This is a genomic window from Sporosarcina sp. Y352 (genome assembly GCF_056786535.1).
Window position 1 is genome coordinate 57,672 of sequence record NZ_JBXCJE010000011.1, and the last position, 57,671, is coordinate 115,342.

Below are 57,671 nucleotides of genomic sequence, written 5' to 3' on the forward strand. Positions count from 1 at the left end.
CCCTACTTATTTGCCGGATGGTGCCGAGGCGGGAAATTACAGAACTGAGCGCGATTTGTTGCCGTTGGAGGGTAAAAAGATTTCGGTTGGTGACGCGGCTGCTTTTGCCTACAATGAACTACTGGAGAATGAAAACAGCGGTTTTCGTGTTGGGATTTCATATTGATTTGCAAAGTAGTACTGTCATTGGCGGTACTATTTTTGTACGGAAAATAATTTGAGAAAGTCTTGTGTGACTAACTTTAGAAATATATTAATCGAAATTAACGAAACATTAAAATTGTTGTAACTGTCTTATTGGTAGGGATTATCCATATCTCGTGAAAAGGGGGAAGATTGTAGTGGAGTATCAATTTCCGGAATTTGTTTTCTTTAGGCCTGTATTTACTGCTTTTATATTAATTCTATTTATTGTGTTGCTTGTCGTTATATTTCAGAAGGGAAGGTTGCTAAATCTCTTCTCTGTTGTGAGTATTTTACTAGTTTGTACGTACATTCCAGCAATGCTTCTTGTTGCTGAAGGACATATTGTCGATGAGTATAACCTGGGCGGAGATGCTGTTATTATGTATCAATTTTTGGGGATTGTAGGACTCGCTACAATTACTATTTTTGTTTTCTTGGGTAGGAGGAAAAGGTAAATCAATTGGATGGAATCAGAGATCTGGCTACCACTGGACGCACCTTCGCTGGATAGACTATGTAAGAAAGTGTATTTCGTTATCAGGGATTGCGAAGGCGATTAATAAAAGTCTCGATACAATGGATAGAGTTGGAAATCCTGCTAATACCGCTTCTGCGCTTTGTGGATGCATCCCGCGATAAGCGAGGGCACTGAAAAAGTCCGATTTCCTTCAATCCCGTTGATTTCCGTTCCGAGCGGACGCTTTCCGCGGGCACGGCTTCAATCTCCTTGTCACTACGTTCCCGCGGGGCTTTCAGCCAAGGAAGAGTGTACTTTCTCTTCCTAACCGCTTTTCCCGCTGGAGTCGCCGCTCTTCACTACAATCAACTAGTTCTAACTATAAAAAAGAACTTTTTCAGTGCCCTCCGATAAACCGGAAAGAAGAGCAAGGAGGGATTGAACTACATCCCTCCATCAGTCTTATCGCTCCGGCTACCACGTAGACGCGCCTTCGCTGGATGGCCTCTTTTAGAAAGCAAATTTCGTTATTGGGAATTAGACTTGCAATCTATAGTGCGTTTTTCTTCAATGAAATTAGTATCAAATAGTAATCACATTATAATCTCAGTCCATTCATCTCAAAATCTCTCTCAACAATGGAAAACTCCAGCGCAAGCGCGGCAAAGGGGTAGCCGAAGCCGTGAGACTTGATGCGAAGCGTTAATCTAGGCTCGTGGCCAGAGGCATCCCCAGAGCGCCAAGCGGTCTAAAATCCACACTCCGAATCACAAATCTCCTGATAATGAACACACCAGCGCATTATTTAAATCTACTTTCGTCCAAGTTCAAAAGAAAAATCACACCTCAAACTCACTCATCAGTCCATGTGTATTACCTTCAGTATCGTTGAAAAATACCATCCAGGTCTCCATAGTGCCCATTTTTGCGATAAAATGTGGTTTATCAGTGAAAGGAACGCCTTTTTCACTAAGTTCTTTGTAACTCGCATGAATGTCGTCTACTTGGAAATAAAGGACGGAACTTGCGTTTGTGAATTGTTCCGTTTCGGGCAGACTAAGGAGCAGTCTCACACCGTTACAATCAAAAAAAGCCATCGTTTCGGTATTGAATAAGAGTGTTAACCCAAGTACATCTTGATAAAATGACACTGCACGATTGATATCTTTTACGGGTACTGCAATTTGGCCAATACTTTTTAAAATAGTCGTCAAGAGTAATCCCTCAATTCAGTCAATTTTCAATAATAGTATACCATATTAACATTTTAATCCAATTAGAATGAAAGTGGAGGAGCTTAAAATATGGAGGTTCTTTATAGTGGTTTATTAAAAGACGGGCATCCTTTTTTCATACGTGCATTACATTTGGAAGACCTTAAGGCCATTTATCATGTACAAAAAGAAGTATTACAAGTACTTGATCATCCAGATTCATTATCTTCGCTGTCAGAAAATGAGTATGAATATATTTTGACTGGCGGCGGTAAGATGGTAGGGGTGTTTGCGGATGGGTGGCTTGTCGCATTTCGTGCATTACTGGTACCGGGTGACGACGAAGAGCATCTTGGTTCTGATGTCGGTCTTGATCGAAACGAGTTAGAGTCCGTTATTTACCAGGAGATTTCGAATGTCTCACCGCGCTATCGCGGCTATCAACTACAAAAAACAATGGCAATTGTTTTGATGGAACAATTGAAAAAAGATGAATATAAATATGTCTGTGCAACCGTTGCACCGTTCAATATCGCTAGTCTAAAGGACAAGTTTTCGCAACAGATGGAAATTGCAGCGCTTAAGCAAAAGTATGGTGGGTTGTTGCGCTATGTTTTCGTGAAACACCTCCACGAAAAAGGTAGTGAATGGAAAGCGGAGCAAGACGTTCCGATGCAAGACACAAAAACGCAACAAAAACTTCTTGAAGAAGGATGGCGCGGCACGAATATTTCATGTGGTCCTGATGGATGGCTCGTCCGGTATTGCAAATAAAATACCTACATGCACGCATTGTATAAACTACTAAATGTACTGGAGGTGAAGAGGGGTTGACAAAGAGCCAGACATTAAAATTAATAGGCCTTTTAGTTGTGATTGTTACGGTTTTAACGCTATTTAACGGTAAGAATGACAAAGGTACCGAGAACACTACTGTTGCCTTGGAAAATACCACAGCCCCCGTAGTTAAGGTCCATGAGTCTAATGGATTTCCGAAGCTGGATGAAATCCTGAATGATCCTCGGTTAAAAGGTGCGACAACTGGAGTCAGTATCCGAAACGCATCGACGGGCAAAATTGTCTATTCTCATCTCGGTGATACACGGGTTCATCCTGCATCCGTCATGAAGTTACTGACCGGTGCAACAGCGCTTGATACACTTGGTGAAGATCACATATTCAAAACAGAACTATATACGGATGGACGGATTTCGAACGGTCTATTGTACGGGAATCTCTATTTAAAAGGGAAAGGTGATCCAACGCTGACGAAGGATGGTTTAAATACGTTTGCATCTGAGTTAAAAGAAAAAGGGATTCGCTCCATCAAAGGGAATTTATATGCAGACGATACTTGGTTCGACACCGACCGCCTATCTCAAGACCTAAATTGGTCCGATGAACCGTACTATACAGGTTCACAAATCTCGGCATTGACGCTATCCCCAAATAATGATTATGACGCCGGAACAGTGATTATCGAAGTAAATCCTACAACTAAGTCGGGACAAGCAGGAAAAGTGCGCATGGTTCCTGCAAATACTTATCTAACCGTCATTAACAATACGCAAACAGTGAAAAAAAACGGTAAGAAAAACATCCGAGTTGAACGGCGGCATGGCACGAACACAATCGTCGTTTCAGGAACGATTCCAGTAGGATCCAAAAAAACAAGAACCTGGTCATCCGTTTGGGAACCTTCAAACTATACTATTAACGTCTTTCAAACTGTACTTGAAGAACAAGGTATCACGTTCTCTGAAGCACCTAAACTGGATAGAAAAAAAGTTCCTGCGGGAGCCACTTTAGTAGCATCAAGACAATCAATACCACTGAAAGAACTACTCATCCCCTTCTTGAAATTGAGTAACAACGGTCATGCTGAAGTACTGGTAAAAGAAATGGGTCGTGTGATTGGCGCCAAAGGTAGCTGGGAGAAAGGACTTGCAGTAATGCACAGCACTCTTGCAGATATGGGAATCGATTCGAGTAATATGTTGCTTCGCGACGGTTCCGGCATGTCACATAAAAACCTCGTCACTGCAAATGAAGTATCCGAGCTTCTCCACACAGTACAATCCAAATCTTGGTATCCGACATTTCTGAACGCGCTTCCTGTAGCGGGGAATAAGGATCGTTTTATTGGCGGTACATTGCGAAGCCGTATGATAGGAACAGCTGCAGAGGGCAATGTACGAGCAAAAACAGGTGCTCTGAATGGGGTTACAGCTTTATCGGGGTTTGTCACAGCGTCAGATGGAGAAAAGTTGATTTTTTCAATTATGATAAATAACTATTTAAGCGAGAGTACTTACGAAGTTCTGGATGCAATTGCAGTCGCATTGTCAAACATTAAAATGAACTAACATGCACTCATTCCTTGTGATTAGATCTCAATAGTGCTTATAACGAACTATTTTTGAATAGTTCGTTTTTTTGTAATATTTTATGTTTACCAGGAAAACAGTAGGGTAAGGGATATAGAGACTATAAATAAATACTGGTACACTACCAGGGAGATTAAAAGGGGAGATTTTATACTATGGGGAAGTTTAAATCACTATTTCTATTGATGACTGTGTTGGTTTTGATTTTAGCTGCATGTGCACCAAAAGAGGATGCAACAGATGAAGTGAGTGAAGGCGACGGAAGTTATGAACTTGTGAAAAAAGGGAGTTTGACCTTTGCGGCAAGCGGACTCTATAAGCCATTCAACTTTGAGGAAAATGGTGAGCTGACAGGATTTGACATTGAAATTGGAAATGCAATATCGGAAAAGTTGGGCTTGAAGCCGAACCCGGTGACAAATCCATTTGAAACAATTCTGCAAGGGTTAATCGGCAATAAATACGACGCAATTATTGGATCAATGGCTTATACGAAAGAGCGCGCTAAACAGGCGAACTTTACTGAACCTTACTATTACTCGGGTGGAATGATTTTTGTATCCGCAGATAATACCGATATTAAATCTGGAGAGGATTTGAAGGGCAAAAAGATTGGCGTCGTGGCTCAATCCACATATGAAAAACCCGCGCAAACCCTTTCGGACAATATTCAGTATTACAGTAGTGACGTAGTTGCATTGAAAGATTTGACGATACCGGGTCGCCTCGATGCGGTAATCACAGCTGATATTGTCGGCTTTGAAGCCATTAAAAATGATTTTAAAATTAAAGAAGTAGGGAAGCCGCTATGGGTAGAACAGCCATCCATCGCTGTGCGACCAGAAAATGATGCATTAAGAGAAGCAATTGATGAAGCACTTAAAGAAATAATTGAAGACGGCACATATGATGAAATCTCACAGAAATGGTTCGATCGAAACCTGTTAGACCTTGATCTGGAGGGCGTGGAGCTTTTAGAATGAATGATTCCACAAACTTAATCACGGAAAGAGGGTATAACTAGTGCCAGAGGTATTTATAACAATCTATGAAGTATTCATAAGAACGTACCCGGGCTTCTTAAAAGCAGCCCTTATCACATTAGAAATTACAGCAATTGCCCTAGTACTGGGTACTGCGTTAGGTATTGTTTTTGCTTTAATGAAAATATCCAAGTCAAAAATTTTACAGACAATCGCAAACCTGTATATTACTTTAATACGGGGGACTCCGCTGATTGTTCAAATCATGTTTCTCTATTATGGAATCACAAACATCGTTGTACTCTCAAACTTCTGGGCTGGTGCAATCGCGCTGGGGATTCATAATGGTGCCTATATCGCGGAGATTTTCCGTGGCGCTATACAGGGCATTGACAGAGGGCAGGAGGAGGCCAGTCTCGCAGTTGGCATGAATCGTCGTCAAGCAATGCGCAGAATCATTTTTCCACAAGCGCTGCGCCGTGCCATTCCGCCACTCGGAAACCAGTTTATCATTACGATGAAAGATTCATCACTTGTATATGTTATCGGTGTTTCAGAAATGTTTGGTCTGGCGAACAGAGAAGCGGCTGCATCATTCCAGCCATTCGAAACATTTATGGTTGTTGGATTATACTATCTCGTACTCGTATTGATCTTCACTGCACTACTGAAATGGTATGAGAAAAAGCTGGATGTTGACACTATATGAGGAGGACATTAAATGATTAACACGAAAAACCTCCACAAGTCATTTGGCGATCTTGAAGTGCTGAAAGGAATTGACCTTGACGTGGAAGCCGGGGAAGTGGTCGTACTTATTGGAGTCAGCGGCTCTGGTAAAAGTACGTTGCTTCGCTGTTTGAACTTTCTTGAAATACCTAATGAAGGCGAAATTGCAATTGATGGGCGACAAGTCAATCTGAAGAAAGATGATTTATCAAACGTGCGTGCCGAAATAGGAATGGTATTCCAGCATTTTAATCTCTTTCCACATAAAACAGTGCTTGAAAACATTACGGAGGCACCAATCATTGTTAAAAAGATGAAGAAGGAACAGGCAGAAAAAAAGGCCCGTATCATATTAAAAAAAGTTGGATTGTTGGATAAAGCAGACGTTTATCCAAGCAAATTGTCAGGCGGTCAAAAGCAACGTGTAGCTATTGCACGAGCACTTGCAATGGAACCCAAAGCACTTTTGTTTGACGAACCGACTTCAGCACTTGACCCTGAACTCGTAGGAGAAGTTCTTCAAGTAATGAAAGATTTGGCAAACGAAGGGATGACAATGGTCGTAGTCACTCATGAAATGAAGTTTGCCAAGGAAGTGGCGGACCGCATTATTATGCTAGATGAAGGCTGTATCATTGAAAATGCTGATCCAGATACCTTTTTCAATCATTCCTCCAACGAACGGACACGCCAGTTTTTAGAAATGGTTGACGTTTAAAGTTGTAGAGAAAAAGCTGTCCCCCGCCTGTGTATATCAGGCGGAGAACAGCTTTTTTACACGTTATCTTTTTGGTTCGTAGTTCAGCATCTTAAACATTTCTGACAGTTCGTCCTCAGTCAAGTCACGCCATTGTCCATTCGGCAAGTCACCGAGGTGGATGTTCATAATGCGTGTCCGCTGTAATTTGCGTACATTGTATCCAAGTGCGGAACACATACGGCGGATTTGGCGATTCAATCCTTGCGTTAAAGTCATGTTGAATTTACGCGGACCCAGTTGCTTCACTTTACACGGTTTAGTAACCGTATCTAAAATTGCAACGCCTGACTGCATCTGATGAATGAAGTCTTTCGTAATCGGTAGATCCACAGTGACGATATATTCTTTTTCATGGCCATTCTCTTCACGCAAGATTTCATTGACGATATCACCGTCATTTGTCAAAAGGAGAAGTCCATCTGAATCTTTATCGAGCCGTCCGATATGGAAAACACGGAGTGGATGATTGACGAAATCAACAACATTTCCTTTAATATGACGTTCTGTGGTACTTGTAATGCCGATGGGTTTGTTGAGCGCAAGATAGACGAGCTGTTGTTCCGTCTTCACAATTTTTCCGTCTGCCCGGACTTCGTCGCCATCTCCGACTTTACTGCCGAGCTCGGCAAGTTGCCCGTTGATTGTAATCCGTCCGTCTTCTATCCATTTATCTGCGCCACGTCGGGATACGATTCCCGCTTCACTCAAATATTTATTAATTCTCATTGGAATCACCTGCTTTGTTTATTAGAACTAGTATACCGCATTGGGAATCAAACAACTAAATGAACCATATCGTCAATAAAGAAATAAAATAGTCCGTTTGTTGTTTAACTAAAATAACCAGTAAATAAGATTACACACTGGGCACTACTTGTATAGTTGCTATTGGATTGCTTTGAATCAAACAATTTCCATGCCATTATCGTGATGTCTTACTAAGTAGGGATGCGATTTCATCGCATCCCTACTTAGCTTTTTCGATAATCGTATGGTAGTTGTTCATCCGTCGCTCTCCAAAGACACTGGTACAACAAGTGCCAAAGCTTTTTGGGACAAAAGAATAGCTTGCTTCCCACATGGAGAAAAGCGGTCAAAGATACAATTTTGACCGCTCAAACCTTCTTCTATAGTTTCTATACTTTTATTTTAAGGAAAGTGTCGCTTTCTTAGAGTGCAAAGAAGAGAACACAATCTACAACGTGTTAGAGTGCCCGAAATTGCATCTTCGGGCACTCACACTCTCTATAGAAAGTCATCTATTCGTTTCATTCAAAACAACTGCATTTTTCACTTGAATATTGTAGGAACGCGAGAGGCGATTAATCACATCAGGATATCCGAAAAGGGCGTGGCTAGAAGTGACGAAGTCACTTCTAGCCACAATTGCCCCTCGGTAATAGTGTCGTAATTATTTCGCCGAAAGCGGGCCGGAAGTATTACTGTGAAAATGGTGATTTTCAATCCTTTCTTATCAGCGGTTTATGCAAGTTGGTGGTTAATCAACAGACTTGATAAAATATATTACTTTACTGAAAAGGTTGACAATTAGGTGAATCCATAATACGATTGCATTAACATTTTTTTTAAGAGACGGGCAGAAGGTTCCGATAGCGGTACCGCCCACGACAGACGAGACGAGAATAGCTGAGAAATTGATGAATAAGAAGAGTAGCACGGGTACGTGATTATAGAGAGTCAGTGGGTGGTGAAAACTGATTCGCGGCCGGTGTGAATGGACTTATGAGAGCCTAGTTGAATCGCTTTTTCAACTAGGACGTGAGATCCCACGTTACGGGATGTGTCTATTAGACACGCTAAGTGGAAGTAGAAATACTTCAATTAGAGGTGGCAACGCGGTAAATTCCGTCCTCTGCAATCGGACTAATCTGTCCTTTTGCAGGGGACTTTTTTATTTTCAAAAAAGAGGAGAGATGAGTAGAGATGAGTAGAGAACAGACGAGTTTACGAACAACAATGAAAACGTTAAATGGGGATTCGTTAACGCCGATATCCATTTTCAGAAGAATGCAGGGGCAGCGGAAATTTTTACTGGAAAGCTCTTCGAAGCACGAGGGTTCCGGGCGTTATTCTTTTCTAGGGATGGATCCGCTGAAGTCTTATAGCGGAAGGGATGGCAAGCTGAACGAGCACGTTTACAAGACGGGTAAGAAATATGTACACGAGGGTGATTTGTTTGTTCTGTTGAAACGATTGATGCCGAGAATTACGGATGATTTCGATTTCCCTTTCACGGGTGGTGCGGTTGGCTACGTTGGTTACGGGGCAGGTTCCGATAGTGCGACGCGTGCTCATGACGATATGGGATTCCCAGATGTCAATTTCAATATTTACGAAACCATTATCATCTTCGACCATGTATCGAATGAAGTGACATTGTTGCATACGGAAATTAATCCTGAACAAAGTGCTCCCGATTTGGACGCACTGGCGAACAGTATGTTGAAGGGTCCTGAAAAGGAAGAGTCTACCTTTGCAATATCTGATTATAACTGTAGCGTGACGCAGCAACAGTTTGAAGACATGGTACGCGACGCAAAAGGGTATATCGAAGCGGGCGAAGTGGAACAAGTTGTACTGTCAAGACGATTAGTAGCTGATTTCAATGGCGATCCGTTTTCACTTTATCGAAAGCTTAGAAAGCGCAATCCTTCGCCTTATATGTATTACATGGAATTTGATGATCATGTCGTCGTGGGGACGTCACCGGAAAGTTTGGTTCGCGTGGCAAACGGTAAAGTAACGACAAATCCAATTGCCGGAACACGTCGACGTGGTGTAGATAAAGCAGAAGATAAGGCGCTTGAAAAAGAATTATTGGCGGATCCGAAAGAACTCGCAGAACACGATATGCTTGTCGAACTTGGAAAGAATGATTTGGAGAAAGTATGCCTAGCGGATTCAGTTAAAGTCACAAGTTATCAGGAAATCGTCCGTTACGAACATGTCATGCACATTGTATCGGAAGCGGAAGGGACATTGTCGCCGGTGCTTCATTCACTGGATGCATTAACGGCTTGTCTTCCAGCGGGTACAGTAACGGGTACACCGAAAAAAAGGGCGATGGAATTGATTGATGAATTGGAGAAGATGGACCGAGGTATATACGGTGGGGCAATCGGCTACATTGGATTCAATGGAAATATGGACTTTGCATTGACGATTCGAACGATGGTGGTTAAGGATGGAAAAGCATATGTCCAGGCGGGCGCAGGGATTGTGCAAGCGTCAGAGCCGACAACTGAATTTATGGAAACAGCCAATAAAGCCAAATCATTATTAGATGTCGTAAACTAGATCACTAGTGAATTGTGTGTGAGAAAGAGCTTAGCAGAGTAGAGGAGAGATTGAGATGAGAAGTTTTGTTAAAAGAGTAGAAATGGGCGAGCATTTGATGTACGAAGAAATGCTAGAGGCTTCGAAGTTGATGTTTAATGAGCAAACGGATTCACAGGACGTCATTGATTTCCTTGTAGCATTGTCACTTAAAGAGGAAACAGCACATGAATTGGCGGCTCTTGCCGAGGTCATGAGTTCGTTCGCACTTCAAGTAAATGTTCCACGGGAAACATTTATGGATAACTGCGGAACTGGCGGAGATGGCTCAAACAGTTTCAATATCAGTACAGCATCTGCCTTTGTACTAGCGGGCGCAGGCGTTTCAATCGCCAAACATGGCAATCGGAAAATTTCAAGTGCGGCAGGAAGCTCTGATGTATTGGAAGCACTTGGCGTTCATACGAAATTTAGCATAGATGAGACTATTGAATTGCTTCGACAAGAAGGAATTACGTTCTTATATGCACCAAACGTTCATCCGAAAATGAAACGAATCGGTGAAATTCGACAAAAAATAGGCAAGCCGACCATCTTCAATCTTGTAGGGCCTCTGACAAATCCAATCCCGTTGAAAACACAGTTCACGGGCATTAACAGACCGGACTTCACGATGGAATATGCATCCGTTTTGCGCATGCTGGGCAGAGAGCGGTCCATCGTTGTATCGGGAGCGGGCGGCATGGACGAAGCGTCACTTGCGGGACAAAATACGTTTGTACTGCTCGATAAAGGCGACCTGATTCCATTTTCACTGACGGCGGAGGATGTGGGTCTTACCCCTGCACCGATTTCCGCAATACGCGGAGGGGATGCAAAGGAAAATGCAGCAACGATTCGAGCGATATTCAATGGACGACGCGGTCCCCACTTCGATACAGTCGTTTTCAACGCTGGCATCGGATTATTCGCAAACGGTCAAGCGGAGACAATTCAAGAGGGCGTTAACCAGGCGACGGATAGTATTTTAGCCGGAAAGGCACTGGAGAAACTAGAGGCTGTTGTAACGTTTAGCGAAAAAATAGGCGCAAAGGCGGTGGCGAGATGACAATTCTGGACACGATTCTACTCGAGAAAAGGCGTGAAGTGCTTAGCATGTTAGCAGAGCAAGAGGTGGTGCAAGAAGCGCGACCTTCACGACCTTCGTTATTCGATAAATTATATAAATCTGAGCATCTGCAGATTATGGCGGAGATGAAACGAGCTTCTCCTTCGAAAGGACTTATCGCGGAAGGTGCAGATCCTGTTGCACAAGCAATTGCCTATTACAATGCAGGTGCAGCATGCATTTCAGTTTTGACAGATAGTCACTTTTTCAAAGGTTCGTTTGAAGACTTAGCAGCTGTTGCGGACAATGTGCCCATTCCCTTACTATGCAAGGATTTCATCGTTGATCCGGTGCAGATTGACCGTGCAAAAAATGCCGGAGCATCTGTTATCCTGCTAATTGTTGCGGCCCTTACTAACGAAGAACTTACTAATTTCCATGCTTATGCGCTGGCATCTGGCTTGGAAGTACTGGTAGAAGTACATGATGAAGCGGAGTTGAAACGTGCGCTTGCGATAAATGCAAAACTGATAGGCGTTAATAATAGAGATCTCCGGACATTTACTGTAGATCTCAAAAGAACGGAAGAAATTGCAGCTATTTTTCCTTTTGAAGAAGAGCGTGTCTTAATCAGCGAAAGCGGGATTTGGGAACCGGAAGATGCACTATTCGTTGCGGGTACTGGCGCAAGTGCAGTTCTCGTTGGTGAATCGCTTATGCGTAGCGGTGAAGTTGCTGTAGCTCTGAAGTCACTGCAAGTGGCATTGCCAAAGGTAGTCAGATGACAAAAGTGAAGATTTGCGGATTAATGGAACAAATACATGTAAAGACAGCGGTCGACGCTGGAGCAGATGCAATCGGCTTTGTCTTTGCACCCAGTAGACGTCAAGTGACAATCGCAAAAGCGCAAGAGTTGGCAAAGGATATTCCGCCAGGGGTATTGAAAATTGGCGTTTTTGTCAATGCATCTCGAGAAGAAGTTGAACGAACATACAGGGAAGTACCGCTAGATTATGTACAATTTCATGGAAATGAAGACACTGAATTTATAGATTCGATTCGACTTCCTTCTATTAAAGTGTTAGCAGTCCACAGTAGTGAAGACGTGAAGCAAAGCGGACAGTATGACACGGACTATTTTTTGTTTGATGCACCTGGAACTGATTTTAAAGGTGGCAGTGGAATGACGTTCGACTGGCAACTGATGAAAGACGCAGGCGTACCGCAGGATAAAGTTATTCTGGCTGGTGGATTGAACATAGACAATGTTGCACAAGCGATTGAATTGGTGAAGCCATATATGGTGGACGTTTCGAGCGGGGTAGAAAGTGCAGGCAGAAAAGATGAGAACTTAATCCGCGCATTCATTAAAGCGGTTAAATAGAGGAGAGATGAGCAATGGTAAAAGAATTGGATACAGCACAAACGGAACAGGCGGGGCGGTATGGCAGGTTCGGCGGGCAGTTCGTCCCCGAAACACTAATGACAGCATTAATTGAGTTGGAAAAAGCCTATGATGAAGCAGTTGCAGATCCCGCTTTCGCCAACGAAGTAAATTATTACTTAAAAGACTTCGTGGGACGCGAGACGCCGCTCTATTTTGCAGAGAGGCTCACAAAAGTGGCAGGCGGCGCGAAGATTTATCTCAAACGAGAAGATTTAAACCATACAGGAGCACATAAAATTAATAATTCGGTCGGGCAGGCACTTCTCGCAATGCGCATGGGTAAAAAGAAGATTGTAGCAGAAACTGGGGCAGGTCAACACGGAGTAGCCACGGCGACAGTATGCGCTTTGTTTGGTCTAGAATGTATTATTTTCATGGGGAAAGAAGATATCAGAAGGCAGGAGTTAAATGTCTTTCGCATGGAATTACTTGGAGCAACAGTTGTATCGGTCGATCAAGGATCAGGTACACTGAAAGATGCGGTTAACGAGGCGCTTCGTTATTGGGTTGCGAACGTGGAGGATACGCATTACATTTTAGGTTCAGCTCTAGGTCCACATCCTTTCCCAAGAATTGTTCGTGACTTCCAGCGCGTTATTGGAGTGGAGACGAGGCAACAAATTGTGGAGAAAGAAGGGCGACTACCAAACGCAATTGTTGCATGCATCGGCGGTGGGAGTAATTCAATTGGTATGTTCCATCCATTTATTGACGATGAAGAAGTCGCTTTGTACGGAGTTGAAGCGGCGGGAAGCGGTATAGAAACGGGACTTCACGCGGCTGCAATTGCGGATGGAAAAGAAGGCGTGCTACACGGAGCATATATGTATGTGTTGCAAGACGATGATGGAATTATCCAGGAAGCGCATTCCATTTCAGCGGGTCTCGATTATCCAGCTGTTGGTCCGGAACATAGCCATTTACACGATATTGGACGCGTAACTTACACATCCGTGACAGACGCGGGTGCACTGGAAGGGTTACAGCTATTGGCGAAAGTGGAAGGTATTATTCCGGCGCTTGAAAGTGCACATGCGGTTCAATACGCAGTTGAGCTAGCGGGCAGTATGAGCGAAGAAGAGATACTTGTCGTTTGTCTTTCAGGCCGTGGCGATAAAGACGTCCAAACGGTACGCGATGTTTTAGGAGGTGGCTTGAATGACTAAGCACGATTTAACCAATGCGATTACTGATTGTATAAGCCACGGCAATAAAGCGTTCGTACCCTATATCATGGCGGGCGACGACGGGCTTGAAACACTAAAGAAAACTATTTTATTTCTACAAGAAACGGGCGTGACCGCAATCGAACTTGGTATTCCATTTTCAGATCCTGTCGCAGATGGCCCCGTCATACAAGAAGCGGGTAAACGTGCCCTTGCTAAAGGGGTAACGCTTCGTAAGGTATTGAAAGAACTCCTTTCATTCAAAGATGAGGTTACCGTTCCACTCGTTTTTATGACTTATTTGAACCCGGTTTTAAGCTATGGCGTTGCTCAATTTGCGAAGGATTGCAGGGATAGCGGTATCAGTGGACTTATTGTACCTGACTTACCTTATGAGGAAAGTGGGTTGTTGCGCCAAGAACTGACAGATTGTGAAATTGCACTCGTTCCACTCGTTTCATTAACGAGTCCGCCTGAACGCATTCAAAAAATAACAGCGGTTGCTGAAGGTTTCGTTTATGCAGTGACGATAAATGGAACTACAGGGGTACGCAATGGATTTAGTGAAGACCTTGCGATGCATATAGAACAATTGAAAGCAGTAAGTCCAGTACCTGTACTTGCAGGTTTCGGTATTTCAACACCTGAACAAGTTCAAACAATTGGTGCATTGGCCGATGGCGTTATTGTCGGAAGCGCTATTGTGGATGCAATGCATCGCAATGATTTTGCAGCAGTGGAGGCGTTGGTGAAAGCGTCGAAAAAAGAAATATTTAGCTGAAAAAATGCCCTTCTCAATGCGGAGTACTGCGTAGAGAAGGGCATTTATGACTATTAAAATTTGCTCTTTTATACGCATACCCCTCCGGACTTTCTTCTATCTGTTACCCATTCAGTCCCGAAATCGATGAGTGGTTTCATGTGGATGATTTTGCAAGAGGCTTGCCCTAAATATCCGTCTAGCACGGCATCGGGATTCATCTCCTCAAATGCACGACCCAATTCAGGGAAAAGGTCGGAATCGACATCCGCCATATCGAAAGTTGCCCAAATTCGTTCTCCATTTTGAATGATGGCAGCGCCTTGCGGGAAAGCTGTAAGGCCGGGAGCCAAATACTCGGACAGATGAAGAGCTGTACAAGATTCGTAACTTACACCAATCATGACAACTTTTACATCTGTGCCCAGCATAGTGCCGAGGGGAGAACTCATCCCGAATGAATCACCAATCGGGTGTTCACTCATCCAATCCATTGCGTTTTTCCCCCATGCTATGAACGAATGAGCGGGATGAGGGCTACGGATAGTTTCCGGATGACGATGTAAGCAGTCTGCAATTTTCCCCATTTCACGCAAAGGTGTTAGATGCTTGTCGAAAGCGGGAATGGATTGACGAATGGGCTCGTGCCAGGCTTGAGGAACAGGAGGCAGCATCCAGTAAGACGGATCGGAATTATCGCCTGACTGTGCGGGCATGACAATCGTACCGGAACGAGTTACAGTTTCTATCAGTGCCTCAACCACAGCTTGTGCACCTCCCGCAATCCAACCCATCGATTTTAGTGATGAGTGGACTATGAGGTGATCACCTGATATGATGCCTAAGGCGTTGAGTTGCACTTTTAATGATTCTTTTGATTGGAATGAATGTGTTTGTTGAATAGCTTCGAACTCTGCCATTGATACCACCCGATTCTATAGATATTTAAAAAAGCATAGCAATTTGTAATGGATTTGCCAAGTTTTGTGAAACCTTTCGGAGGGACAAGCGTACATATATAAAAGGAGATGTGTTTAATGGATGCGTTTGTGATTAGAGAAGAAGTCGAAACGACATATGAAAAAGTGAAGTCGTTGGCAGGTTGGACGGTGGATAAAAACGTCGTACTGACAATTACATCGTATTACGTTACATCTGAGAGGGAATTTGATGCCGCAAGTTTAAGCCGTGTGATGGATACACTTAAGAGTAGAGCCGGCTGGCTATCACCGCTGCGTGGCAATCTCCTTCCGATGATGGCCGCATTTCTGGATCAGCCTGGTGCAGATATCGATAAAGAAGCCGATCGGTTATTTGCGAAACAGCAAGCCTTAAAAGGCCTAGGTTTTCGCAATACGATCCATTCTTATCTGGCTGCACTTCTTTTGACGGACAATCCTGAACTTTATGAAAATGAAGCTCGCCAAGCAAAACGACTTTATGATGCTATAAAAAAACAACATTTCTTTCTAACATCGGATGACGACTATGCGTATGCGGTCTTACTAGGAAAAAGAGGTGCTGATCCAACTGAGCACGCCAAGTCAATGCGGGTATATTATGATGCCTTGAAAACGGAAGGATTCCGTTCTGGGAATGAACTGCAATGGCTATCCCAGGTCATGACATACATACAAATTGAATACGATCCAAAACTGGTAGCCAGAGCTGCGGAAGTACTCTCACTTTTTAAACGGAATACGAAAGTGCGGCCGGTTCATTATCCGATGATTGGTTTCCTGACAGTCTTTGAGGTGGATGATCCCGAATTGATGAATATCGTCGAACTGACGCATACATTAGAGGAATCAAAACCGTTCAAATGGAATCGAGAGATGGCACTATCCATCGCTATTGGATATGGTATGCATAAGTTAACTGAGAGTGCAGAAGAAGCATGTATTAGGCTTGCAACATCTGTCGAATTGATAATACAGGCACAGCAAGCAGTGATGGCTGCTACGATTGCGGCGATGGTTGCATCTACTGCGTCCAATTCAACAAACAGTTGAATTGGACACGATTAGAATAATGGAAGACCACTATTTATATAGTGGGAACTTGAATTTGAGAAATTAATTATTATTGTAAAATGTGTATATATATAAGTGTTTATCCGCAATCGACATAAAAAGCATAGTACTCTACTAGGGATAAATGAATAATTACTTGGTGAAATATTATTCTCAACTGAATAAATTATGCATGACCTAGTGAGTTCTGCTAGAGAGAATTGTCGATTGTTGGGATGCCTCCCGCGGGCACTGAAAAGTCCGATTTCCTTTAATCCCGTTGATTTCCGTTCCGAGCGGACGCTTTCCGCGGGCACGGCTTCAGCCTCCTCGTCACTGCGTTCCTGCGGGGTCTTCAGCTCGCGCTGTTCCCGCTGGAGTCGCCGCTCTCCACTACAATCAACTAGTTCTTATTATAAAAAAGAACTTTTCAGTGGCCTCCGCTAAGCTAGAAAGAAGCCCGTTTTCAGTCTTACCGCATCGGTTACCACGAAGTCGCACCTGCGCTGGAGAGTCTATTTTTAGTTAAAGTAAGTGTCACTTTCTTATAGATTAAAGCGGAGAATACAATGTAAGATGTGCTTATGTGCCCGAAATTTCATCATCTAGCACTTACAATCTCTATAGAAAGTCAACTATTCTTTTTTTCAGAACAACTGCATTTTTCACTTGTATATTGTAGGAATGTGGCGGGTAATTATTTACCACACTTGCCCCTCGGTGAAAGTTCCGGTTTTCAAGCCCGACTGTCCAGCATTTTAGGCAAGCAAATGGTTGATCAATAGACATGCAAAATCACTAACGCTATATGTTTACCAAAAAAGGATTTCACCCAAAAGGGATGGAATCCTTTTTGTATTTTAGACAGAAAAAGAATATAAATCCCAAAAAAACTTAAAAAGTATTTCGGACTTGGAAACGCTTTCATATCGGCGTTTGTAATATATTTGTCACATGTGAAATATTTCGTGTATTTAGTATTCTAATAAAATAGTATTGTCAACTAGATTTTTCTGTAGTATATTGGGGCAAGTGATTAAATATCAGAAAATTTACTATTCATTTTTCATTTTTCATAAGTTTACGTTATGTAAGGAGGAAGTTTTCTTGGGAAATCCAGTATTGGAAATTGAACATCTCCGCACCTCGTTTAATATTAAGGGTGACTACTATGCAGCGGTTGATGATGTTTCCTTAACAGTCCATGAGAATGAAGTGGTCGCAATTGTAGGAGAGTCGGGTTGCGGAAAAAGTGCATTAGCCCTTTCCATTATGGGTCTTCATAATAAGAAAACGACGAAACTTGAGGGGCAAGTTAACTTCAAAGATCAGAATCTTTTGAATCTGACAGCGCGCAAGTTGAACAAAGTCCGAGGCAAAGACATAGGAATGATTTTCCAAGACCCGATGACTGCACTCAATCCGTTGGCGACAATTGGCAGACAGATTGAAGAACCTATGGATTATCACATGAATCTTTCGTCTGCGGCTAAAAAGAAACGTGTTCTTGATCTTCTGAACCGTGTAGGTATTAAGAATGAACAACGCGTTTATAAGCAATATCCACATGAATTGTCTGGTGGTATGAGACAACGTGTCGTAATTGCGATTGCGTTAGCTTGTGATCCAGTTGTTCTAATTGCGGATGAACCTACGACTGCTTTGGACGTAACGATTCAAGCGCAAATCATGGATCTCATGAAGGAACTTCAAAACCAAATCAAATCAGGCATTATCCTAATTACGCATGACCTGGGTGTCGTAGCTGAAATGGCTGACCGTGTAGCGGTTATGTATGCCGGAGAAATAGTGGAAATTGCGGAGGTTCGTGAGCTATTCGCTAATCCGTTGCATCCCTATACACGCTCACTGCTAAATTCAATTCCTGCGAATATGGAAGCGAAGGCGAAACTTCATGTTATCGAAGGAATCGTGCCTTCCATACAAAACTTGAACCGTGAAGGTTGCAGGTTTGCCCCAAGAATTCAATGGGTGACTAAGGAAGAGCACGAAGTGAATCCCAAACTAAATGAAGCACTGCCAGGACATTTCGTTCGTTGCAGTTGCTACAAAAACTTCCACTTCCCAGAGGAGAGATTAGGAGAAGTGAATTATGTCATTACTTAGAGTCAATAACTTAAAAGTACATTATCCAATTCGCGGTGGTTTTCTCCGTCGTGTCGTCGATCAAGTAAGAGCAGTTGACGGTGTAAGTTTTGACTTGCAACCAGGTGAAACATACGGTCTTGTGGGTGAGTCAGGTTGTGGTAAGACGACAACTGGACGAGCAATTATAGGACTAAATAATGCAACAAGTGGGGAAATTTTGTTCGAAGGAAATGACCTTGCAAAACTGAGTCGTTCAGAAAAAAGAATACATACAAAAGATATTCAAATGATTTTCCAGGATCCGTATTCATCACTGAATGGACGGAAGAATGTCTTGAGTATAATTGCTGAACCGCTACGGAATTATGAACGCATGTCACCTGGTGAAGAATTGAAAAAGGTTCAAGCGCTAATTGAACGAGTTGGATTGAATCCGGAGTCGATTTACAAATACCCCCACCAATTTTCCGGTGGGCAAAGGCAGCGTATTGGTATCGCGCGAGCACTGACATTGAATCCGAAATTGATTATTGCAGATGAACCTGTTTCAGCACTGGATGTATCGGTTCAGGCACAGGTTTTGAACTTCATGCAGGAAATCCAAAAAGAATTTAATCTCACGTACTTGTTCATATCGCATGACTTGGGCATCATACAGCATATGTGTGACCGTATCGGAATCATGTATAAAGGTCGTTTTGTTGAAGAAGGTACGGCGGCTGATGTCTACAATAATCCTCAGCACTTATACACGAAAAGACTAATTGCAGCAATTCCGGAAATGAACCCGGAAAGGCGATTTGAGAAAACGAATCTTCGTAAGTCCATTAACGAAGAATACCGGGCAAACTATGATAGTTATTTCGATAAAGATGGACGGATGTTCGATCTGAAGAGGGTTTCCGATACGCATTCCGTTGCATTGCAGTAAAGGAGATTATGAAAAGATGCTGACATTTATTCTTAGAAGAACGTTAATCATGATTCCGCAACTAATCCTTCTCAGCTTAATAATCTTTTTGCTTGCAAAAGCAATGCCGGGCGATGCGGTAACGAGTGCCTTTCAGGGCAACCCGGATGCAACGCCAGAACAAATAGAGAAGATTCGTGAAAAACTTGGTCTTAATGATCCTTGGTATGTTCAATATGGAACATGGATTGGAAATGCCGTTCAGGGTGACTTAGGTCAGTCATATACGCACAAACAACCGGTCACGACATTACTTGCAGGAAGAGTTGCCAATACACTGCTATTAGCAATAGGTACATTGATTGTCACGTATATAATTGCTATTCCACTTGGCATTATTGCTGGGAGATGGACAGATACTTGGGCCGATAAAATCATTGTCACGTATAATTACTTCGCATTTGCAACACCGCTATTCGTTTTTGCGTTATTAATGCTGTTTTTATTCAGTTTCATACTAGGTTGGTTTCCGATCGGCGGTAGTGTCGACATACGGGCTGAGGCAGGTTCGTGGGATTACGTTGTCAGTAAAGTGAAACACCTCGTTTTACCCGTCATGTCGGGTGCATTACTTATGACGTTCGGGACCATCCAATACTTACGTAACGATATTATCGATACAAAGTTGAAAGATTTCGTCAAGACTGCCCGTGCTAAAGGGGTTCCGGAAGGGAAAGTGTATACGCGTCATATCTTACGCAACTCTTTGCTACCGATTGCGGCATTTCTAGGCTATGAAATTACAGGCCTTATTGCCGGTTCAATCTTCATCGAAATGGTTTTCAGTTATCCCGGACTCGGAAAACTTTTCATAGAGTCGGTCTTGGGACGTGACTTTACGGTGGTTACAGCTCTTGTCATGATTTCAGGCGCAGCTGCAATTGTCGGGACGATGCTATCGGATATTATCCTCAGCATTGTCGATCCACGTATCCGTATTGACTGATGAAAATGTAGAGAAAAGATGAGGAGGGGAAACGAGTGGTAGTGTTAAATGAAAAAGAACTAATGGCAAAAGAAAAGTTGAATAATCCGTCATTTATGAAAACAATTTGGCGTGAAATAAAGAACGATAAAATGGCCTTGGGTTCAATAATCTTACTAACAATCATTCTGTCGGCCGCCTATATATCTCCATTATTCATTGACCAAGTAGCGATGACTCGCGTTAACTTTTTTAACAACTGGAAAGCGCCATCTGCAGCTAATTGGCTTGGGACGGATGATGGTGGACGAGATGTGCTCAGCCAGCTACTGCTAGGGACGAGGAACTCTTTTACAATTGGTTTAAGTGTAACTTTAATAGCAGGTGTTTTTGGATTGACGGTTGGTCTGATTTCAGGCTTTTACGGAGGGCTCGTCGACAATATCATTATGCGTATCATTGACTTCCTAATGGTATTGCCGTCACTTATGATCATCATTGTTTTCGTAGTTATTGTTCCAAAATATACGATTTTCAATTTCATCTTAATCATGAGCGCATTCGCTTGGTTTGGTAAAGCACGCCTAATTCGCTCTAGAGGACTTGCTGAGAGGGAACTTGATTATATCAATGCTTCTAAGACGTTGGGGACCCCGAGTTGGAAAATTATGTTTTTTGAACTTTTTCCCAACCTGAGTTCACTCGTTATAGTCAATATGACACTGACGCTTGCAGGGAATATCGGACTAGAAACAGGTCTTACATTCCTAGGGTTTGGACTGCCGGCAGGAACGCCTTCTCTCGGCTCGCTAATCAGCTATGCGGTAAATCCGGATGTTGTGCAAAATAAGTGGTGGATATGGTTACCCGCAGCATTACTGATTTTAGTAATGATGCTGTGTATAAATTATGTTGGGCAAGCGGTTAAACGTGCGTCCGACGCAAGGCAAAGATTAGCTTAAAAAAAGGGGAGGTAATACAATTGGTAAAAAAGAAACTTATGCTACTCGTTGGTCTGATGCTTGTTCTCAGCATGTTTTTAGCTGCATGTGCAGGTGAAAAAAGCACGGATGGCGACAAAGGTAAAGATGAAGGCAAAGAAGGAACAAAAACAGAGGACGGAAAAGAAGAAGAGCCTGCTGATGAAAGCGGAGAACTCGTATTTCCACTGGACGTTTCAAACACTGGAGGAGTAATAGAAGACGGTGAAGTAACATTTGGTCTTGTATCTGACACGCCATTTGAAGGTACATTAAACCGCGTATTCTACTCTGGAGCTCCAGACTTTGATATAATCGAATTCTTTGACGAAGATCTTTTAGACGTTGACGGTGACTATTTGATCACGAACAATGGTGCAGCAGACTATACAATCTCTGATGACAACAAAACAATTACTGTTACTATCAAAGATGGCGTTAAATGGCACGATGGTGAGCCTGTAAAAGCTGATGACCTTCTATACTCATATGAACTTCTTGGTCATCCTGATTACACAGGAGAACGCTACACGTTCATGATTGAAAACGTAGTAGGTATGCCTGAGTACCATGAAGGTAAAACTGACAAAATTTCCGGTATTGAAGTAAAAGACGATAAAACAATTGCGATTACATTCACAGAAGCTACACCATCACTTCTCTCAGGTTTCTGGTCTTCGCCAACACCTAGACACTATCTAGGCGATATCGCATCACTTGACGAGATTGTAGCATCTGAAAAAATCCGTACAAAGCCGATTGGTTTCGGACCATACAAAGTTACAAAAGTTATTCCAGGCGAATCAGTTCTTTTCGAACGCTATGATGAGTACTGGAGAGGTAAACCAGCACTAAAATCAATCGATCTTAAAGTAGTAAGCTCTGCTTCAGTACTTGAGTCACTTAAAAAAGGTGAAGTCGATTATGCAGAAATTCCGGTTGATCAATACGAAGTTGCAAAAGGACTCGAAAACATCGAACTTCTTGCAAAAGTTGACACTGCATACACATACATCGGTTTCAAACTAGGTAAATGGGATGCAGCTAAGAAAGAAAACATCACTGATCCTAACGCAAAACTATCTAACAAGCTAGTACGTCAAGCAATGTGGCATGCAATGGATAATGAAACAATTGGTAAAGAACTTTACCACGGTCTTCGTTTCCCTGCAACAAGCCTGATTATACCTGTATTCGCAAGCTTCCACGATGCGAGCATCGAAGGACGCTCATATGATCCTGAAAAAGCAAAAGCACTTCTTGACGAAGCTGGATACGTTGACACTGACAGCGACGGTTTCCGTGAAGATCCAGAAGGTAATGAATTTGTTCTTAACTTCGCTTCAATGGAAGGCGGAGAAACGGCAGAACCAATTGCACAATTCTATATTCAAAACTGGGGTGACATAGGTATTAAGGTACAACTTCTAGACGGTCGTCTACATGAATTCAACTCATTCTACGATATGGTAGAACTTGATGATCCTAAAATTGATATTTATCAAGCTGCATGGGGAACTGGAACAGATCCGGACCCTGAAGGTCTATACGGCAGAACTGCAGCGTTCAACTACACGCGTTACACGAGCGAAAAGAACGACGAGCTTCTTGCAGCTGGTACATCAGAAAAGTCATTTGACACTGAGTTCCGTAAAGACATCTACAATCAATGGCAAGCGCTTATGGTTGAAGACGTTCCTGTAGCACCAACTGTTTACCGTTACTCTCTAATGGGTGTTAACAAGCGCATTGTTAACTACTCTATCGATCCGGCATCTGAAATTCGCCTGTTCGAAATGGGTGTAAGCGAATAATTACAAATCAAAAACCGTTACCTGGATTATTCCAGGTAGCGGTTTTTATTTTGGAGAGTTATTGCAATTAAACCAAAAAATGTTACAATTACAGGTAACCAATTAATAGAATATTTAGATTTGATAGATAAGTAGGTTGGGGGGATAACGCATGGCGGTGTACATAGTAAAACGCTTCTTCATGATGATTGCTACGATACTTATCATTGCAACATTGACCTTTTTCCTCATGCATGCGATACCTGGATCGCCATTCGATGAAGAAAGGACGTCGAATCCAACAATCCAGGCAAATCTTGAAAAATTCTATAAGCTTGATCAGCCAGTTGGCGTTCAATATGTGTATTATTTAAAGTCAATTGCGACATTTGATTTTGGGCCGTCCATAAAGAAACCGAATGAGTCTGTTAACAGCTTACTTGCAAGGGGATTCCCAATATCATTTGAGCTTGGGATGATCACCATTTTGGTCGCGGTTGTATCGGGCATCATTCTTGGTACATTTGCTGCTCTACGGCATAACGGGTTTATTGATTATATGGCTATGACGTTTGCTGTTATAGGAATATCCGTTCCGAACTTTGTACTTGCTACACTATTAATCCAGCAAGTCGCCGTCACATGGCAATTGTTGCCGCCGGCGACGTGGAGTAGCCCTCTTCATATGATATTGCCGACATTGGCACTGGCAACAGGCCCGACTGCAATCATCGCAAGGCTAACTAGGGCAAGCATGCTTGAAGTTCTGACGCAAGACTATATGAAGATGGCACGCGCGAAGGGACTTTCACCGTTTCGCATCGTTGTGCGTCACGCACTGCGTAATGCACTTTTACCAGTTGTCACGATAATGGGAACGATGCTTGCAGGTATATTAACAGGGACATTTGTCATTGAGAAAATTTTTGCGATACCGGGAATGGGTAAATATTTCGTTGAAAGTATTAATAATCGAGATTACCCAGTTATTATGGGGTCCACCGTTTTCTACAGCGCATTTCTCGTCTTCATGCTGTTCCTCGTTGACATCGTTTACGGCTTCCTGGATCCGCGCATTAAACTTCACAGGAAGGATGGTGATGTGTAATGGTGCAGCAAGACGAAAGGGTAGTCATTCCGGATGAGTGGTTCAGACCAAAGGAGAAGGACGCGGGTAAGCAAGAATCAGTCGTAAGACCATCATTATCCTATTGGAAAGATGCCTGGCACCGCTTGCGAAAAAACAAACTAGCGATGGCGGGACTTATTTTTCTTATCGTCTTAACGTTGTGTGCACTATTCGGGCCGCTACTCTCACCACATTCTGTGACGGGAACAGATTATCCGAATCAGAACAAAGCACCTTCTGCTGAACATTGGTTTGGAACAGATGAAGCGGGGCGTGATGTCTTTACCCGTACATGGTATGGCGCACGTATTTCACTGTTCGTAGGAGTCATGGCGGCCTTAATCGACTTCTTCATTGGCATTATCTATGGTGGCATCAGTGGGTATAAAGGTGGGCGGACCGACACACTTATGATGCGCATTATTGAAATACTTTACGGATTGCCACATTTGCTTGTTGTTATCTTATTGATGGTTGTGATGGGTGCGAGTTTGACGACAATCATCATTGCACTAACCATCACAGGCTGGGTCGGAATGGCCCGTATCGTGAGGGGACAAGTCCTCCAAATTAAAAATTATGAATTTGTTACTGCTTCGAAATCGTTTGGGGCGAAGACTCCGAGGATCATTCGGAAAAACTTATTGCCAAATACAATGGGTCCAATTATCGTCCAGATGACACTTACTGTACCAAGTGCCATATTTGCGGAGGCTTTCCTAAGCTTCCTCGGACTCGGCATTCAAGTTCCATTTGCAAGTTGGGGCGTCATGGCGAACGATGCACTTCCAGTTATTTTGTCGGGTCACTGGTGGCGTTTGTTCTTCCCGGCATTTTTCATTTCAATGACGATGTTTGCATTTAACGTCCTAGGTGACGGTATGCAAGACGCGCTCGATCCGAAGTTGAGGGGGTGATGGGTTTTGAATGAACATCAATTGGATAATGCGAAAGCACTGGTCCGTAATCGGCAGGAGGACGTGCTCCTTTTTGACAGGCAAGTAGATTCTGAGAAACAGCATGGCAAAAAAAGAAGGCGTAAAGCAGTTTCAACTGAAAAAGTGCTTTCTGTGGAAAATATACACGTATCTTTCAAAACGTTTGGCGGCGAAGTCCAGGCGCTACGTGGCGTGTCGTTCGAACTGTACAAAGGGGAGACGCTCGCAATTGTAGGAGAATCAGGATGCGGGAAGAGTGTCACAGCAAATACAATCATGGGGTTAATCCCACAGCCGCCAGGGCGAATAAAGGATGGCAAGGTCTTATTCAAAGGGAAAGACCTGACCAAACTGAACAAAGCAGGCCTTCGGAAGATTCAAGGCGTTGATATTTCTATGATTTTTCAAGATCCGATGACAGCGCTTAATCCGACACTCCAAATTGGCGAACAGTTAACTGAAGGCTATCGGACGCATGACAAAGTAAGTAAAGGAGATGCACGGAAGAAAGCGATTGAAATGCTGGAACTTGTCGGTATTCCAAATCCACAAGAGCGGCTGAAACAATACCCGCATCAGTTTTCAGGAGGAATGAGGCAACGTATTGTCATTGCGATTGCACTTATCTGTGAACCGGAGCTGCTAATTGCAGATGAGCCGACAACCGCGCTTGACGTTACAATTCAAGCACAAATTCTTGAGCTATTCGATGAAATCCAAGAGAAGACGGGTGTCTCAATCATTCTGATTACGCATGATCTCGGTGTCGTTGCCAAGATCGCAGACCGCATCGCAGTCATGTATGCAGGAAAAGTGATTGAAATTGGGGAGAAACGAGAAATTTTCTACACACCAAAACACCCGTATACACAAGGACTGCTGAAATCTGTACCGAGGCTTGACTTGAAAGAGGAAGAGTTACAACCGATTGAGGGAACACCGCCGGATTTATTCTCACCGCCGAAAGGATGTCCATTTACGGAAAGATGTCCGTTCGCGATGGATGTCTGCGACCGCGTTTATCCAGAAACAACACAACTCTCTAAAGACCATGCAGTGGATTGTTGGCTGCAGGATGAACGCGCGAAACGGGTTTTCGCTTAAACGTTGGGTACACGCACGAAAGTGCTTCCATATTCATGACAAACAAAGGGGGATTTTGAATGAAGAAGTGGTTGACGTTTCTAATGGTAGCGTTGCTCGCGCTTGTGCTTGCAGCTTGTACAGCTACAGAAGATGCAGGAAAAGTACCGGAGAAAGTGAAGGATGACGGTGAAAAAGAGGAACCGGTCGCAGCGGAAAAGATCCTTTACTTGAACAATGGCGAGGAACCAACGTCATTCGATCCATCTGTCGGGTTCAATGCGGTTTCATGGGGTGCATTGAACAACTTGATGGAAGGATTGACACGTCTGTCAGAAGAGCACCTTGCTGTAGAGGCGACGGCAGAAAAGATTGATGTTTCTGAAGATGGCCTGACATATACATTTTCCATCCGCGACACTGCGAAATGGTCAAATGGAGATCCTGTTGTAGCGGGGGACTTTGTCTATGCTTGGCGCCATATGCTAAACCCAGAGACAGCTTCACCTGCTTCGTTCCTGGCGTATTTCATCGAAGGGGCGGAAGCCTATAATACTGGGGAAGGTGCTGCTGAGGATGTAGCGGTAGAAGCACCAGACGAGAAAACATTTGTCGTAACATTAACGGCTCCAAATGAGGCGTTCTTAAATATTATTACAAATCCAAGTTTCTTCCCGATTAATGAAAAAGTGGCGACTGCTGATTCAAAATGGTTTACAGAAGCGGCATCGTTTGTTGGAAATGGTCCATTCAAATTAGCTTCATGGGACCATGATGTAAGTTTCATATTCGAAAAGAATGAAAATTATTGGGATGCAGACGCTGTCAAGCTCGATAAAGTGAATTGGGCTATGGTCAATGATCCAACAACTGAATATCAAATGTACGAATCGAATGAGCTGGACCAATCAGGTGTACCGCCTGAACTAGCGGAAAAGTTGAAAGATAGTGATGAACTACGCATTGACGACCAAGCGGGACTTTACTTCTACCGTTTTAATACGTCAATGGAACCTTTCACAAATAAGAAGATTCGAAAAGCATTCGGACTCGCAGTTAATCAGGAAGAAATCGTTGAGTATGTTACGAAAAATGGAGAGAAACCTGCGCACGGTTTCGTCACATACGGATTCATCGGTCCGGATGGCAAGGAATTCCGGGATTCTGTCGGTAAACTAGTTGAATTTAATAAGGATGAGGCAAAAAAGCTTCTAGAAGAAGGTATGAAAGAAGAGGGGTATACAGAATTACCGGCAGTGGACTTAACGTATTCAACGAGTCCATCTCATCAAAATATCGCAGTAGCGCTACAAGCGACGTTCAAGGAAGTTCTTGGCGTTGACGTAGGATTGAAAACAGTGGAGAGCGCAGTTTTTGCGTCTGAACAAAAAGAGTTTAAATACCAGCTGTCCCGCTCATCTTTCTTACATGACTATGCAGATCCAGTGAACGCGCTTGAAAGTTTTATCACGGACTCTTCCATGAACCGAACAACGTGGTCGAATGCAGAATATGATAAGCTTATTACGGACGTTAAAAATGAAACAGATGCAAATAAGCGCTGGGAATTGTTAAAACAGGCGGACCAGCTTCTAATGGAAGAAATGCCTGTCTTCCCGATTTATTATTATAACCAGACAACGCTTGAGAAGCCTGGTGTTACTGGGATTCTGCGTCATCCCGTTGGCTATATCGACTTGAAGTATGCAGATAAGAACTAATTGAAAGTCGCGGCGTCCGTTGTGGCGCCGTTTTTTTGCTCCCAAGGGAATACTACAACGTACTTTAACAAGGCCACTGAAAAAGTTCTTTATTATATAATAAGAACTAGTTGATTGTAGTGGAGAGCGGCGACTCCAGCGGGAACAGCGCGAGCTGAAGACCCCACAGGAACGCAGTGACGAGGAGGCTGAAGCCGTGCCCGCGGAAAGCGTCCGCTCGGAACGGAAATCAACGGGATTGAAGGAAATCGGACTTTTTCAGTGTCCTCCATTTTAACTAGCAAAAGTGTTATGAATGAAAGGAAGTTTTACTCATGAAAATACGACCACAACGCCTACAAAAAGGGGACACAATTGGTATCATCGCCCCGTCAAGCCCGCCCAATCAGGAAAGTTTGGAAAAGTCACTTGCGTTTCTTGAACAACTCGGATTGAAATGGAAGTTTGGAAAAAATATGAACAATGTCAACGGCTATCTTGCAGGAACAGACGACGAACGGCTTAATGACTTACACGACATGTTTGCAGATTCGGAAGTGAAAGGAATCATTTGTGCAGGCGGCGGATTTGGTTCGGCCCGCTATGCCGATAAAATCGATTTACAGTTGATGAAAGAGAAGCCTAAAATATTTTGGGGTTTCAGTGACATTACATTCCTGCACACGGCGATGGGTCTGTATTCTAATCTCGTCACTTTTCACGGTCCTATGCTTGCGTCTTGTGTCGGAAAAGACACGTTCCACGAATTATCAGCGAAAATGTTCCAACAGTTATTCGAACCAATGGAACTTCATTACACGGAAGCGATTTCACCTCTTGAAACCATTACAGCTGGAGTAGCCCAGGGAGAACTCGTTGGCGGGAATTTGTCCTTGCTTGCCAGTGGAATTGGGACTAAGTTCGAAGTGGATACAAAAGGGAAGTTACTATTTATCGAAGATGTCGGTGAAGAGCCTTACAAAGTTGACGGGCTCCTCAATCAGTTGCGCCTTTCGGGTAAATTGAAAGAAGCTGCAGGAATTATCATCGGTGATTTCTCAAAAGCTGAACCGAAAAAACGGAAAGAATCGCTGACGCTTGATGAAGTGTTCGATCATTACACAGCGAATCTCGGCATACCTGTCGTGAAGGGTTTTAAAATCGGACACTGCGAACCTCATTTTGCGATACCACTCGGCATCGGCGCAAAACTCGACGCGGACAACAAGACACTGACGATATTGCCTGGAGTGGAATAATCGATTTTGAATGCAACGCTTGGCTGATGAAATAAAACCAATTTGGCTCATGCCTGAAATTGACCTTGAATTCGAATGACTGTGACACCTACGAAAAGGAGTGGTTTGGTCGATGGGGACGAACTTGAACACGTGGTATTGTTCCGTTTCAGTTGCAACCGTGTGGACATCACCGGAATCTGCCAGGGAAATTGACGAGCCAGGAATTGTAAACCCAGTCAGGTTAACGAAATGGCTCGAAAACTTAGCTTTCGAAGAGCGCATCGATTTATGTAATGGGAACCGGATTCAGACCCAGTTGCTTTACGGTGAACCGGTCATCGTGGAAGAGGTACAAGATGCGTGGGCGAAAGTGATTGCTGTCTGGCAGCCTTCAACTAAAGACAAGCGCGGTTATCCTGGATGGGTCCCACTCGCGCAACTAAAAGAAGCGGAACCGATTCACGCGATTGGATTTAGTAGAGTGACTGCTGGGAAAGCACAATTGTGGAACGCGGACGGTACTCCGTCAATTGTCATTCCATTTAATTCAATACTGCCCTATATTGGTGAATCAGGTGACTATTTACGAGTATGCACACCGGATGGAGAAGCATTGTTATTGAAGGAGAACGTGGAACTTGCGCCTTCCGTCCATCAATTTGAGAAAAAGCCTGTTTCAGATGCTGTCGACAAAGGTCTTGCGTTTCTTGACTTACCTTACTTATGGGGAGGTATGTCAACGTATGGCTACGATTGTTCTGGTTTTACATACAATATGCTGAAAGCCTGCGGACACTCCATTCCGCGGGACGGCGGAGATCAGGCACGCGACGGTAAAGAAATTCCAGTAGAGAATCAATCGCTCTGGGCAAAAGGGGATCTCCTCTTCTTTGCTGATAATGAAGGAAAAGGAAGTGTCCGTCACGTCGGGTTTTATTTTGGAGAGGGCATGCTTCTCCATTCCCATTCAACAGGAAAGTCAATTGAAGTGATGAAACTTGCAGGTACAAAACTAGCGCGTGAGCTATGCGCCGTCCGACGTTATGGCATTATAGAAGGAGGCGTACGAGCATGACAAAACGGGTTTTATTGTCCGTAAAAGATTTGAAACGTTATTTTGACGTGGGGCGCGGAGAGAAGTTAAAAGCGGTCGACGGAATTAGTTTCGATATTTACAAAGGGGAAACGTTTGGGCTTGTTGGAGAGTCCGGTTGCGGTAAATCAACGGCAGGCCGTACGATTCTTGGATTGTACAATAAAACAGACGGCGAAGTGCTGTATAACGGGCAAAGCATTCACGATATGACGACTAAAGAAAGGGAACGTTTCCTAAAGAAAATGCAAATGATCTTTCAAGACCCCTATGCGTCGTTGAATCCGCGTTCTACGGTCTATGAAATCATTGCTGAGCCAATGCAAGTGCATGGGTTGTACAAGTCAAAGGCGGAAATGCGTAATCGGGTTTTTGAGTTATTGGAGGACGTCGGGCTAAGTCGGGATCATGCAAATCGCTATCCACATGAATTTTCCGGCGGGCAGCGTCAGCGAATCGGCATTGCCCGCTCACTCGCACTCGATCCAGAATTCATCATTGCGGATGAACCCATTTCGGCACTTGATGTTTCTGTACAAGCACAAGTTGTTAAGTTATTACAGCGACTACAGCTTGAAAAAGGCTTAACGTACCTGTTTATCGCCCATGATTTGTCGATGGTGAAATACATTTCTGACCGCATAGGCGTCATGTACCTCGGTCATATGGTGGAATTGACGACAAGTGTACAACTGTACGATAAACCTCTCCATCCATATACGGAAGCACTGTTATCAGCCATTCCGATTCCAGATCCAGACATCGAAGAATCGCGCGAACGCATTTTACTGCAAGGCGAACTGCCAAGCCCCATCAATCCGCCGTCAGGTTGCGTCTTCCGTACACGGTGTCCCTATGCAATGGACGTCTGTGCAGCACTAAAGCCAAAGTGGCTTGAGAAGGAATCAGATCACTTCGTCGCCTGTCACTTGTACGATGAACAAGTAATGGCACGACCTGATGCAGTTGCAGTACTCGAGCTATCCCGCTAAACTGGGACAGCTTTTTTCATTTGAACGAAGTATTAACTCTTGCGAAAGACCTGGTATTACTACTTCGCTCAGCGTGATGCTATCTAGCTCTGAAAGGCACGAGTAGCTTAAACCACGAGAAGTAGAATATACTAGAGTGAGGAAAATCAATTATGAAAGTTATTTGATGGAGGACATTATGTTAAATAAGAAGCTAAAGATTTTACTCGTTTTTTCCCTGCTGGTACTTGTTGCCTCCGGTTGTGCGAAAAAAGCGGATACTGATACTAAACCAAAAGAAAATCGCCTCGTATACGCTTCCGAGTCCGAATTTGAAGGACTAAATCCGATTCTTGAAGAGACAAACCTAGATTCATTACTATTCCGGGGTCTAATGAGGTTCGATGAAAAGAATGAGGCTATTACAGACATTGCAAAATCATATACTATTTCTCCAGACTACTTAACGTATACATTCATTTTAGAAGAGGGCATCAAGTTCCATGATGGCAAAGCCCTGACGGCTGAAGATGTCATTTTCACAATTGAAAGCATCTTGGATGATAAAAATGCTTCCTTTTTAAAAGCAGATTTCACTGAAGTTGATTCTTTGACGAAAGTGGACGAGCTATCATTTGAATTGAAGTTAAAACATCCATTTGTACCGATACTCGATAAATTGACAGTACCAATCTTGCCAAAGCATGCATTTGAAAATGTCGAAATGCGTACGGCTGAGTTCAATAGCCACCCCATCGGTGCAGGCCCTTATATGTTTGATAAATGGGATCGGGGAAACAATTTGACATTGAAAGCATACAACGATTTCCATGGCACAACTCCATCTATCGAAAAAGTGATTTTTAAATTCATCCCAGATAGTAATGTCCGGGCGCTGCAATTAAAATCAGGTGAAGTCGATATTGCGTTACTTGACCCGGTGCAGGCGATAAGTTTGAAAGGTGAAAAGAATATTGACATACATGATATAGAATCAGCAGATTACCGCGGTATTCTTTATAATATGAACAAAGAATTATGGACTGATGTCAATGTGAGACGTGCTTTTAACTACGCAACGGATCGTACAGCAATCGTCAAAGGCATTTTAAAAGGGTACGGAACGGAAGCGTATTCGCCGCTTCAAAAACACGCCTTTAACAATGCTGAAGTTGAGAAATATGAGTATGACGTTAAAAAAGCGCAAACGCTTCTGGATGAAGCGGGTTGGAAAGAAGGAAAAGAGGGCTTCCGTTATAAAAACGGTGAAAGATTAGCATTTACGATTACAGTTCCTGCAACCGATACAGTTCGTGTGAATATAGCAAACTTCACAGCTGAAGGTTTTAAAGCAATCGGTGCTGATGTAAAAGTAGCTGCACTCGAATGGAGTGCAATTACCATTGAAGATACTGATGCGTTCGTAATCGCTTGGGGAAGCCCATACGATGCGGATCATCACACGCACATTTTGTTCAGAACAGATCAATCGAGTAGAACAAGTTCAGGATACAACTTCGGTGATTACTCAAATGCAGAAGTGGATACTTTGCTAGAAAAAGGCCGTTTATTAACAGATACAGATGAGAGAAAAGCTGTCTATATGGAGTTTCAGAAGGAACTAGCACTGGATCCGCCGTATGATTTTATTGCCTATGCAAATGCAATTTATGGCATCAATAAAAATCTGGAAGGTGTAAAAGAACGAACACTCGGTCATCATGGATCTGGTTTTCTTTGGAACGTCGAGGAGTGGAAGTGGAATGAACGTTAAATGGGTTGTGAAGCGATTGATGGCGGGAGTAAGTGTCCTTTTTATCATTAGCTTCCTCTCTTTTTTCATCATGCACTTGGCTCCCGGGGATCCGGCGACGGCTTTCTATGGAGGCAACGCACAAACATTAAACGCGGCTGAAAAAGAACGAATCAGCCGTGCTTTTTCGCTTGATCGCCCTGTGATCGTGCAATATGGCACATGGCTAAAGGAAACAATGCAAGGTGATTTAGGTTATTCGTCTAGGGAAGGCCGTCCTGTTAAGACCATTCTTCTAGAGCGTTTGCCAAATACGTTATTACTATCAAGTGTAACCTTACTATTCATTATTATTGGTTCGCAATGGATTGGTACCGTCGCAGGTATGAAAGCCGGCTCATTGTGGGATAAAGGGCTATCGACAATTAGTATTGCGACATCTTCCATACCATCATTTTGGCTAGGGATATTATTCATCTCATTCTTTTCGGTGAAACTTGGAATACTTCCGTCCTCGGGTACGGGGGATATCGGTGGTGATGGAGGTCTCTTAGACAAACTTCGCCATCTCATTTTGCCAGCAGCCGTTATCATTCTTACCCATGTAGGCATCTACGCGCGCTTCCTTCAAGAAAGTATAAAAGCAGAAAGCAGTAAATATTATGTAATGGTAGCGAGGGCAAATGGAGTTGTGGAAAGTAAAATCAGAAAAGGGATTTTGCGCAACGCATCCATTCCGTATTTGAATTACATCGGTATGACAATTCCTTCGTTTTTTGGTGGAACAATTATCGTTGAATCTCTTTTTTCGTGGGCGGGACTTGGACAGCTAATGGTAAAAGCGGTGATGATGAAAGACTTCCCGCTGATCATGGGCGGCATCCTTTTTATCGGGCTGCTCGTTGTCTTAAGTTTATTCGTCATCGACCTCATCATGTATGCAGTGGATCCCAAATTACGGAAGGGGGCATACAGTAGATGAAACTTCGAAAAACAATTCTATTCTGGTCTATGGTCCTTGGGGTGATTGTCATCATGACGGTTTTCGCGGGACTTTTTTCAACACATCCGCCAAACGAAATGGATATGGATAAAATATATGTACCGCCAGGAGAAGGCCATTTGCTAGGAACGGATCATCTTGGGCGCGACGTGTTTTCCCGTCTACTGGAAGGCGGAAAAGTAACGCTCACTGTTGCGGGTACTTCTGTAATTCTATCCCTCATTATCGGTGTACTTTACGGCGGAATTAGCGGCTATGTGGGGGGCTATGTAGATGCGATAATGATGCGGTTTCTTGATGCACTTATTACAATTCCATCTCTAATCCTGATTTTGGCGTTTCAAGCATTTATGCAAGGCGGCATGTGGAGTATGGCACTAGTCATAGGAGTTACTGGGTGGCTAGTTACTGCACGCATCGTAAGATCGGAATTCATCCGCCTTAGAGAAACTGAATTTGTAAAAATGGCTAAAATGTTCGGGACACCACTGTGGCAAATCATTTTTGGCCATTTGCTACGTAATAGTGTGCCTGCTATTTTTGTTGTTACATTGTTCAACTTTGCGGGTGCGGTGTTCATAGAAGTATCGCTTAGTTTTCTCGGCATCGGTGTACCGCCGTCGATACCTTCATGGGGAAATATGTTGTACTACGCGCAAAATGATATTTTGATTGGTGCATGGTGGATTGGTTTGTTCCCAGGAATCATGATTTTCATAACGATTCTATCCGTTAACTTTATAGGTGAAGCATTGAAAAATCCAAAACGGAGGCGGTCAAATGCTTAAGGTGGACGGATTATCAATAGTTGTCGATGAACAGTGCATTGTAGAGAATAGTTCGTTTTCGATTCCACGCGGGAAGATTACGTCAATTATCGGTGAAAGTGGCAGTGGGAAAAGTATGACTGTAGCAGCGTTGCTCGGGATCTTGCCAGTGGGTATGAAGGCGACTGGACAGGCCTTGTTTAATGACAGGAACTTAATTAACAGCTCAACCGAGGAAATTATGGAAATTAGGAAATCAAATATCTTCACGATTTTCCAGGATGCAGCAAACAGTTTTAATCCGTCTGTGAAAATGAAGTATCAACTGTATGCCTTTTCCGGAGAACGGATAGGGGATACTATTGAACAGTTTTGTGTGAAAATGGCCGGTGCTTTGAGTAATCTCGGTCTTTCGAATGACGTAATACATCAGTATCCGTTCGAACTATCAGGTGGAATGTTACAGCGTTGTATGATTGCATGTGCCTTGTACGTGAAGCCGGATCTCTTAATTGCAGATGAACCTACATCCGCACTTGATAGAGTGTTGCAGCAGGACTTTATTGCTTTACTAAAAAAGTTGAATGAAGAGCAAGGGACGACGATTTTATTAATCACGCACGACTTGGATGTCGTAGCTGATGCGGCACATGAAATGGTCGTCATGCAAGCTGGTAAAGTGATTGAGACAGGAAGTGTTAAGGAACTATTTAGACGGCCAGAGCATTCCTATACAAAACGACTTCTGGACAGTCGGTTTTAACAGGGAGAAATCAAGTTCCATTTCTCCCTGTTAAAGCCTCCGGCGGATGTCACAGATTTTGAAAGGAGTTAAGAAGAAGGCAGTCTAAGTTCGCGACGTCCTGTCGCAACAAGGGAGGATTGAACTACATCCTTCCCCACTGCATGACCCACAAGGAAGGATGCAGTTCAATCCTTCCCCCCTGTAGGCCTCAAGCTCAATTCAAAATCTTGACGCAATCACACCGAGGCGTGATTGATGTGTTGGAAAGGTTGGAAAGAGCATGCTATTAACTGTGGAGAATATATCGAAAAGTTACCGCAAAGAGAAGAAAGTTCTTCGTGGAATTGATATGGCTATTGGGGAAGGTGAAATCGTAGGTCTTGTTGGAGAAAGTGGTAGTGGGAAAAGTACTTTGTCACGTCTTATAATGCAGCTTGAAGCCCCCGAAACGGGTGTTGTTTCCTTTCATGGAGCACCCATAACGAGGAATACGAAAAAAGCATTCTACAAAAAATGCCAGCTGATTTTTCAAAATGCATCGGCGGCTCTTAATCCAACTTGGACTGTCAAAGAAATTCTGAGGGAACCGTTACGCAATAGAAGTGGTGACCGAGATACGTATATTCGTCATATGCTCGGGAATGTAAGACTGACCGAAGCGCATTTGAATCGACGTCCATCTGAATTGAGCGGCGGTGAAAGGCAACGTGTCAACTTACTGAGGTCCATCCTCATTCAGCCGGAATTGTTAGTATGCGACGAAATTGTCTCTAGTCTCGATCGATTAATACAAAAAGAGATTATAGACTTACTCATCAAACTGAATCGGGAGACCGGTATGGCGATTCTTTTTATTTCTCATGATTTACAGGTTGTCGAATATATGTGCAACCGTATTTATGTTATGAAAGAGGGAGAGATTGTCGATGAAAGTGTTAAACAGGAAGGGGAATTCAAGTTTTCCCATCTCTATTCGAAAAAGTTATTTGGCGAAAAATGAAGAGGGTTTTACTTACTTGTTCGAACTTTTCCTATTCCATAGATTTATTAAAAAAGCCATAAACCAGACATAAAAGAACATGGAACCAACCAGTACAATAGCTACATAAATATACTGAAAAATACCAGGAATGTTGTATTCCTTAATGAAACCTGCCGAAAATAGCATAATGGCCGTAAGCGCAGCAATGAGTAAAATCATTCCGATTGCATAAATGACCATCGCGCTGATAGGGGTATTTCGAAGGGTTTTAAGAATGGAGTCCCGAAACTTAACAGCTCTAACGAGTAGGTATGAAAACAAAATAAGTGATAAATAGTCTTTAGCTGTAAAGATTACGAAGAATCCAAGTAATACGATCAACCAAGTGATCTTTTGATAATGTGTATCGATAAAATTCAGCATGAATAAACCCCCAATTTGTGTATACTCTATATACGGAACATATAAGGGAAAGGTTTCCTATATTCATAAAAGCGAAGGAGAGATTTTCATGGTAGAAAAAAGACCAATGAGCCATTCACGTACCATTCAATCCAAAATTGTCTTGCCGCCAGACACGAATCATTTACAAACAATTTTTGGCGGTCGTGTCCTGGCGTACATAGATGAAATCGCAGCAATCGCAGCGATGAAGCATTCTCATTGTTCGGTTGTCACGGCATCTATCGATTCAGTCGATTTCCTGTCATCCGCACGCGTTGGTGACGTATTGGAACTTGAAGCAATCGTCACTTTTACCGGACGCACGTCAATGGAGGTGTTCGTATCGGTCCATTCCATGAACCTTTTGACCGGAGTAACGAAGCTGACGACTGAATCATTCCTCACAATGGTGGGCATGGATGAAAACAACAAACCCATTTCTGTACCCGGGGTATACCCGGAAACGGATGTGGAGAAGAGGTTGTATGAGACAGGTCCAGGACGCCAGGCTCACCGAAAATTACGGAGTGAGATGAAACACTGAAAAAGTCCCGATACAATGGATAGAATCAGAAATCCCTCTAACACCGCTTCGACGCTTTGTGGATGCCTCCCGCGATAAGCCAGAAAGAAGAGCAAGGAGGGATTGAACTGCATCCCTCCATCAGTCTTATCGCTCCGGCTACCACGAAGACGCGCCTTCGCTGGACGGTCTCTTTAAGAAAGCGCATTTCGTTATTGGGGATTAGACTAGCAATCTATAGTGCGTCTTTCTTCAATGAAATTAGTATTAAATAGTAATCACATTATAATCTCAGTCTATACATCTCAAAATCACTATCAATAATGTACACTCCAGCGCATGTGCGGCAAAGGGGTAGCCGAAGCCGTGAGACTGGATGCGAAGCGTTAATCCAGGCTCAGGGCCAGAGGCATCCCCAAAGCGCAAAGCGATCTATAATCCACACTCCAAACCACACTCTTTCAATAACGCTCACGAATGCGCCAAGCAATCTACAATGTACACTCTGAATTAAAGCTCTATCAATAGTGTACACTCCAGCAAAGACGATACCTATACTATTTCGAAGGTGTAAACGTTGTTAAAAGTAATTCAATACTTTATAATAAATTAGTTAGCATATCCCCCGAATTATCCCCATAAATCCATTTCAATGGATTCAAATAACCAGGACCTTGTCCAAGCGCATGTTCATGCAAAACTGAAACTAAAACTAAAACAAAAAACTAAAACAAAAAAGTGAAATAATACCACTCCAATTTAACTGAATCATCTAATTATTCACTTTTTAATAAACGAATTGAGGTGCTTTTAAATGAAACTATCACCAGTTGAACAGGAAAAATTACTTCTTCACGTAGCCGGAGAACTTGCGCTTAAACGTAAAGCACGAGGAGTAAAGTTAAATTATCCTGAGTCGATGGCGCTTATATGCCATTACATCATGGAAGGTGCACGTGACGGTAAAACGGTTGCACAGTTAATGAGCGAAGGAAAGCATGTACTTAGGGTTGAGGATGTAATGGAAGGTGTCGGCGATATGATTAGCGATGTGCAGATTGAGTGTACATTCCCGGATGGTACGAAACTTGTAACTGTCCATAATCCAATTCAATGAGAGGAGGAAATTCATATGAAACCAGGAGAAATTAGACCGTCAGAAGGTTTGATTGACATTAACTTTGGGCGAGATGTGTCAACAGTTCGTGTTGCGAATACAGGTGACCGACCGATTCAAGTCGGTTCCCATTTCCATTTCATCGAAGTAAATAAATTTTTAGAGTTTGATCGTCAACAGGCAGTCGGTATGCATTTAAATATACCCTCAGGCACTGCGGTTCGATTTGAACCGGGTGAAGAAAAAAAAGTAGATCTGGTTGAATTCGGAGGCAAACGTCAAGTATTCGGTTTGAATAAACTGACGGAAGGTTCTACGCATAATAAGGATGAAATTATAGAGAAGGCATCCGAGGGCGGTTATAAAGGAGCTGAAGGTCATTGAAGTTAACGCACGAGCAATATGCAAAAATGTACGGTCCGACGGTAGGCGATAAAGTACGTCTTGCTGATACGGATCTATGGATTGAAATTGAAAAGGATTATACAACATACGGCGACGAAGGTATTTTTGGAGGCGGAAAGTCATTACGAGTTTCAATGGGTCAAAATGGTAAAAATACATCTGATGAAGGTGTTCTTGATACTGTGATAACAAACGTCATGATTATTGATTACACGGGTATAGTGAAAGCGGATATTGGCATGAAAAACGGACGTATTGTCGGCGTCGGAAAAGCAGGGAATCCACATACAATGGATGGCGTGGATCAGGACATGATTATCGGTGTTGGAACTGAAGTTTATGCAGGCGAAGGCTTGATTGCAACAGCTGGGGCGATTGACACACATATTCACTTTATCAGTCCTCAACAGGTAGATACTGCACTTAATGCTGGGACAACAACATTCATTGGTGGAGGAACAGGTCCTGCAGCCGGCTCAAAAGCAACTAGTGTGACGCCAGGAAAGTGGCATCTTCACAGGATGTTGCAAGCGGTTGAAGGTTTACCCGTCAATGTCGGTTTGCTTGGAAAGGGTAGTGCATCGACGCACGAACCTTTGGTAGAACAGATACGTGCGGGTGCAATAGGCCTGAAAATCCATGAAGATTGGGGTGCGACACCATCCGCGCTGGATCAGAGTTTAATGGTTGCAGACGACTATGACATCCAAGTTGCACTTCACTCCGATACCCTCAATGAAGCGGGCTTCGTTGAAGATACAATCGATGCGATTGCGGGCCGCGTCATCCACGTTTTCCATACAGAAGGAGCAGGCGGCGGGCATGCACCCGATCAGCTGAAGATGGCTGCATTGCCGAACATCTTGCCTGCGTCAACAAATCCGACAAAACCATTTACAACGAATACAATCGATGAACACTTGGACATGCTGATGGTTTGTCACCATTTGAAACATGACGTGCCAGAAGATGTGGCATTCGCAGATTCGCGTATTCGTCCCGAGACGATTGCAGCGGAGGACATTATGCAGGACATGGGTATTCTTAGCATGATGTCATCCGACTCACAGGCGATGGGCCGTGTTGGAGAAGTGACAATCCGAACATTTCAAACGGCGAATAAAATGAAACAGCAGCGCGGACCTCTCCCTCAAGATGAAGGAAAAGATAATGATAACTACCGTGTAAAGCGTTATATTTCAAAGTTGAACATTAACCCGGCGATTGCCCACGGAATTAGTCATGAAGTCGGTTCGCTTGAAGAAGGAAAACTGGCGGATATTATCCTCTGGGATCCAGCATTTTTTGGGGTGAAAGCAGAGGTTGTTATTAAAGGTGGAATCGCCGTTTACGCAATGACGGGAGATCCGAACGCATCCATTCCTACACCACAACCTATGATGGGGCGCCGTATGTACGGTTTTCAAGGTCAGGGTCCGCAAAACGCGGGAATGACTTTCCTACCTAAAATTGCCGTGGAAGAAGGACTGCCGGAACAACTTGGTTTGAAACGAATGATCGGTACGGTGAAAAACTGCCGTTCTATTAGCAAAGCAGATATGAAGCATAATAGTGAAACGCCTGAAATTGACGTCAATCCGGAAACATATGAAGTGAAAATTGACGGTGTTTTGGCTACGTGTGAACCTGTAAGCGTTCTCCCGATGGCACAGCGCTATTTCCTATTTTAACTTCATTCAGCGAAGCAATCACACCGAGGCGTGATTGGATTTTAAAGGAGGATGTAAAGTGTTAATCGAAAAGTTAATCGGCAACGTGGGTAGAGAAGAAGAAATTGCCGGTAAAAAAACGGAATGGGTTGAACTTGACTGGGAAGAGTTGAGCAAGCGCATACTCCGTACAGAAACCGATCATGGGACAGATATTGCGCTAAAACTTAATCAGGAAGAACCGCTTCAATACGGCGACCTCCTTTTTGAAGATGCTGAGCGCCGCATTGCAATCCGGACGAAAATGGAGCCGGTCATTGTTATCAGCCCGAAAGACATGACGGAAATGGGTAAAGCTGCATTCGAACTCGGCAACCGTCATACCCCTTGTTTAATTGATGAAAACGAAATTATTGTGCGTGCAGACCATACGTTAAATAAGTTGCTAGATGAAGTAGGTGTTTCCTATGAAACAACGGAAAGAAGATTCAAACAGCCCTTCAAATACCGCGGACACTCTCACTGATTCTGCACTTTTACGGTTATTCCAAATCCATGACTCCGCTTTTCCAATCGGATCCTACACGCAGACCTATGGAATGGAAACGTATATACAAGAGGATTTAATCCGGACGAAAGAGGATTTAATCGCTTATTGTACATCGTTTCTATTTCATAACCTGGTTCGCGGTGATGCAATCTTGATCAAAGAAGCGTATGCAGCAGCAGAGGAAAAGGATGTTGAGCAACTTCTTTATTTGGAGCAATTATGCGGGGCCATGAAGCTTGCGAAGGAATCACGTGATGCGAGTATTAATCTTGGCAGACAGTTTATTAAAACGGTGGCTCCGCTCGGAACGGACAAGTTCCTGGCTGAATGGAAAGACCGCATTGATTCGAAAGAGATTAAAGGGCATTATTCCATTTTATATGGCATTTACAGTGCAACAACAGGCGTCAGTGCGCAACATGCCGTCATGACCTATTTATTCGCATCGCTTAACGGACTCGTCCAAAATGCAGTCCGTGCAGTACCATTCGGACAAACTGCCGGTGTCCAGACGACCTACGGGCTGATTGGTCCTGTGACGGAAGCGGCTGAATTGGTGTCGACACTGACGATTGATGATATAAGCAACAATGCGCTAGGCATCGAACTAGCTTCAATGAAGCATGAATATTTATTCTCGAGGATGTTTATTTCTTGATTTTTTTAGGAGGAGTTTTTTTTATGAAACCAGTACGTATAGGCATCGGTGGACCGGTTGGATCGGGCAAAACGTCGCTCGTTGACCAACTGACACGTGCAATGCATAACGATTATAATGTGGCTGTCATTACGAACGATATTTACACACGTGAAGATGCACAGTTTTTAATTAAAAGCGGAGTACTTGAAGAAGACCGTATTTTGGGCGTTGAAACAGGAGGTTGCCCGCATACGGCAATCCGTGAAGATGCTTCCATGAACTTTGCGGCAATCGATGAGCTGAAATCTCGTTTTGATGATCTTGATATTATATTTGTGGAAAGTGGCGGCGATAATCTATCTGCAACGTTTAGTCCGGAACTTGTCGACGGCTATATCTATGTAATTGACGTCGCAGAAGGCCAGGATATTCCGAGAAAAGGCGGACCTGCTTTAACGCGTTCTGATCTTTTGTTGATCAACAAAACGGATCTTGCTCCGTACGTCGGGGTCGATCTTGACCTGATGGATAGCGATACGAAAAAAATGCGCAACGGACGTCCGTACATTTTCACGGATGTGCGAACACAGAAAAATGTAGACAAGGTCGTTGCTTGGATTAAGCACAATATGCTGTTGGAAGGCGCGGAATCCGCTGGTTCAAATGCTTAATCCGACCCGCTCCATCCATCACGGAAAACTAGATGTAGAGTTCGAGTTTAGAAGGGGCTATACACGGATGCCTCATGTTTACCAGCAGCCTCCTTTGAAGGCAAGCCGCGAACTTTACGATGGGAAAGACCCGACAGCGACGGTTTACATAATGGAATCGTCTGGCGGGATGGTTGCAGGGGATCGAAATGACATTACGGTAAAAATTGCACCAGACAGCAGCGCGAGGCTGATTCAGCAGTCAGCTTTGAAAATCTATCCGTCCCATACAGGGGATACTTGTGTGTTGACAATCGATGTCCAGCTCGCCGAACGAGCGCGTCTGGAATGGATGCCTGAAGTCATTATTCCATTCGCTGATGCGAAGTTCCAAGTCGACACGACACTTAGGCTAGCCGCTGATTCAACGGTATTATGGGGAGAAATCCTCGCCCCGGGTCGCGAAAAGCGCGGTGAAATTTTTGACTATGAATCATTGAAATCAAACTTTAAGATTTTCGTTGAAGACGAACTGATCGCCTTTGATTCACTGCATTTTTCACCGAAAGAAGTTGACTTAACTGGTATTGGTGTACTGGGAGACGCAATGTATGTGGGTTCGATCTGGCTAGTAACTCCTAAAGCTAAGGACATAGATATCCGTTCATTACAGGAAACACTACGGGTGGAAGAAGGTTTGAAAGCCGGTATGACAAGGCTTGAAGGAAATGCAATCCATTGCAGATGGCTCGCGGTTGATCAGTGGATGATGCAAGAAGAGATGAAACGGGTTTATGCACTTTTGGCGTCAATGGTTTGAGGGGCCACTCCGGTTGGGGTGTCTTTTTTGTTTGCCTAACTTGTCAAAGAACAGACATAACTAAAATATTTTATATATTCTGTATTGACATTCTATTTGAAGTCGCGTATTGTACTGGTTAACAACTAAATACGTAACTTTCTTATCCAGAGAGGTGTAGGGACTGGCCCGATGATACCTCAGCAACAGACTTTTTAAGTACTGTGCTAATTCCAGAAGCGTAAGTGTAATGCTTACTGCTTGGAGATGAGAAGAGCAAATAGCGAATTCGCCAAAACCTCTTCTATAAATTTAGAAGGGGTTTTTTGTTCTTTCTGGAGACCAAAGTTACCTTCAAAAAATGAAGGGAGAATTATTATGTTTTTGAAAAATCCACCAATTAAATTGAGTTATCAACAAACTTAGATAAAGTGCCCTCAAAAGACTCAGTCGTTTTTAACATCGTTCCGAAGCCAGAAAAAGCATCCGGGTTTCCAGTCCGCTCATACGCGCGACTGCCGAAAGAGAAGGGAAATAACCCGCTCATACGCGGAACTGTCGTAAGAAAAGAAAAATAACCCGCTCATACGCGGTACTGCCGAAAGAAAAGAAAAATAACCCGCTCATACGCGATACTGCCGTAAGAAAAGAAAAAGAGTTCGCCCATTCGCGTCCTGTTCTAATAAAATCAAAATCCACTAAAAAACAGAAAGAGGGAATTTACTATGACAAATCAAGCGACAACACTAACGAAAGCACCATTCAGAGCGGACCATGTTGGAAGTTTACTACGACCGGATAACTTGCATAAAGCGCGCAAAGACTTTAAAGAAGGCACAATTACTGCACAACAATTACGAGAAGTAGAAACACAGGAAATTAAACGGGTGGTTGATAAGCAAATTGAAATTGGTTTGGAACTTGTAACAGATGGTGAATTTAGACGTACATGGTGGCATTTAGACTTCTTGGAGCATCTGAATGGAATTGAAGGATTTGTACCTGAGAAGGGTTACACATTTGACGGGGTTGAAACTGAAAAATACGACGTTCGCAACACAGGTAAGATTTCATTTAACCCCAATCATCCATTCATTCAAGACTTTGTTGAGCTTAATGAAATCGTTGGCGGCCGTGCCGTTGTGAAACAAACGATTCCGAGCCCAAATCAACTCTTTAATATTGGAATACGTAATAGTGACATTTACCCTGACGTTGAAGAATTTGCAAACGATGTTATTCAAGCATACAAAGATGCTTTGAAAGCATTTTACGAAGCGGGTGTACGCTACTTACAGTTGGATGATGTCTATATTGCCGGGCTATCTGCACCGGAAATCCCGTTCAATGACGGAACCTATTCAAGAGAACAATTAATCGACTTGGCACTGCGCGTCATTAACGGTGTGTTAGAAGACAAGCCGGAAGACTTAGTCGTAACAACACACTTATGCCGCGGAAACTACCAATCAACGTGGGCGTTTGAAGGAAGCTACGCACTGATTGCGCCAACACTCCTTGCAAAAGAAAAAGTAGATGGCTTCTTCTTGGAATATGATGATGAACGTTCAGGAGACTTTAAACCATTGGATCATGTTCCAAATGGTGGAGCAAAAGTCGTGCTTGGTGTTGTTACATCGAAAAATGGAGAAGTAGAAGACAAAGATGCGGTTATCGCGCGCATTCAAGAAGCGGCGCAATACGTGCCACTTGAACAGCTGTGCTTGAGCCCACAATGCGGATTTGCATCAACGCATCACGGAAACAAACTGACAGAAGAACAGCAATGGGAGAAATTGAAATTCATTGTAGACGTAGCGAAAGAAGTCTGGGGCTAAATAAAATAAACCTGAATAAAGCTCATTTGCTTTGTTCAGGTTTTTTTCATTCCACAGTAAATGGTACAGCGACAGATAACTCGTACAACGGCTCACCAAGCGATAAAAATGTTTTCACAAGACGGTATTCACCTGGGATCAGTGTCACACCGAGCGCGTCGACCGAAAAAGTCTGGCGTGCTTTGCTTCCGGATGACAATACATTTCCATAGTCTTTGAAGGACGGATTCTTTAAGAACACGGCATCTGAATACGTAATGACAAACCACTGGCCATCTTTATTTAATTCAATATGAAAAACTCACCCAATTGATAGTCGGATGAAGTGGCATTTTGTACGACTGTCTTGATAACAGATGGTGATCCCAGGAAAGCATCTTCTTCAAGCGTAAGTGATAACCCTTCTTCGGATGCATGCATCTCTTGGTCAGGAACTGGGTAAGACAATGTAGAAATGGTAGATTCATTTCCGCAGGCGGTGAGAAGAGATATAAGAATAAGTACAATTGTTAGTTGTTTTTTCATAAAAGGGTACACCTCCACTTCCATCATATCCCTTTGATTGTGGATAAACATTGATCAAAACCAAGTACTTGGTTGTGGATAAGTTGTAATAGTGAAAAAATATTAATTATGCACATGTGGACAGTTTATTGCGAGAGAATGAAACTTCCCCCTCAGATTTCCGTATAACAAAGAAAGGGGTGGTTTTGGTGAGAACAGATCTACGTGAACGGCAATTGGTGCTAGCAATGACACGGACGCAACGCAATCGGATCAAACGGCGGTTGGAAGGGACTGAGTCGCAACTATCAGAAGCAATTGGAATGCGTGATAAGTTTCGAGAACAGCTGACAAAAGAGCAGCGTGACGTCGTGAAACTTGGGAAGTTCTCTTTCATGAATAAAATTAGTGAGTGGACGGGCACATGGGATGAAAAAATGGAAAAGGAAATTTCAGAAGCTGCTGAGGCTGAATTGCAATACAATGAGGCTGAAAAAGTAGTGATAGATTTAGAGGCGGAAGCCAAACAACTGCGTGAAGAGATGAAAAATCCAACTTTCTCTTATATAGATGAAGACTGGGCAGATTTTATCAAGGAAAAGGAGACATGGATTCGGCACAATGATTCCGTTGCAAACAGTACACTGCAAAAAATTGCAGATGACCGGGTAAGGGTGCGTTCGCTGTGCCGCGAAATCGACGAAGCAAGCGACGCTGGTCAAAAAGCTAGCCTTGCACTTGATGCGGCGCTGGATGAGCTTGGATCGGCGGAAGGTATGTCGGTTTGGGACACGTTTCTTGGCGGCGGTTTGATTGTATCAGCGCTCAAGTATTCCGAAATTAACAGTTCCGACGACCTCGTCCACCGCGCGCAACGTGCACTTCGCCATTATGAAACAGAATTGATGGACGTTCAGAATGCTGCGACTGAATCATTCATAGTAAATAAAAAGGATATTTTCACATTTACCGATCTGTTTTTTGATAATATATTTTCAGACTGGATGGTTCATTCGCGCATTACAGATGCGAAAAGCAATTTAAATGCTGTGTTACAAGACGTTCGCAAAGTACAGGACAGACTTGCAAGAAAGCGGGATGAAATGATCCATGAGTTGGAACAATTGGATGTGCAGGAAAAGGCGATTATTGAAGCGTGACGGCTAGTCCGCGGGGGATTAGTAGCGTTCGGCAGCCTGTCATGGCAAGCAAAAAAATCTTTACTCTTAAAGCAGCGGGATGCAGGTAATGCATCCCGCCGTATAATGGAGCAGTTTTCGAACAACTGCTGCATGGTTCATGCGAAAGCCAAAAATTCAAGCCGATTGCCAAAAGGATCCTGTGTGAAAAAGCGAGAACGGCCTTCGATTGGGGGCTCTTCGCTAATGATGTAACTAGCTTCTTCCAATCGCGATTTTAACTGATCAAGTGCATTCACTGTAAAACCGGGGTGCGCTTTTTTGGCAGGGATGAAGTCCTGCTGAATGCCGATGTGCACTTCGTGTGAACCACACTGGAACCAGCAACCGCCGCGTGCCTTCAAGTTTTCCGGTTTTGGGATTTCCTGCATGCCAAGAAGGTCTCCATAAAACGTCCGAGCTGCATCCTCAGAACCGGGTGGCGCTGCAATTTGGATATGATCAATGCCTGTTAGAAACGAACTCATGATTCATCACTCCTTTGAACGTTGTACCTTCAGTATAGCCCTCATTTAACCGCGGCACCATTCCTCATTTTGGACTACCAAGCATAAGTAATTCCTATTGACTTTATTGAAACCATTCAATTTTTCTTATCATTATCAATTTCATAATTACTTATTTACATTAAACACCGGTGACTAGGGCTTGAAAATCGCCATTTTCTTTGGACTAATTTCGGCTTCCTGTTGTGATTATTAGCCTGTCGCATCCCTATTTATCAAGACATTTCGATAATGATATAGAAGTCGTTCAATTCAAAGCGATGCAATAGCATTTCTATAAATAGAGCCCAGTGTTTGTTCAAGTTATTTACTGGTTATTTTTATTTAATCAACAGACGTGATAAAATTTTTGATTATCAAATTATCTCATTAATCAAACGAATATCTTTACACCATATTGCATATAGTGTACTATGTAACTAATACACCGATACATTAAGGAGGAAAGCTTATGAAGCAGTGGAATGGGTTAGTGAAAAAAGAGTGGATAACGATGAAATGGGCGTTACTCGTTAGTGCATTGTTCGGAACCCTTGTCATGTCCTTTTTTCCGTTATTGATAACCAGATTTTTGGGATTAGAAGTACATATTTTTGAAGTTGCGCTTGTTATCTGTTTTCTATGGGCGATTGCAAGTGCATTAGCTCCCGTAACTGCATTGTTTACGATGCTGGAAAGGGACATGAAGCGTCCAGATGTATGGCTTCATTCGACAGCATCTATTTATAAACTGGTTGGAGCAAAAGCATTGTTGGCATCCTTTATTGGGGCAGTAGGACTGCTAATTCCTACAGTCGTTCTTGCTATACAATACGCATTATTCAAATCTGCAACAATTACATTCAACGATTTGTTTTTCTTCGGAAGTATTTTCATCGTACTGGTTTTTGTGGTTTCAATCATTTTCATGAGTGTCGGATTTTTCTTCTGGGTCATTGATCGTCTTATGAAACCCTTCTTAAAGGGATATTCAATAGTGGCTACTATCATTTTGTTCTTCGTTTCAACCCGAATCTATAGTCTAATCACTCTTTCGGAATTTTATCAGAAGCTGGTGTCGATTGGACCTATTGATGTCATGAAACTCAAAAATCCGTCACTTAATGTGGAGTTCATTTACATTGAGCATATGGAGACACTATTTTACTCAGGTGAAATTCTATTCAATGTTTTTTGTACAGTCGCTTTGTTCATCGTAGCAGCTGTTCTGTTTGAAAAGAAAGTGAGGTTGTAAAGCCTATGAAAAGATGGAGAGGGTTAGTGCTAAAAGAATGGGTACAGATGAGATGGAGACTTATTTTCTATATTTTTATCAATAGTCTAATCCTATTCTGGGGTGTGGATCACCTGGTTTTTGGATTGCCAGAGGATCTTTTCGCTTCTCTTCAACCGATGATTGGACTTTGTTTCATACTCCACTTGGTTATGGCGGTAACCTTGCTATTTGATAGTCTTGGAAAGGAAATGGGACATCTGGCTATTTGGCTTCATTCCCCAGCGTCGATGTGGCAGCTGGTGGGTGCAAAATTTTTACTAATTAGCTTGACGGTAGGCTGTTCGCTCGTATTGTGCGGGATGATTGCTGGAATTACTTATTACGCGGACAGTGGAACGGTGTCCGTTGTAGACAATCTGCTTATATTGCTTAGTGTGGGCGCTGTCATTATGTTGAACGCCCTCTATGGCATGGCACTCGTGTTTTTCTTCTGGTCGATTTACCAGGTGTTTCGTTCACGGATAGGCTTGTTCTCGATTGTTGTCATCATTATCTTGGTCAACATTTGGATTATTGGATGGGGATTTATCTGGTTCACGGAGGCATTCCAAACGGTCAAGGATATGGGGCCAATGTATGGCTCGATTCAGGAGATGAATCTACTAATGTTTAACAATTACATTGTCCCAAGCGGAACGATTTTAACAATCGGCAGTATTGTATTATACGTTTTGCTGACGGTATTCTATTTCGTTTTCGGGTCCATGTTATTCGAAAAGAAAGTGAGGTTGTAACAATGGGCATTAATTTTCTTCCAGACAAACCGATTTACCAACAGCTCATCGACCTGATTACGGGAGATATCATCCGAAGAACGTTGAAGCCAGGGGAGAAATTGCCGTCTGTTCGTGAGTATGCCATTGAAGCTGGTGTGAATGCCAATACGATGCAGCGCGTCTATAAGGAGCTGGAGCAAATGGAAATCACCGAAACGAAGAGAGGGCAAGGATCTTTCGTCACGGAAGATGAAGTGAAAATAGCCATGCTGCGTAATGAAATGAAGGAACAGCTTGTGGCGTCATTCATTCAAAATGTTGAAGCACTTGGTTTTACGACCTCAGAAATGCTACAGCACCTACAGGAAAGGAGTGGAAAAGATGATTGAACTAAGAAATATATCGAAAAAGTATGGCAGACGAAAAGCGCTTGACGGTCTTACACTTTCCCTGCCGCAAGGAAAAATAATCGGGCTTGTTGGAGAGAATGGAAGCGGAAAAACAACGCTGTTGAAACTGATTGCCGGATTAGTGACACCTGATTCCGGAAGTGCTGTGTTAAACGGAAGTCACATTAAGCGAAGGGTGGCATCCACTATCGCTTATATGCCGGACACGGACCTGTTCTATCCGTATTTCACTGTGGGTCAACTCATCGAATATTACGAGTCGCAGTTTACCGATTTTAACTTGGTGAAAGCAAAGGAGATTGCGCAATTTTTAAACCTTTCACTCGATTCTAAAATAAAACATTTGTCCAAAGGGAACCGGGGACGTGTCAAAATTGCGGTGACGCTTGGACGTGAAGCAGATTACTATTTGTTGGACGAACCCTTCTCCGGTCTCGATCCGATGGTGCGTGATGACATCGCGAAAGGCCTGATTCGTTTCACTGATACTGAGCGCCAAACCATTATAATGTCGACACATGAAATAAAAGAAGTGGAACCATTGCTCGATGAAATCGTAGTACTAAGAGGGGGACGTATAATCGCGCATGAAGCGGTTGACGAAATCCGGAATACTTACGGGAAAGATGCCACCTCATGGATGGTGTCACTGTTCAAAAAGAAAGGGTGATGTGGGGATGAAACCAGTAGTAGAATTAAAGAATTTATCGAAAACAATCGGTAGAAAAAAGATTATCGACAACTTGAGTCTATCGTTGTATCCTGGACAAATTACAGGGTTCCTCGGACCAAACGGAGCTGGGAAAACGACGACAATTCGCATGATTGTTGGTCTCATGAAGCCATCGGGCGGGGATATCGTCATTGACGGTAAATTACTAGCTGATGATTTTGAAGAAGGCCTATCAAAGGTCGGAGTCATTGTAGAGAATCCGGAAATGTACAAATTCATGTCGGGTTACAAAAACTTAGTGCACTTTGCACGTATGCATGACGGTGTGACAAAAGAGCGGATTAATGAAGTCGTTAATAAGGTAGGAATGCAAAATCGAATTCATGAAAAAGTATCAACCTATTCACTTGGAATGAGGCAGCGACTCGGATTGGCACAGGCACTTTTACACAATCCGAAGTTTCTGATTCTCGACGAGCCGACAAATGGACTCGATCCCGCAGGAATTCGCGAGTTCCGGACGCATCTAAAAGTAATTGCGGAAACAGAAGGCGTTTCTGTTTTTGTATCAAGCCATATGCTATCGGAAATTGAACTTATGTGTGATCGGATTGCAGTCATTCAGAACGGGAAACTGGTTGATATCCGAGATGTGTCGAATGAGCAGGAATCTCATTACTATATTGAAGCATTTCCGACAGAAACTGCTGAAGCTTTGCTAATTGCGGGCGGATTTACAATTGAACCACTGAATGGCGGATTTATCATTAATGCAGAAAAAACGCAGGTACCAGGACTTATCCAACAGATGATGGCACAGGAAATTCAATTGTTTGCAGTCCAACCGCATCGCAAAACACTGGAAGATCAATTCCTAGAAATGACTGGAGGTGGCCAGATTGCTGAAGCTCATACAAAATGAATGGATGAAATTATGGAGTAAAAAAGCGACTTGGATTATGACTGGCCTACTCGTGTTGGCGATTTTAGGAATGTTCGGTCTGACGAAATGGATTGATTCGGTCAATGATTACGACGAACAAGATTGGAAAACAAATGCACAGAGCGAATTAACCTACGCAGAACAAGATCTTAGCAGTCCGGGCCTTTCAGAAAGCGACCGAAAGCGAATTGAAAAGAATAAGAAGATTCTTGAATACCGCTTGGCAAATTCAATCGAACCGCTAGACGGTAATAGCCGGGAAAGTATGATTATGAATTCAAGTACGATCGTCGGAGCCATCGTTGTTTTGCTGACGGTTATTGTTGCAGCAGGAATTGTTGCATCTGAATTTACGCAAGGAACGATAAAGATGCTGTTATCCCGCCCCGTCAAAAGATGGAAAATCTTAACGTCCAAATACGCGACGGTCATATTATTTGGCATTTTTCTTATGTTACTCGGATTTATCGTTTCCATACTTGGAGCGTTTCTCTTATACCAATCAGGCAATGGTGCAGAACTTGTTTGGAACGGGAAGGAAGTTGTAGAAGTATCGGTTTGGGGTAAAGGGCTTTATATGTTGTTACTATCATTCGGGAATGTTTTCGTAACGGCAACATTTGCGTTCATGATTGGTAGCGTATTCCGTTCTAGCTCACTTGCAATCGGACTATCGCTGTTCATCTACTTCATGGGCTCGACATTGGTCATGCTATTAGCAAAATACGAAGTCGTGAAATACATCGTCTTCACACATATGGATTTGACGATTCATGAAACAGACTTTCAAATTGTAGAAGGCATTACGATGCAATTTTCACTCGCCGTTCTTGCGGTGTATGTTGTAATATTCCTGTTTATCAGCTATACGACGTTCATTAAACGGGATATCACTGCTTAATCGCTCTTTTTTTAACGAGATAGTCAGAGGTTTGCCCGAATGTTCTCTCGTGGAAATGCTAAATTACCAAACAAAAAGCCCTCCATCATCGGAGGGCTTTTGCATGTAATTAATTATGGTTGCTGAATGTACGAACGAGACCAGCGATATTCCCTACGATTACAAATGTAAACAGTGCGATTAGAATGTATACGAAAAACATTGGCTATCACTCCTTTTATACAATAAATCCTACCTCTATTATACCACTGGGTTGATGGGTGGGCAATGATATCCCAATTGAACTGCTACTAATTGTGACGAGGTTGTTGAGCAAGAGGGATTGAATCAGAAGTTCTTATTGTCTTGTGACAATGAAAAGTCCACAAATTTACTAAATTACCAATGAAAACATTACCATTGCATAGAGTATTCGATATAATCAGATAGTGAAGGGGGAATGGGAATATGATCAAGCAGTCAACGATTGAAAACGTGTTAGAAGCCGCACTTTCTACAGGCGGCGACTTTTCGGAAGTGTTCATAGAAGACAAATTGTCTAATGTAATGGAGTTGCAGGGTGGAAAGATAGAAAAAAGTATTTCTGGCCGAGACTTCGGTATTGGGATACGTATCTTTTCAGGTCTGCAGAGTATTTATACGTACACGACCGATTTCTCAGAAGAAGGATTAATTAATGCGGCGAAACGGGCAGCACTCGCCATCAAAGGTGGAGGCAGCGGAACAATTCACCCGCTTCAGAAAGAGACGTTTGAAGCAATCCATAAAATTGCCCAAATGCCGCAAACGGTGGAGAATGCACGGAAAGCGGCAGTCATGAAAAAAGCCAATGAAATTGCTAGAAATTACGATGAACGCATTAAGCAGGTAGAACTTCGATATATTGACGAGCAACAGAACGTTCTCATTGCAAACTCGGAAGGGAAATTCGTTGAAGACACACGTGTCTATAGCAGGCTTGCTATTCAGGCAACTGCATCAGACGGTATTGAATTGCAAACTGGTTTCTACGGTCCGGGTGCACATGCCGGTTTTGAATTTATCGAAAACCTTGACCTTACTCATTACGCGGGTGAAGCTGCGCGCATTGCGGTGACGATGCTTGAAGCGGATGAATGTCCGAGCGGAAAGTTTCCTGTCATCATTGACAATGAATTCGGTGGGGTCATTTTTCACGAAGCTTGTGGGCATGGACTTGAAGCGACAGCCGTTGCGAAAAACAATTCCGTTTTTGCAAATCGAATTGGTGAAAAAGTCGCTCCGGATATCGTAACGTACATCGATGACGGAACACTGCCAAATGAGTGGGGATCGCTCAATATTGACGATGAGGGTGAAAAGACGCGAAAGAATGTTCTAATTGAAGACGGCATTCTCAAAGGCTATCTCGTCGATAAATTCAATGCGCGTCGCATGAATACCGAAGCGACAGGTTCTTCACGCCGTCAATCATACCGTTTTAGTCCGACATCCCGTATGACGAATACCTATATTGCTTCAGGTAAATCGACTCCCGAAGAAATTATTGCATCGACTGAACACGGTATTTATGCAAAATATATGGGCGGTGGCCAAGTGAACCCGGCTACTGGTGACTATAATTTTGCCGTGGCCGAGGCTTATCTAGTGAAGAATGGAAAAATTGACCGACCAGTACGTGGCGCAACATTAATTGGAAACGGCGCAAAAACACTGCAGCTCGTTGACATGGTTGGTAATAATCTTGCACATGGCGCAGGAATGTGTGGATCAATAAGTGGAAGTTTGCCGGTCAACGTTGGCCAGCCTATGATTCGTATCAGTGAAATTACCGTCGGCGGGACAAAGGGGGAGTAATTGATGACGATTAATGAATTTCAAAAGAAACTGTTGGCTGAAGCTATGAACGCAGGTTTTAAAGAAGCTGAAGTTTATTACGAGAAGTCCGAGTCGTTTCAGGTCATGATTTTCGAAGGGGAAATTGACAGTTACGAGACGTCTGAAGAAGGCGGCCTTGGTTTACGTGGACTCTACAATGGTAAAATGGGATACGCTTATACAGAAAAAATTGAAGAAGCATCAATCGGATTTTTGATAAACAGCGCCAAAGCCAATGCGGATATCCTTGATGAAGACGACGGAACAGACATATTCGAAGGCAGTGAAACGTATGGGGCGCATGATTTCTACAGTGAAGCGCTCGCGCAGGTACCCACACTTGAAAAGATTGAACTCATCAAGTCAATTGAAAAGAAAGTTTTTGCATATGATCCACGAATTGTCACGCTCAACTACTGTGCGTTGCAAGAGTTTTCGGCGGAGCGCGTAATGGCGAACAACAAAGGCCTAACGTTGAATGAAAAGCAGAATGGACTCATTATCTTCGTTTCAGCAGTCGTTAAAGAAGGGGAAGAAATGAAAACGGGAAGCTTTAGTAAAATGACGCGTGATTTCAGTGAACTTGACGCTGACGCAATTGCGAAAGAAGTAGCGGAAGAAGCTCTGTCAAATCTGGGGGAACAATCAATTCCAGCCAAGAAGTACAAGGTTATCCTACGCCACGATGCATCTGCATCGCTACTCGCCGCGTTCACACCAATCTTTTCGGCTGAGAACACACAGATTGGTCAGTCATTATTAAACGGGAAAGTTGGGGAACAGATTGCGTCTGCTCATTTCACGTTACTAGATGATCCAACACATCCAGACGCGATTGCCGGTTCGAACTTTGACGGAGAAGGCGTTGCGACTAAAAAACGTGCAATCGTCACGAATGGGACACTAGAAACATTGCTTCATAACCGGAAAACGGCGAAAAAAGATGGTGTCGAAACGACCGGACATGCACGTAAATCATCCTACAAAAGTACACTGACAGTCGCTCCACAAAATTTGTATATTGCACCAGGTACGAAGAGCAAGGAAGAAATGATTGCATCTACACAAGAAGGCGTTTTGATCACAGGCTTGTCAGGCCTTCATTCCGGAGCGAGTACAGTCTCAGGCGACTTCTCCCTCGCTGCAACAGGCTTTTATATTAAAGATGGGCATATTGCATCCGCTGTTAAACAGATGACAATTGCCGGAAACTTCTTCGATTATATGAAAGACATCGAAGAGACAGGCTCAGACTTGGAATTCAAGCCAGGCGGCTACGGTTCGCCATCCGTTGTGGTAAAAAGTCTTTCTGTTACGGTCGATTAAATCGAGATGACAGATGTAGTAACTAAGCTACTTTTTTCGGAATAAAAAAAGGGGCAATCCCATCGCTGGGATTACCCTCTTTTTAGTTGAATATTAAAGTGTTTTTCCTTCTTTTAACAAGTCACGAATTTCCTCTAGAAGTGCTTCTTTAGCGTCGATTGGTGCATCATCAACGATTGGCTCTTCTTTACGCTTGAATTTCATAAGCAAACGAATGACCATAAAGATAGCAAATGCAACAATAAGGAAATCGATGACGGTTTGAATGAACATCCCGTACATAATTTTAGTATCGAGGAAAGTATAGCTTAATCCGGAGAAGTCAATGCCGCCTGAAATTAGTCCGATTAATGGTGTAATAATATGTTCTACGAGTGAGGATACGATTTTTCCGAATGCAGCACCAATTACAACTGCGATGGCAAGGTCAAACACATTGCCTTTAAATGCAAATTCTTTGAAGTCTTTTAACACTTCATTCAATCCCCTGTCTCTTCTTAACTTTATTGTAGGGGTAAACTATGTAAGGACTTTACCCACTATCAATAGATTATAAACCGAGAGAATACGTTTAACAACAGTCGCAATACATAGAGAATGGGTTAGAAATCCTGCTAATACCGCTCTTGCGCTTTGTGGATGCCTCCCGTGATAAGCCGGAGAGAAGAGCACTTTCAGTCTTATCGCTCCGGCTACCACGAAGTTGAGCCTTCTCTAGATGGTCCATGTTAGAAATGGAGAGAATTAGATGTTCTGCTAATACCGCTTCTGCGCTTTGTGGATGCCTCCCGCGATAAGCCAGAAAGAAGAACGCTTTCCGTCTTATCGCTCCGGCTACCACGAAGTCGCGCCTTCGCTGGATGGTCTCTATGTAGGGAAGCACATTTCGTTATCCGGAATAAAATCTGCAGCTTGTAGTGCGTATTTCTTCAATGAAATTAGTATCAAATAGTAATCACATTATAATCTCAGTCCCTACATCTCAAAATCACTTTCAATAATGGAAAACTCCAGCGCAGGCGCGGCAAAGGGGTAGCCGAAGCCCTGAGACTGGATGCGAAGCGTTAATCCAGGCTCATGGCGAGAGGCATCCCCAAAGCGCCAAGCGATCTAAAATGTGCACTCTGAATTAAAACTCTATCGATATTGGACACACCGAACCGCTCTCTCTCAATATTGCTATTCAGCCGTCCACTGCGTCATCAGGAAACCAGCGGTAAACAGTCAAATCAACTTTACCGTCCGCACTAAATGTAACGCCTTCCATTTCAAGCAACTCGCGTTGGTGAAAACCCTTGCTTTCCACGTCGGCAGGTGCAGAAATTCCGCCTTGTGCATTGATGATTCGGTGCCAAGGTAGCTCATACTTTGCACTCATCGAGTGGAGTACCCGGACAACTTGCCTTGCGCCACGCGGACTTCCGGCAGCCGCGGCAACTTGTCCATAAGTCATGACGTGCCCGACGGGGATACCTTGGATAATTCCTATGACTCGTTCGGTAAATAAATTCATAAACAACACTCCCATTTTGCGTTACTTCCATTATATCAAAGCTACATATGAAACTTTTAACGACTCAATTCGTATAGTTAATAGAATAGTTTGGATAAGGAAAGGGTTGATGAAATGCAAGAGTTATTTGTCAGGCGCACACTCATCGGTTTTGTGTTGAAAGTCGTCGGACTGATTGCGATAAGTTGGGGTATTCTTCAAGGATTCCTCCTATTGGTTCAACTATCTTATTCCTTTCCAAATGGAATGGGGTTTATTAGTTTAGGAAGTGTGGTTGTAACCTCTGCAATTTACGGGGTGGTATTCATAGGACTTGGCGAAGTAATTGATTTGCTGCAAAAGATTCATGACCAGAATGACCCGAAAGTTCAAGCAATACGGGCAGCGGAAGAAGAGTTGCGTGCTTCAGCCATTGCGCCAGTCCCTTTATATGCCGAAAAGGAAATAAAGGAATTCTATTCCAATCAAAACAGTTGGGTGGACCATATCCTACCTACGAAGGCGAAGGACATTTTTATTGTAA

Annotated in this window: 59 protein-coding genes, 1 riboswitch and 1 other annotated feature (2 of these 61 cut by a window edge); of the genes, 50 read left to right on the plus strand and 9 right to left on the minus strand. The window is 43.2% G+C overall.

Translation table 11 applies throughout. The features are described 5' to 3' along the window. Together AC1TO6_RS16185 and AC1TO6_RS16190 are read left to right on the plus strand one after the other, a co-directional pair. A protein-coding gene (locus AC1TO6_RS16185; RefSeq protein WP_482102656.1) for an NAD(P)-dependent oxidoreductase crosses the window boundary here: on the plus strand, positions 1–166 show its end. Its footprint begins 452 nt before the window's first position; only the last 166 of its 618 coding nucleotides appear in the window; the start codon falls outside the window, past its left edge; its stop codon occupies positions 164–166. 175 nt (positions 167–341) lie between these two features. Beyond that, a complete protein-coding gene (locus AC1TO6_RS16190; RefSeq protein ID WP_482102657.1) occupies positions 342–641 on the plus strand; it encodes a hypothetical protein in 300 nt (99 codons plus the stop codon). A gap of 841 nt (positions 642–1,482) precedes the next feature. Here the strand turns inward: AC1TO6_RS16190 and AC1TO6_RS16195 are convergent. Beyond that, entirely contained in the window at positions 1,483–1,857 is a 375-nt protein-coding gene (locus tag AC1TO6_RS16195) for a VOC family protein (RefSeq protein WP_482102658.1), read from the minus strand. Between the two features lie 90 nt (positions 1,858–1,947). On the opposite strand from AC1TO6_RS16195, the gene AC1TO6_RS16200 reads away from it, so the two are divergent. The 5 genes from AC1TO6_RS16200 to AC1TO6_RS16220 all read left to right on the plus strand — a co-directional run bounded on the left by AC1TO6_RS16200 (position 1,948) and on the right by AC1TO6_RS16220 (position 6,674). After that, positions 1,948–2,631, plus strand: coding sequence for a GNAT family N-acetyltransferase (locus tag AC1TO6_RS16200; protein ID WP_482102659.1), 684 nt, complete (start codon positions 1,948–1,950; stop codon positions 2,629–2,631). Positions 2,632–2,687: 56 nt separating this feature from the next. Further along, positions 2,688–4,223: a D-alanyl-D-alanine carboxypeptidase/D-alanyl-D-alanine endopeptidase gene (gene dacB / locus AC1TO6_RS16205; protein ID WP_482102660.1), complete on the plus strand. Its 1,536-nt coding sequence runs from the start codon at positions 2,688–2,690 to the stop codon at positions 4,221–4,223. Between the two features lie 176 nt (positions 4,224–4,399). Then, on the plus strand, positions 4,400–5,227 hold the full coding sequence (locus tag AC1TO6_RS16210; protein ID WP_482102661.1) for a transporter substrate-binding domain-containing protein: 828 nt from the start codon (positions 4,400–4,402) through the stop codon (positions 5,225–5,227). Positions 5,228–5,288: 61 nt separating this feature from the next. Further along, positions 5,289–5,936 (plus strand): amino acid ABC transporter permease, encoded by a 648-nt coding sequence (locus AC1TO6_RS16215; RefSeq protein WP_482102728.1) that lies wholly within the window; start codon positions 5,289–5,291, stop codon positions 5,934–5,936. Positions 5,937–5,948: 12 nt separating this feature from the next. Next, the gene (locus AC1TO6_RS16220) at positions 5,949–6,674 is read left to right on the plus strand and encodes an amino acid ABC transporter ATP-binding protein (RefSeq protein WP_482102662.1); all 726 of its coding nucleotides are present in this window, start codon (positions 5,949–5,951) and stop codon (positions 6,672–6,674) included. 63 nt (positions 6,675–6,737) lie between these two features. Here AC1TO6_RS16220 and rluF read toward each other — a convergent pair whose 3' ends face one another. Continuing rightward, complete coding sequence (gene rluF / locus AC1TO6_RS16225) at positions 6,738–7,442, minus strand: 23S rRNA pseudouridine(2604) synthase RluF (protein ID WP_482102663.1); 705 nt, start codon at positions 7,440–7,442, stop codon at positions 6,738–6,740. A 923-nt stretch (positions 7,443–8,365) separates the two neighbouring features. Beyond that, positions 8,366–8,593, plus strand: a binding site (T-box leader). Between the two features lie 67 nt (positions 8,594–8,660). On the opposite strand from rluF, the gene trpE reads away from it, so the two are divergent. The 6 genes from trpE to trpA are packed head-to-tail and all read left to right on the plus strand — an operon-like array spanning position 8,661 to position 14,515. Further along, positions 8,661–10,034 carry an anthranilate synthase component I gene (gene trpE / locus AC1TO6_RS16230; protein WP_482102664.1) on the plus strand — a complete coding sequence of 458 codons (1,374 nt, stop codon included), beginning with the start codon at positions 8,661–8,663 and terminating at the stop codon, positions 10,032–10,034. 55 nt (positions 10,035–10,089) lie between these two features. Beyond that, on the plus strand, positions 10,090–11,121 hold the full coding sequence (gene trpD / locus AC1TO6_RS16235) for an anthranilate phosphoribosyltransferase (protein WP_482102665.1): 1,032 nt from the start codon (positions 10,090–10,092) through the stop codon (positions 11,119–11,121). Beyond that, positions 11,118–11,906 carry an indole-3-glycerol phosphate synthase TrpC gene (gene trpC / locus AC1TO6_RS16240; protein ID WP_482102666.1) on the plus strand — a complete coding sequence of 263 codons (789 nt, stop codon included), beginning with the start codon at positions 11,118–11,120 and terminating at the stop codon, positions 11,904–11,906. The genes trpD and trpC overlap by 4 nt, the downstream gene beginning before the upstream one ends. After that, positions 11,903–12,505 (plus strand): phosphoribosylanthranilate isomerase, encoded by a 603-nt coding sequence (locus tag AC1TO6_RS16245; RefSeq protein ID WP_482102667.1) that lies wholly within the window; start codon positions 11,903–11,905, stop codon positions 12,503–12,505. Before trpC ends, AC1TO6_RS16245 begins: the two co-directional genes overlap by 4 nt. A gap of 14 nt (positions 12,506–12,519) precedes the next feature. After that, positions 12,520–13,734, plus strand: a complete 1,215-nt coding sequence (trpB, locus tag AC1TO6_RS16250; protein ID WP_482102668.1) for a tryptophan synthase subunit beta — start codon at positions 12,520–12,522, stop codon at positions 13,732–13,734. Next, entirely contained in the window at positions 13,727–14,515 is a 789-nt protein-coding gene (trpA, locus tag AC1TO6_RS16255) for a tryptophan synthase subunit alpha (protein ID WP_482102669.1), read from the plus strand. Before trpB ends, trpA begins: the two co-directional genes overlap by 8 nt. A gap of 68 nt (positions 14,516–14,583) precedes the next feature. On the opposite strand, the gene AC1TO6_RS16260 is transcribed toward trpA, so the two are convergent. Next, positions 14,584–15,414, minus strand: coding sequence for an AAC(3) family N-acetyltransferase (locus tag AC1TO6_RS16260; RefSeq protein WP_482102670.1), 831 nt, complete (start codon positions 15,412–15,414; stop codon positions 14,584–14,586). Positions 15,415–15,531: 117 nt separating this feature from the next. On the opposite strand from AC1TO6_RS16260, the gene AC1TO6_RS16265 reads away from it, so the two are divergent. The 18 genes from AC1TO6_RS16265 (at position 15,532) to AC1TO6_RS16350 (ending at position 36,706) form a co-directional block, all read left to right on the plus strand. Then, positions 15,532–16,506, plus strand: a complete 975-nt coding sequence (locus tag AC1TO6_RS16265; protein ID WP_482102671.1) for a DUF4003 family protein — start codon at positions 15,532–15,534, stop codon at positions 16,504–16,506. 1,107 nt (positions 16,507–17,613) lie between these two features. Beyond that, the gene (locus AC1TO6_RS16270; RefSeq protein WP_482102672.1) at positions 17,614–18,633 is read left to right on the plus strand and encodes an ABC transporter ATP-binding protein; all 1,020 of its coding nucleotides are present in this window, start codon (positions 17,614–17,616) and stop codon (positions 18,631–18,633) included. Further along, a complete protein-coding gene (locus AC1TO6_RS16275; protein ID WP_482102673.1) occupies positions 18,620–19,546 on the plus strand; it encodes an ABC transporter ATP-binding protein in 927 nt (308 codons plus the stop codon). Before AC1TO6_RS16270 ends, AC1TO6_RS16275 begins: the two co-directional genes overlap by 14 nt. A gap of 16 nt (positions 19,547–19,562) precedes the next feature. Further along, positions 19,563–20,531, plus strand: coding sequence for an oligopeptide ABC transporter permease (gene opp4B / locus AC1TO6_RS16280; RefSeq protein WP_482102674.1), 969 nt, complete (start codon positions 19,563–19,565; stop codon positions 20,529–20,531). 62 nt (positions 20,532–20,593) lie between these two features. Further along, positions 20,594–21,472 carry an ABC transporter permease gene (locus tag AC1TO6_RS16285; protein ID WP_482102729.1) on the plus strand — a complete coding sequence of 293 codons (879 nt, stop codon included), beginning with the start codon at positions 20,594–20,596 and terminating at the stop codon, positions 21,470–21,472. A gap of 20 nt (positions 21,473–21,492) precedes the next feature. Continuing rightward, on the plus strand, positions 21,493–23,304 hold the full coding sequence (gene opp4A, locus AC1TO6_RS16290; RefSeq protein ID WP_482102675.1) for an oligopeptide ABC transporter substrate-binding protein: 1,812 nt from the start codon (positions 21,493–21,495) through the stop codon (positions 23,302–23,304). A 151-nt stretch (positions 23,305–23,455) separates the two neighbouring features. Continuing rightward, positions 23,456–24,391: an ABC transporter permease gene (locus AC1TO6_RS16295; RefSeq protein WP_482102676.1), complete on the plus strand. Its 936-nt coding sequence runs from the start codon at positions 23,456–23,458 to the stop codon at positions 24,389–24,391. Next, positions 24,391–25,329: an ABC transporter permease gene (locus tag AC1TO6_RS16300; RefSeq protein WP_482102677.1), complete on the plus strand. Its 939-nt coding sequence runs from the start codon at positions 24,391–24,393 to the stop codon at positions 25,327–25,329. The genes AC1TO6_RS16295 and AC1TO6_RS16300 overlap by 1 nt, the downstream gene beginning before the upstream one ends. 144 nt (positions 25,330–25,473) lie before the next feature. Continuing rightward, positions 25,474–26,454: an ABC transporter ATP-binding protein gene (locus tag AC1TO6_RS16305; RefSeq protein WP_482102730.1), complete on the plus strand. Its 981-nt coding sequence runs from the start codon at positions 25,474–25,476 to the stop codon at positions 26,452–26,454. 59 nt (positions 26,455–26,513) lie between these two features. Continuing rightward, a complete protein-coding gene (locus tag AC1TO6_RS16310) occupies positions 26,514–28,154 on the plus strand; it encodes a peptide ABC transporter substrate-binding protein (RefSeq protein WP_482102678.1) in 1,641 nt (546 codons plus the stop codon). A 314-nt stretch (positions 28,155–28,468) separates the two neighbouring features. Then, on the plus strand, positions 28,469–29,392 hold the full coding sequence (locus tag AC1TO6_RS16315) for a S66 peptidase family protein (protein WP_482102679.1): 924 nt from the start codon (positions 28,469–28,471) through the stop codon (positions 29,390–29,392). 112 nt (positions 29,393–29,504) lie between these two features. Beyond that, a complete protein-coding gene (locus tag AC1TO6_RS16320; RefSeq protein WP_482102680.1) occupies positions 29,505–30,449 on the plus strand; it encodes a C40 family peptidase in 945 nt (314 codons plus the stop codon). Continuing rightward, on the plus strand, positions 30,446–31,459 hold the full coding sequence (locus AC1TO6_RS16325) for an ABC transporter ATP-binding protein (protein ID WP_482102681.1): 1,014 nt from the start codon (positions 30,446–30,448) through the stop codon (positions 31,457–31,459). The genes AC1TO6_RS16320 and AC1TO6_RS16325 overlap by 4 nt, the downstream gene beginning before the upstream one ends. 178 nt (positions 31,460–31,637) lie before the next feature. Continuing rightward, on the plus strand, positions 31,638–33,212 hold the full coding sequence (locus AC1TO6_RS16330) for an ABC transporter substrate-binding protein (protein ID WP_482102682.1): 1,575 nt from the start codon (positions 31,638–31,640) through the stop codon (positions 33,210–33,212). Beyond that, positions 33,202–34,173: an ABC transporter permease gene (locus AC1TO6_RS16335; RefSeq protein ID WP_482102683.1), complete on the plus strand. Its 972-nt coding sequence runs from the start codon at positions 33,202–33,204 to the stop codon at positions 34,171–34,173. The genes AC1TO6_RS16330 and AC1TO6_RS16335 overlap by 11 nt, the downstream gene beginning before the upstream one ends. Then, positions 34,170–34,982, plus strand: a complete 813-nt coding sequence (locus AC1TO6_RS16340) for an ABC transporter permease (protein ID WP_482102684.1) — start codon at positions 34,170–34,172, stop codon at positions 34,980–34,982. The genes AC1TO6_RS16335 and AC1TO6_RS16340 overlap by 4 nt, the downstream gene beginning before the upstream one ends. After that, positions 34,975–35,724 (plus strand): ATP-binding cassette domain-containing protein, encoded by a 750-nt coding sequence (locus AC1TO6_RS16345; RefSeq protein ID WP_482102685.1) that lies wholly within the window; start codon positions 34,975–34,977, stop codon positions 35,722–35,724. Before AC1TO6_RS16340 ends, AC1TO6_RS16345 begins: the two co-directional genes overlap by 8 nt. A 262-nt stretch (positions 35,725–35,986) precedes the next feature. Next, positions 35,987–36,706 carry an ABC transporter ATP-binding protein gene (locus AC1TO6_RS16350; RefSeq protein WP_482102686.1) on the plus strand — a complete coding sequence of 240 codons (720 nt, stop codon included), beginning with the start codon at positions 35,987–35,989 and terminating at the stop codon, positions 36,704–36,706. A 12-nt stretch (positions 36,707–36,718) separates the two neighbouring features. On the opposite strand, the gene AC1TO6_RS16355 is transcribed toward AC1TO6_RS16350, so the two are convergent. Further along, on the minus strand, positions 36,719–37,111 hold the full coding sequence (locus tag AC1TO6_RS16355; protein ID WP_482102687.1) for a hypothetical protein: 393 nt from the start codon (positions 37,109–37,111) through the stop codon (positions 36,719–36,721). 88 nt (positions 37,112–37,199) lie between these two features. On the opposite strand from AC1TO6_RS16355, the gene AC1TO6_RS16360 reads away from it, so the two are divergent. The 9 genes from AC1TO6_RS16360 (at position 37,200) to AC1TO6_RS16400 (ending at position 45,324) form a co-directional block, all read left to right on the plus strand. Continuing rightward, complete coding sequence (locus AC1TO6_RS16360) at positions 37,200–37,676, plus strand: acyl-CoA thioesterase (protein WP_482102688.1); 477 nt, start codon at positions 37,200–37,202, stop codon at positions 37,674–37,676. Between the two features lie 793 nt (positions 37,677–38,469). Continuing rightward, entirely contained in the window at positions 38,470–38,772 is a 303-nt protein-coding gene (gene ureA / locus AC1TO6_RS16365) for an urease subunit gamma (protein ID WP_482102689.1), read from the plus strand. Between the two features lie 15 nt (positions 38,773–38,787). Continuing rightward, on the plus strand, positions 38,788–39,156 hold the full coding sequence (locus tag AC1TO6_RS16370; RefSeq protein WP_482102690.1) for an urease subunit beta: 369 nt from the start codon (positions 38,788–38,790) through the stop codon (positions 39,154–39,156). Beyond that, positions 39,153–40,868, plus strand: a complete 1,716-nt coding sequence (ureC, locus tag AC1TO6_RS16375) for an urease subunit alpha (RefSeq protein ID WP_482102691.1) — start codon at positions 39,153–39,155, stop codon at positions 40,866–40,868. Before AC1TO6_RS16370 ends, ureC begins: the two co-directional genes overlap by 4 nt. 58 nt (positions 40,869–40,926) lie before the next feature. After that, complete coding sequence (locus AC1TO6_RS16380; protein ID WP_482102692.1) at positions 40,927–41,373, plus strand: urease accessory protein UreE; 447 nt, start codon at positions 40,927–40,929, stop codon at positions 41,371–41,373. Continuing rightward, positions 41,315–42,055 carry an urease accessory protein UreF gene (locus tag AC1TO6_RS16385; protein ID WP_482102693.1) on the plus strand — a complete coding sequence of 247 codons (741 nt, stop codon included), beginning with the start codon at positions 41,315–41,317 and terminating at the stop codon, positions 42,053–42,055. Before AC1TO6_RS16380 ends, AC1TO6_RS16385 begins: the two co-directional genes overlap by 59 nt. Before the next feature lie 23 nt (positions 42,056–42,078). Continuing rightward, the gene (ureG, locus tag AC1TO6_RS16390) at positions 42,079–42,708 is read left to right on the plus strand and encodes an urease accessory protein UreG (RefSeq protein ID WP_482102694.1); all 630 of its coding nucleotides are present in this window, start codon (positions 42,079–42,081) and stop codon (positions 42,706–42,708) included. 67 nt (positions 42,709–42,775) lie between these two features. Next, entirely contained in the window at positions 42,776–43,507 is a 732-nt protein-coding gene (locus tag AC1TO6_RS16395) for an urease accessory protein UreD (protein WP_482102695.1), read from the plus strand. 139 nt (positions 43,508–43,646) lie between these two features. Beyond that, a riboswitch (SAM riboswitch) is annotated at positions 43,647–43,760 on the plus strand. 451 nt (positions 43,761–44,211) lie between these two features. Continuing rightward, a complete protein-coding gene (locus AC1TO6_RS16400; RefSeq protein WP_482102696.1) occupies positions 44,212–45,324 on the plus strand; it encodes a 5-methyltetrahydropteroyltriglutamate--homocysteine S-methyltransferase in 1,113 nt (370 codons plus the stop codon). A gap of 46 nt (positions 45,325–45,370) precedes the next feature. Here AC1TO6_RS16400 and AC1TO6_RS16405 read toward each other — a convergent pair whose 3' ends face one another. Both AC1TO6_RS16405 and AC1TO6_RS16410 read right to left on the minus strand, forming a co-directional pair. Next, positions 45,371–45,565 carry a hypothetical protein gene (locus AC1TO6_RS16405; RefSeq protein WP_482102697.1) on the minus strand — a complete coding sequence of 65 codons (195 nt, stop codon included), beginning with the start codon at positions 45,563–45,565 and terminating at the stop codon, positions 45,371–45,373. Between the two features lie 41 nt (positions 45,566–45,606). Further along, positions 45,607–45,849 carry a hypothetical protein gene (locus AC1TO6_RS16410; RefSeq protein ID WP_482102698.1) on the minus strand — a complete coding sequence of 81 codons (243 nt, stop codon included), beginning with the start codon at positions 45,847–45,849 and terminating at the stop codon, positions 45,607–45,609. Between the two features lie 188 nt (positions 45,850–46,037). On the opposite strand from AC1TO6_RS16410, the gene AC1TO6_RS16415 reads away from it, so the two are divergent. Further along, entirely contained in the window at positions 46,038–46,988 is a 951-nt protein-coding gene (locus tag AC1TO6_RS16415) for a hypothetical protein (protein WP_482102699.1), read from the plus strand. 137 nt (positions 46,989–47,125) lie between these two features. Here AC1TO6_RS16415 and AC1TO6_RS16420 read toward each other — a convergent pair whose 3' ends face one another. Further along, positions 47,126–47,494, minus strand: coding sequence for a VOC family protein (locus AC1TO6_RS16420; protein WP_482102700.1), 369 nt, complete (start codon positions 47,492–47,494; stop codon positions 47,126–47,128). Positions 47,495–47,984: 490 nt separating this feature from the next. Between AC1TO6_RS16420 and AC1TO6_RS16425 the strand changes: the two genes are divergently transcribed. The 8 genes from AC1TO6_RS16425 (at position 47,985) to AC1TO6_RS16460 (ending at position 55,635) form a co-directional block, all read left to right on the plus strand. Beyond that, positions 47,985–48,767: a hypothetical protein gene (locus AC1TO6_RS16425; protein WP_482102701.1), complete on the plus strand. Its 783-nt coding sequence runs from the start codon at positions 47,985–47,987 to the stop codon at positions 48,765–48,767. A gap of 5 nt (positions 48,768–48,772) precedes the next feature. Next, positions 48,773–49,543, plus strand: a complete 771-nt coding sequence (locus AC1TO6_RS16430; RefSeq protein ID WP_482102702.1) for a hypothetical protein — start codon at positions 48,773–48,775, stop codon at positions 49,541–49,543. A gap of 2 nt (positions 49,544–49,545) precedes the next feature. Beyond that, the gene (locus AC1TO6_RS16435) at positions 49,546–49,914 is read left to right on the plus strand and encodes a GntR family transcriptional regulator (RefSeq protein ID WP_482102703.1); all 369 of its coding nucleotides are present in this window, start codon (positions 49,546–49,548) and stop codon (positions 49,912–49,914) included. Continuing rightward, positions 49,907–50,605 carry an ABC transporter ATP-binding protein gene (locus tag AC1TO6_RS16440; protein WP_482102704.1) on the plus strand — a complete coding sequence of 233 codons (699 nt, stop codon included), beginning with the start codon at positions 49,907–49,909 and terminating at the stop codon, positions 50,603–50,605. Before AC1TO6_RS16435 ends, AC1TO6_RS16440 begins: the two co-directional genes overlap by 8 nt. 7 nt (positions 50,606–50,612) lie before the next feature. Beyond that, positions 50,613–51,530 (plus strand): ABC transporter ATP-binding protein, encoded by a 918-nt coding sequence (locus AC1TO6_RS16445; protein WP_482102705.1) that lies wholly within the window; start codon positions 50,613–50,615, stop codon positions 51,528–51,530. Then, complete coding sequence (locus AC1TO6_RS16450) at positions 51,499–52,452, plus strand: ABC transporter permease (protein ID WP_482102706.1); 954 nt, start codon at positions 51,499–51,501, stop codon at positions 52,450–52,452. The genes AC1TO6_RS16445 and AC1TO6_RS16450 overlap by 32 nt, the downstream gene beginning before the upstream one ends. Positions 52,453–52,899: 447 nt before the next feature. Further along, positions 52,900–54,288, plus strand: coding sequence for a TldD/PmbA family protein (locus tag AC1TO6_RS16455; RefSeq protein WP_482102707.1), 1,389 nt, complete (start codon positions 52,900–52,902; stop codon positions 54,286–54,288). A 3-nt stretch (positions 54,289–54,291) separates the two neighbouring features. Beyond that, positions 54,292–55,635 (plus strand): TldD/PmbA family protein, encoded by a 1,344-nt coding sequence (locus AC1TO6_RS16460; RefSeq protein WP_482102708.1) that lies wholly within the window; start codon positions 54,292–54,294, stop codon positions 55,633–55,635. 93 nt (positions 55,636–55,728) lie between these two features. Here the strand turns inward: AC1TO6_RS16460 and mscL are convergent, their stop codons facing one another. Further along, on the minus strand, positions 55,729–56,109 hold the full coding sequence (gene mscL / locus AC1TO6_RS16465) for a large conductance mechanosensitive channel protein MscL (protein WP_482102731.1): 381 nt from the start codon (positions 56,107–56,109) through the stop codon (positions 55,729–55,731). A gap of 709 nt (positions 56,110–56,818) precedes the next feature. Continuing rightward, positions 56,819–57,148: an MGMT family protein gene (locus tag AC1TO6_RS16470; protein ID WP_482102709.1), complete on the minus strand. Its 330-nt coding sequence runs from the start codon at positions 57,146–57,148 to the stop codon at positions 56,819–56,821. Between the two features lie 114 nt (positions 57,149–57,262). Here AC1TO6_RS16470 and AC1TO6_RS16475 point away from each other — a divergent pair, with 114 nt between their 5' ends. Beyond that, on the plus strand, positions 57,263–57,671 hold the 5' portion of the coding sequence (locus AC1TO6_RS16475) for a hypothetical protein (protein WP_482102710.1). The gene runs 86 nt beyond the window's last position; 409 of the gene's 495 nt are visible here — the first part of the coding sequence; its start codon is at positions 57,263–57,265; the stop codon falls past the right edge of the window.

Excerpts from the sequence above, each read along its gene's own strand:
- trpE (WP_482102664.1), top strand. The coding sequence starts at position 8,661 with ATGAGTAGAGAACAGACGAGTTTACGAACAACAATGAAAACGTTAAAT.
- trpD (WP_482102665.1), top strand. The coding sequence starts at position 10,090 with ATGAGAAGTTTTGTTAAAAGAGTAGAAATGGGCGAGCATTTGATGTAC.
- AC1TO6_RS16315 (WP_482102679.1), top strand. The coding sequence starts at position 28,469 with ATGAAAATACGACCACAACGCCTACAAAAAGGGGACACAATTGGTATC.
- AC1TO6_RS16400 (WP_482102696.1), top strand. The coding sequence starts at position 44,212 with ATGACAAATCAAGCGACAACACTAACGAAAGCACCATTCAGAGCGGAC.
- trpB (WP_482102668.1), top strand. The coding sequence starts at position 12,520 with ATGGTAAAAGAATTGGATACAGCACAAACGGAACAGGCGGGGCGGTAT.
- AC1TO6_RS16470 (WP_482102709.1), bottom strand. The coding sequence starts at position 57,148 with ATGAATTTATTTACCGAACGAGTCATAGGAATTATCCAAGGTATCCCC.
- rluF (WP_482102663.1), bottom strand. The coding sequence starts at position 7,442 with ATGAGAATTAATAAATATTTGAGTGAAGCGGGAATCGTATCCCGACGT.
- AC1TO6_RS16420 (WP_482102700.1), bottom strand. The coding sequence starts at position 47,494 with ATGAGTTCGTTTCTAACAGGCATTGATCATATCCAAATTGCAGCGCCA.
- AC1TO6_RS16360 (WP_482102688.1), top strand. The coding sequence starts at position 37,200 with ATGGTAGAAAAAAGACCAATGAGCCATTCACGTACCATTCAATCCAAA.
- AC1TO6_RS16445 (WP_482102705.1), top strand. The coding sequence starts at position 50,613 with ATGAAACCAGTAGTAGAATTAAAGAATTTATCGAAAACAATCGGTAGA.
- AC1TO6_RS16370 (WP_482102690.1), top strand. The coding sequence starts at position 38,788 with ATGAAACCAGGAGAAATTAGACCGTCAGAAGGTTTGATTGACATTAAC.
- AC1TO6_RS16430 (WP_482102702.1), top strand. The coding sequence starts at position 48,773 with ATGAAAAGATGGAGAGGGTTAGTGCTAAAAGAATGGGTACAGATGAGA.
- AC1TO6_RS16295 (WP_482102676.1), top strand. The coding sequence starts at position 23,456 with ATGGCGGTGTACATAGTAAAACGCTTCTTCATGATGATTGCTACGATA.
- AC1TO6_RS16275 (WP_482102673.1), top strand. The coding sequence starts at position 18,620 with ATGTCATTACTTAGAGTCAATAACTTAAAAGTACATTATCCAATTCGC.
- AC1TO6_RS16210 (WP_482102661.1), top strand. The coding sequence starts at position 4,400 with ATGGGGAAGTTTAAATCACTATTTCTATTGATGACTGTGTTGGTTTTG.
- AC1TO6_RS16355 (WP_482102687.1), bottom strand. The coding sequence starts at position 37,111 with ATGCTGAATTTTATCGATACACATTATCAAAAGATCACTTGGTTGATC.
- AC1TO6_RS16350 (WP_482102686.1), top strand. The coding sequence starts at position 35,987 with ATGCTATTAACTGTGGAGAATATATCGAAAAGTTACCGCAAAGAGAAG.
- AC1TO6_RS16455 (WP_482102707.1), top strand. The coding sequence starts at position 52,900 with ATGATCAAGCAGTCAACGATTGAAAACGTGTTAGAAGCCGCACTTTCT.
- AC1TO6_RS16325 (WP_482102681.1), top strand. The coding sequence starts at position 30,446 with ATGACAAAACGGGTTTTATTGTCCGTAAAAGATTTGAAACGTTATTTT.
- AC1TO6_RS16310 (WP_482102678.1), top strand. The coding sequence starts at position 26,514 with ATGAAGAAGTGGTTGACGTTTCTAATGGTAGCGTTGCTCGCGCTTGTG.
- AC1TO6_RS16260 (WP_482102670.1), bottom strand. The coding sequence starts at position 15,414 with ATGGCAGAGTTCGAAGCTATTCAACAAACACATTCATTCCAATCAAAA.
- trpC (WP_482102666.1), top strand. The coding sequence starts at position 11,118 with ATGACAATTCTGGACACGATTCTACTCGAGAAAAGGCGTGAAGTGCTT.
- AC1TO6_RS16340 (WP_482102684.1), top strand. The coding sequence starts at position 34,170 with ATGAAACTTCGAAAAACAATTCTATTCTGGTCTATGGTCCTTGGGGTG.
- trpA (WP_482102669.1), top strand. The coding sequence starts at position 13,727 with ATGACTAAGCACGATTTAACCAATGCGATTACTGATTGTATAAGCCAC.
- AC1TO6_RS16265 (WP_482102671.1), top strand. The coding sequence starts at position 15,532 with ATGGATGCGTTTGTGATTAGAGAAGAAGTCGAAACGACATATGAAAAA.
- ureG (WP_482102694.1), top strand. The coding sequence starts at position 42,079 with ATGAAACCAGTACGTATAGGCATCGGTGGACCGGTTGGATCGGGCAAA.
- AC1TO6_RS16385 (WP_482102693.1), top strand. The coding sequence starts at position 41,315 with ATGAAACAACGGAAAGAAGATTCAAACAGCCCTTCAAATACCGCGGAC.
- AC1TO6_RS16410 (WP_482102698.1), bottom strand. The coding sequence starts at position 45,849 with ATGAAAAAACAACTAACAATTGTACTTATTCTTATATCTCTTCTCACC.
- AC1TO6_RS16330 (WP_482102682.1), top strand. The coding sequence starts at position 31,638 with ATGTTAAATAAGAAGCTAAAGATTTTACTCGTTTTTTCCCTGCTGGTA.
- AC1TO6_RS16220 (WP_482102662.1), top strand. The coding sequence starts at position 5,949 with ATGATTAACACGAAAAACCTCCACAAGTCATTTGGCGATCTTGAAGTG.
- AC1TO6_RS16460 (WP_482102708.1), top strand. The coding sequence starts at position 54,292 with ATGACGATTAATGAATTTCAAAAGAAACTGTTGGCTGAAGCTATGAAC.
- AC1TO6_RS16395 (WP_482102695.1), top strand. The coding sequence starts at position 42,776 with ATGCCTCATGTTTACCAGCAGCCTCCTTTGAAGGCAAGCCGCGAACTT.
- AC1TO6_RS16335 (WP_482102683.1), top strand. The coding sequence starts at position 33,202 with ATGAACGTTAAATGGGTTGTGAAGCGATTGATGGCGGGAGTAAGTGTC.
- AC1TO6_RS16245 (WP_482102667.1), top strand. The coding sequence starts at position 11,903 with ATGACAAAAGTGAAGATTTGCGGATTAATGGAACAAATACATGTAAAG.
- AC1TO6_RS16425 (WP_482102701.1), top strand. The coding sequence starts at position 47,985 with ATGAAGCAGTGGAATGGGTTAGTGAAAAAAGAGTGGATAACGATGAAA.
- AC1TO6_RS16200 (WP_482102659.1), top strand. The coding sequence starts at position 1,948 with ATGGAGGTTCTTTATAGTGGTTTATTAAAAGACGGGCATCCTTTTTTC.
- AC1TO6_RS16440 (WP_482102704.1), top strand. The coding sequence starts at position 49,907 with ATGATTGAACTAAGAAATATATCGAAAAAGTATGGCAGACGAAAAGCG.
- opp4B (WP_482102674.1), top strand. The coding sequence starts at position 19,563 with ATGCTGACATTTATTCTTAGAAGAACGTTAATCATGATTCCGCAACTA.
- ureA (WP_482102689.1), top strand. The coding sequence starts at position 38,470 with ATGAAACTATCACCAGTTGAACAGGAAAAATTACTTCTTCACGTAGCC.
- AC1TO6_RS16285 (WP_482102729.1), top strand. The coding sequence starts at position 20,594 with ATGGCAAAAGAAAAGTTGAATAATCCGTCATTTATGAAAACAATTTGG.
- AC1TO6_RS16300 (WP_482102677.1), top strand. The coding sequence starts at position 24,391 with ATGGTGCAGCAAGACGAAAGGGTAGTCATTCCGGATGAGTGGTTCAGA.
- AC1TO6_RS16435 (WP_482102703.1), top strand. The coding sequence starts at position 49,546 with ATGGGCATTAATTTTCTTCCAGACAAACCGATTTACCAACAGCTCATC.
- AC1TO6_RS16320 (WP_482102680.1), top strand. The coding sequence starts at position 29,505 with ATGGGGACGAACTTGAACACGTGGTATTGTTCCGTTTCAGTTGCAACC.
- AC1TO6_RS16345 (WP_482102685.1), top strand. The coding sequence starts at position 34,975 with ATGCTTAAGGTGGACGGATTATCAATAGTTGTCGATGAACAGTGCATT.